This window comes from Streptomyces sp. NPDC043878 (genome assembly GCF_056435735.1).
The window spans coordinates 57082-113781 of record NZ_JBWKDW010000018.1 but is presented as its reverse complement, the minus strand read 5'-3'; the positions used below and the strand labels follow the sequence as shown (position 1 = coordinate 113781).

54 protein-coding genes and 1 tRNA gene (2 of these 55 cut by a window edge) are annotated in these 56700 nt (G+C 71.6%); 38 read left to right on the top strand and 17 right to left on the bottom strand.

What is annotated here, in order from left to right; translation table 11 throughout:
• Positions 1–330, bottom strand: partial view of a spermine/spermidine synthase domain-containing protein gene (locus tag AC07AZ_RS24560; protein WP_478851193.1) — the beginning only. The gene continues 360 nt to the left of window position 1, outside the view; 330 of the gene's 690 nt are visible here — the first part of the coding sequence; its start codon is at positions 328–330; its stop codon lies beyond the left edge, outside the window.
• Between the two features lie 250 nt (positions 331–580).
• Between AC07AZ_RS24560 and AC07AZ_RS24555 the strand changes: the two genes are divergently transcribed.
• On the top strand, positions 581–1567 hold the full coding sequence (locus tag AC07AZ_RS24555) for a rhomboid-like protein (RefSeq protein ID WP_478851324.1): 987 nt from the start codon (positions 581–583) through the stop codon (positions 1565–1567).
• Between the two features lie 178 nt (positions 1568–1745).
• Positions 1746–4160 carry an endopeptidase La gene (lon, locus tag AC07AZ_RS24550; protein ID WP_478851191.1) on the top strand — a complete coding sequence of 805 codons (2415 nt, stop codon included), beginning with the start codon at positions 1746–1748 and terminating at the stop codon, positions 4158–4160.
• A 72-nt stretch (positions 4161–4232) separates the two neighbouring features.
• Here the strand turns inward: lon and AC07AZ_RS24545 are convergent, their stop codons facing one another.
• Entirely contained in the window at positions 4233–5054 is an 822-nt protein-coding gene (locus AC07AZ_RS24545) for a lysozyme (protein WP_478851189.1), read from the bottom strand.
• 213 nt (positions 5055–5267) lie between these two features.
• On the opposite strand from AC07AZ_RS24545, the gene AC07AZ_RS24540 reads away from it, so the two are divergent.
• Positions 5268–5822, top strand: a complete 555-nt coding sequence (locus AC07AZ_RS24540; RefSeq protein ID WP_478851187.1) for a MarR family winged helix-turn-helix transcriptional regulator — start codon at positions 5268–5270, stop codon at positions 5820–5822.
• Positions 5823–5952: 130 nt separating this feature from the next.
• On the opposite strand, the gene AC07AZ_RS24535 is transcribed toward AC07AZ_RS24540, so the two are convergent.
• Complete coding sequence (locus AC07AZ_RS24535) at positions 5953–6741, bottom strand: protein phosphatase 2C domain-containing protein (protein ID WP_478851185.1); 789 nt, start codon at positions 6739–6741, stop codon at positions 5953–5955.
• 398 nt (positions 6742–7139) lie between these two features.
• Here AC07AZ_RS24535 and AC07AZ_RS24530 point away from each other — a divergent pair, with 398 nt between their 5' ends.
• Genes AC07AZ_RS24530 through AC07AZ_RS24510 form a run of 5 tightly spaced genes read left to right on the top strand, consistent with a single transcriptional unit; the run spans position 7140 to position 12827 of the window.
• Entirely contained in the window at positions 7140–10001 is a 2862-nt protein-coding gene (locus tag AC07AZ_RS24530) for a sensor histidine kinase (RefSeq protein WP_478851183.1), read from the top strand.
• Positions 9998–10501, top strand: a complete 504-nt coding sequence (locus AC07AZ_RS24525) for a roadblock/LC7 domain-containing protein (protein WP_478851181.1) — start codon at positions 9998–10000, stop codon at positions 10499–10501. Before AC07AZ_RS24530 ends, AC07AZ_RS24525 begins: the two co-directional genes overlap by 4 nt.
• Entirely contained in the window at positions 10498–10926 is a 429-nt protein-coding gene (locus AC07AZ_RS24520; protein WP_478851179.1) for a DUF742 domain-containing protein, read from the top strand. Before AC07AZ_RS24525 ends, AC07AZ_RS24520 begins: the two co-directional genes overlap by 4 nt.
• Positions 10907–11548: a GTP-binding protein gene (locus AC07AZ_RS24515; protein ID WP_478851177.1), complete on the top strand. Its 642-nt coding sequence runs from the start codon at positions 10907–10909 to the stop codon at positions 11546–11548. The genes AC07AZ_RS24520 and AC07AZ_RS24515 overlap by 20 nt, the downstream gene beginning before the upstream one ends.
• 25 nt (positions 11549–11573) lie before the next feature.
• A complete protein-coding gene (locus AC07AZ_RS24510) occupies positions 11574–12827 on the top strand; it encodes a styrene monooxygenase/indole monooxygenase family protein (protein ID WP_478851175.1) in 1254 nt (417 codons plus the stop codon).
• A 115-nt stretch (positions 12828–12942) separates the two neighbouring features.
• Here the strand turns inward: AC07AZ_RS24510 and AC07AZ_RS24505 are convergent, their stop codons facing one another.
• The 4 genes from AC07AZ_RS24505 to AC07AZ_RS24490 form a co-directional block, all read right to left on the bottom strand.
• A complete protein-coding gene (locus AC07AZ_RS24505; protein WP_478851173.1) occupies positions 12943–14103 on the bottom strand; it encodes a C40 family peptidase in 1161 nt (386 codons plus the stop codon).
• A gap of 103 nt (positions 14104–14206) precedes the next feature.
• A complete protein-coding gene (locus AC07AZ_RS24500) occupies positions 14207–14509 on the bottom strand; it encodes a hypothetical protein (protein ID WP_478851171.1) in 303 nt (100 codons plus the stop codon).
• Positions 14510–14519: 10 nt separating this feature from the next.
• Positions 14520–15173: a TetR/AcrR family transcriptional regulator gene (locus AC07AZ_RS24495; protein ID WP_478851169.1), complete on the bottom strand. Its 654-nt coding sequence runs from the start codon at positions 15171–15173 to the stop codon at positions 14520–14522.
• A gap of 35 nt (positions 15174–15208) precedes the next feature.
• Positions 15209–16150 carry an AurF N-oxygenase family protein gene (locus AC07AZ_RS24490; RefSeq protein WP_478851167.1) on the bottom strand — a complete coding sequence of 314 codons (942 nt, stop codon included), beginning with the start codon at positions 16148–16150 and terminating at the stop codon, positions 15209–15211.
• Positions 16151–16240: 90 nt separating this feature from the next.
• Here AC07AZ_RS24490 and AC07AZ_RS24485 point away from each other — a divergent pair, with 90 nt between their 5' ends.
• A complete protein-coding gene (locus tag AC07AZ_RS24485; RefSeq protein ID WP_478851165.1) occupies positions 16241–17350 on the top strand; it encodes a ferritin-like domain-containing protein in 1110 nt (369 codons plus the stop codon).
• Positions 17351–17380: 30 nt separating this feature from the next.
• Positions 17381–18340, top strand: coding sequence for a hypothetical protein (locus AC07AZ_RS24480; protein ID WP_478851163.1), 960 nt, complete (start codon positions 17381–17383; stop codon positions 18338–18340).
• Positions 18341–18380: 40 nt separating this feature from the next.
• Here AC07AZ_RS24480 and AC07AZ_RS24475 read toward each other — a convergent pair whose 3' ends face one another.
• From AC07AZ_RS24475 to AC07AZ_RS24445, 7 genes are all read right to left on the bottom strand, one after another.
• The gene (locus AC07AZ_RS24475; RefSeq protein ID WP_478851161.1) at positions 18381–18959 is read right to left on the bottom strand and encodes a DUF3291 domain-containing protein; all 579 of its coding nucleotides are present in this window, start codon (positions 18957–18959) and stop codon (positions 18381–18383) included.
• 308 nt (positions 18960–19267) lie between these two features.
• Positions 19268–20725: a peptidoglycan D,D-transpeptidase FtsI family protein gene (locus AC07AZ_RS24470; protein WP_478851159.1), complete on the bottom strand. Its 1458-nt coding sequence runs from the start codon at positions 20723–20725 to the stop codon at positions 19268–19270.
• Positions 20722–22092: an FtsW/RodA/SpoVE family cell cycle protein gene (locus tag AC07AZ_RS24465; RefSeq protein WP_478851156.1), complete on the bottom strand. Its 1371-nt coding sequence runs from the start codon at positions 22090–22092 to the stop codon at positions 20722–20724. The genes AC07AZ_RS24470 and AC07AZ_RS24465 overlap by 4 nt, the downstream gene beginning before the upstream one ends.
• Before the next feature lie 43 nt (positions 22093–22135).
• Positions 22136–22678: an SH3 domain-containing protein gene (locus AC07AZ_RS24460; RefSeq protein ID WP_478851154.1), complete on the bottom strand. Its 543-nt coding sequence runs from the start codon at positions 22676–22678 to the stop codon at positions 22136–22138.
• 96 nt (positions 22679–22774) lie between these two features.
• Positions 22775–24142 carry an ATP-binding protein gene (locus tag AC07AZ_RS24455; protein WP_478851322.1) on the bottom strand — a complete coding sequence of 456 codons (1368 nt, stop codon included), beginning with the start codon at positions 24140–24142 and terminating at the stop codon, positions 22775–22777.
• 107 nt (positions 24143–24249) lie between these two features.
• Positions 24250–25104 (bottom strand): hypothetical protein, encoded by an 855-nt coding sequence (locus AC07AZ_RS24450; RefSeq protein ID WP_478851152.1) that lies wholly within the window; start codon positions 25102–25104, stop codon positions 24250–24252.
• A gap of 143 nt (positions 25105–25247) precedes the next feature.
• Complete coding sequence (locus tag AC07AZ_RS24445; protein WP_478851150.1) at positions 25248–25754, bottom strand: protein-tyrosine phosphatase family protein; 507 nt, start codon at positions 25752–25754, stop codon at positions 25248–25250.
• A 98-nt stretch (positions 25755–25852) separates the two neighbouring features.
• Here AC07AZ_RS24445 and AC07AZ_RS24440 point away from each other — a divergent pair, with 98 nt between their 5' ends.
• A complete protein-coding gene (locus tag AC07AZ_RS24440; protein ID WP_478851148.1) occupies positions 25853–26656 on the top strand; it encodes a nuclease-related domain-containing protein in 804 nt (267 codons plus the stop codon).
• A 253-nt stretch (positions 26657–26909) separates the two neighbouring features.
• On the opposite strand, the gene ligD is transcribed toward AC07AZ_RS24440, so the two are convergent.
• Positions 26910–27791, bottom strand: a complete 882-nt coding sequence (ligD, locus tag AC07AZ_RS24435) for a non-homologous end-joining DNA ligase (RefSeq protein ID WP_478851146.1) — start codon at positions 27789–27791, stop codon at positions 26910–26912.
• A 62-nt stretch (positions 27792–27853) separates the two neighbouring features.
• Here ligD and ku point away from each other — a divergent pair, with 62 nt between their 5' ends.
• Together ku and AC07AZ_RS24425 are read left to right on the top strand one after the other, a co-directional pair.
• The gene (gene ku / locus AC07AZ_RS24430) at positions 27854–28756 is read left to right on the top strand and encodes a non-homologous end joining protein Ku (RefSeq protein WP_478851144.1); all 903 of its coding nucleotides are present in this window, start codon (positions 27854–27856) and stop codon (positions 28754–28756) included.
• 317 nt (positions 28757–29073) lie between these two features.
• Entirely contained in the window at positions 29074–29298 is a 225-nt protein-coding gene (locus AC07AZ_RS24425; RefSeq protein WP_478851142.1) for a hypothetical protein, read from the top strand.
• A gap of 237 nt (positions 29299–29535) precedes the next feature.
• Here AC07AZ_RS24425 and AC07AZ_RS24420 read toward each other — a convergent pair.
• Positions 29536–29607, bottom strand: a tRNA-Arg gene (locus AC07AZ_RS24420).
• A gap of 205 nt (positions 29608–29812) precedes the next feature.
• Here AC07AZ_RS24420 and AC07AZ_RS24415 point away from each other — a divergent pair.
• The 25 genes from AC07AZ_RS24415 to AC07AZ_RS24295 all read left to right on the top strand — a co-directional run bounded on the left by AC07AZ_RS24415 (position 29813) and on the right by AC07AZ_RS24295 (position 56515).
• On the top strand, positions 29813–30367 hold the full coding sequence (locus AC07AZ_RS24415) for a response regulator (RefSeq protein ID WP_478851140.1): 555 nt from the start codon (positions 29813–29815) through the stop codon (positions 30365–30367).
• Positions 30368–30548: 181 nt separating this feature from the next.
• Positions 30549–31697, top strand: coding sequence for an ArgS-related anticodon-binding protein NrtL (gene nrtL / locus AC07AZ_RS24410; protein WP_478851138.1), 1149 nt, complete (start codon positions 30549–30551; stop codon positions 31695–31697).
• A 93-nt stretch (positions 31698–31790) separates the two neighbouring features.
• Positions 31791–33182, top strand: coding sequence for a diaminopimelate decarboxylase (gene lysA, locus AC07AZ_RS24405; protein ID WP_478851136.1), 1392 nt, complete (start codon positions 31791–31793; stop codon positions 33180–33182).
• Between the two features lie 153 nt (positions 33183–33335).
• Positions 33336–34628, top strand: coding sequence for a homoserine dehydrogenase (locus AC07AZ_RS24400; RefSeq protein WP_478851134.1), 1293 nt, complete (start codon positions 33336–33338; stop codon positions 34626–34628).
• 6 nt (positions 34629–34634) lie between these two features.
• Complete coding sequence (gene thrC / locus AC07AZ_RS24395) at positions 34635–35693, top strand: threonine synthase (protein ID WP_356033007.1); 1059 nt, start codon at positions 34635–34637, stop codon at positions 35691–35693.
• A gap of 268 nt (positions 35694–35961) precedes the next feature.
• Positions 35962–36891 carry a homoserine kinase gene (gene thrB, locus AC07AZ_RS24390; RefSeq protein WP_478851131.1) on the top strand — a complete coding sequence of 310 codons (930 nt, stop codon included), beginning with the start codon at positions 35962–35964 and terminating at the stop codon, positions 36889–36891.
• 408 nt (positions 36892–37299) lie between these two features.
• Positions 37300–39390 carry a transcription termination factor Rho gene (gene rho, locus AC07AZ_RS24385; protein WP_478851129.1) on the top strand — a complete coding sequence of 697 codons (2091 nt, stop codon included), beginning with the start codon at positions 37300–37302 and terminating at the stop codon, positions 39388–39390.
• A gap of 609 nt (positions 39391–39999) precedes the next feature.
• Entirely contained in the window at positions 40000–41139 is a 1140-nt protein-coding gene (locus AC07AZ_RS24380; protein ID WP_478851127.1) for an LCP family protein, read from the top strand.
• Positions 41140–41358: 219 nt separating this feature from the next.
• Complete coding sequence (gene rpmE, locus AC07AZ_RS24375) at positions 41359–41580, top strand: 50S ribosomal protein L31 (RefSeq protein WP_016438250.1); 222 nt, start codon at positions 41359–41361, stop codon at positions 41578–41580.
• A 106-nt stretch (positions 41581–41686) separates the two neighbouring features.
• Positions 41687–42763 carry a peptide chain release factor 1 gene (gene prfA / locus AC07AZ_RS24370; RefSeq protein ID WP_478851125.1) on the top strand — a complete coding sequence of 359 codons (1077 nt, stop codon included), beginning with the start codon at positions 41687–41689 and terminating at the stop codon, positions 42761–42763.
• A 27-nt stretch (positions 42764–42790) separates the two neighbouring features.
• The gene (gene prmC, locus AC07AZ_RS24365; RefSeq protein WP_478851123.1) at positions 42791–43636 is read left to right on the top strand and encodes a peptide chain release factor N(5)-glutamine methyltransferase; all 846 of its coding nucleotides are present in this window, start codon (positions 42791–42793) and stop codon (positions 43634–43636) included.
• Positions 43637–43686: 50 nt separating this feature from the next.
• Positions 43687–44334, top strand: a complete 648-nt coding sequence (locus tag AC07AZ_RS24360; protein WP_478851121.1) for an L-threonylcarbamoyladenylate synthase — start codon at positions 43687–43689, stop codon at positions 44332–44334.
• Positions 44331–45008 (top strand): arsenate reductase/protein-tyrosine-phosphatase family protein, encoded by a 678-nt coding sequence (locus tag AC07AZ_RS24355; RefSeq protein WP_356033028.1) that lies wholly within the window; start codon positions 44331–44333, stop codon positions 45006–45008. Before AC07AZ_RS24360 ends, AC07AZ_RS24355 begins: the two co-directional genes overlap by 4 nt.
• 118 nt (positions 45009–45126) lie before the next feature.
• Entirely contained in the window at positions 45127–46365 is a 1239-nt protein-coding gene (locus tag AC07AZ_RS24350; RefSeq protein ID WP_478851119.1) for a serine hydroxymethyltransferase, read from the top strand.
• A 139-nt stretch (positions 46366–46504) separates the two neighbouring features.
• Complete coding sequence (locus tag AC07AZ_RS24345; RefSeq protein ID WP_478851117.1) at positions 46505–47836, top strand: MraY family glycosyltransferase; 1332 nt, start codon at positions 46505–46507, stop codon at positions 47834–47836.
• Between the two features lie 300 nt (positions 47837–48136).
• Positions 48137–48583 (top strand): hypothetical protein, encoded by a 447-nt coding sequence (locus AC07AZ_RS24340; RefSeq protein WP_478851115.1) that lies wholly within the window; start codon positions 48137–48139, stop codon positions 48581–48583.
• A 210-nt stretch (positions 48584–48793) separates the two neighbouring features.
• Entirely contained in the window at positions 48794–49630 is an 837-nt protein-coding gene (atpB, locus tag AC07AZ_RS24335) for a F0F1 ATP synthase subunit A (RefSeq protein ID WP_478851320.1), read from the top strand.
• Positions 49631–49703: 73 nt separating this feature from the next.
• Positions 49704–49934 (top strand): ATP synthase F0 subunit C, encoded by a 231-nt coding sequence (gene atpE / locus AC07AZ_RS24330; RefSeq protein ID WP_028804225.1) that lies wholly within the window; start codon positions 49704–49706, stop codon positions 49932–49934.
• A gap of 41 nt (positions 49935–49975) precedes the next feature.
• Complete coding sequence (locus tag AC07AZ_RS24325; RefSeq protein WP_478851112.1) at positions 49976–50521, top strand: F0F1 ATP synthase subunit B; 546 nt, start codon at positions 49976–49978, stop codon at positions 50519–50521.
• On the top strand, positions 50518–51339 hold the full coding sequence (locus tag AC07AZ_RS24320) for a F0F1 ATP synthase subunit delta (protein ID WP_478851110.1): 822 nt from the start codon (positions 50518–50520) through the stop codon (positions 51337–51339). The genes AC07AZ_RS24325 and AC07AZ_RS24320 overlap by 4 nt, the downstream gene beginning before the upstream one ends.
• A gap of 134 nt (positions 51340–51473) precedes the next feature.
• Entirely contained in the window at positions 51474–53063 is a 1590-nt protein-coding gene (atpA, locus tag AC07AZ_RS24315) for a F0F1 ATP synthase subunit alpha (protein WP_478851108.1), read from the top strand.
• A gap of 21 nt (positions 53064–53084) precedes the next feature.
• On the top strand, positions 53085–54002 hold the full coding sequence (locus tag AC07AZ_RS24310; protein ID WP_478851106.1) for a F0F1 ATP synthase subunit gamma: 918 nt from the start codon (positions 53085–53087) through the stop codon (positions 54000–54002).
• The gene (gene atpD, locus AC07AZ_RS24305) at positions 54002–55438 is read left to right on the top strand and encodes a F0F1 ATP synthase subunit beta (protein WP_478851104.1); all 1437 of its coding nucleotides are present in this window, start codon (positions 54002–54004) and stop codon (positions 55436–55438) included. The genes AC07AZ_RS24310 and atpD overlap by 1 nt, the downstream gene beginning before the upstream one ends.
• A gap of 125 nt (positions 55439–55563) precedes the next feature.
• Positions 55564–55938 (top strand): F0F1 ATP synthase subunit epsilon, encoded by a 375-nt coding sequence (locus AC07AZ_RS24300; protein ID WP_478851102.1) that lies wholly within the window; start codon positions 55564–55566, stop codon positions 55936–55938.
• Positions 55939–56068: 130 nt separating this feature from the next.
• On the top strand, positions 56069–56515 hold the full coding sequence (locus AC07AZ_RS24295; protein ID WP_478851100.1) for a DUF2550 domain-containing protein: 447 nt from the start codon (positions 56069–56071) through the stop codon (positions 56513–56515).
• A 46-nt stretch (positions 56516–56561) separates the two neighbouring features.
• On the opposite strand, the gene AC07AZ_RS24290 is transcribed toward AC07AZ_RS24295, so the two are convergent.
• Positions 56562–56700, bottom strand: partial view of a glycosyl hydrolase family 18 protein gene (locus AC07AZ_RS24290; RefSeq protein WP_478851098.1) — the 3' portion only. It continues 1682 nt past the right edge of the window; 139 of the gene's 1821 nt are visible here — the last part of the coding sequence; the start codon falls outside the window, past its right edge; it ends in the stop codon at positions 56562–56564.

The window sequence follows — 56700 nt, the reverse complement described above, 5'->3', positions numbered from 1 at the left end:
GCCGTCGCGGTGCCAGTCGACGATGGCGCTCTCGCGCTCGACGACCGTGATCCGGCCCCAGCGCGGATTCGCGGCGGCGTGTGCGAGCGAGAATCCGACGCCCAGTCCGCCGATCAGCACCCGCGGCCCGGCCGGGGGCGCCGGCCGGCCGTCCAGGGCGTCGAGCGCCGCGTCGACCAGCAGCCGCTCCGACCGCCCGTCGGAGGTGTCCATCAGGAAGCACCCGTTGGCGATGATCTGCAGCAGCCCGCCGTGACGCCGCAGCACGACCTCGCCGGACGGGCCCTCGCGACGGTCCAGGACTTCGGGAATGTCGTACGAGAGGGACATCGGTCCATCCTGGCAGCCGGGCGGCGCGGGAGCGGGCGAATTACCGGGGGCCGCTCGCCGGTTGCCGGAGACCGCCCGCCGCTTGCCGGGGGCCGCCCGCCGGAGGGCCGCCGCTGGAGGTGCCCGCCCGCGCCCGCGGGTGTCCGGGAAGTTCCTGTGAATCGCCCGGTGCGTGGCGCCGGTCATAGACAGTGCCGGAGCGGGCAGCGAAGTGTTGGGCGAAACGGAAGGGGCCCTCACCGTGGAGCAGATGGAAACGGTCGACGCGCCGGAGCGGGCGGCGCCCCGAAACCCGTCCGCCGGCGCGCGCCCGCCGGCTGGGCCCGGGTTCCTGGACGGGGTCCCGCGCCAGCGCGGCACGACATCCGCCGCCGGTACGGCCGAGTCGGCCCGGCCGACCCCGGCCGCGCGGGCCGGGACGTCGGCCGAGGTGCCGGCCGGGACGTCCGCGTCCGCGCGGGCCTGGTCATCCGCCGCCGGTACGGCCGAGTCAGCCCGGACGACCCCCGCCGTGCCGACTGGGACGTCCGCCGCCGCGCAGGTCGGGACACCCGCGTCCGTGCCGGCCCGGACATCCGCCGCCGCGCCCCGCCGCATCCCGCGCGCCTGGCGCCTGCTTCCCACACCGGCCGCGACACCGTTCACCTTCGTCTACGTCCTCGTCCTCGCCGTCACCTCGGCCGTCACCGCCCAGGCCGACCCGGCCGTCGTGCACGCCCTGCACCAGGGTTCGAGCACCGATGTGGCGCACCTCGTGCACACGCCCGTGCTGGTGCTGTTCGCCAGCGCCCTGTGGATCGCGGGCGGGATCACCTCGACGTACGCGCTCGGACTCGTGCTGGTCCTCACCGCGCTGGAGCGGCGGATCGGCGGCCCGCGGGCGGCCGGCGTGTTCCTCCTGGGGCATGTCCTCGCCACCCTCGCCACCGAGGTCCCCGTCGGCGTCGCCGTCCTGGCGGGGCACCTTCCGGCGAGTTCGCTGCACCGCCTCGACTACGGCGTCAGCTTCGGCGTGGCCGCCGCCACCGGCGCCCTGGCCGGACTCCTCAGCCCCTGGCTCGGCCGGTCGCTCCTGGCGCTCGTCGGCGGGGCGCTGGTCCTCGACCTGTTCGCGTTCACCGATCCCATGACGGAGTGGGGCCATCTGATAGCCCTGTCCACGGGCGTCGCGACCTGGCCTTTCGTCCGCCGGCAGCGGCGGGCGCGGACCGTGGCCCCGGCGGCGGGCATCAAGTAGCCCCGATCGGGGTTGCACGGACGGGCGGTGCGGCGCGAGGCCCGCGCCGTCCGCCGTGATCCCGTCGTCGGCACCGCTCCGTGATCGCCCAGAGCGAACGGACGCCCTCCCGGGGAACATTCGGCGGCGCCCCTGCATTGAGTCGGCATAGCTCAACTTGAATGCCGAAGGGGAGATCATGGCTTCGACGTCCACACCGCTCACTCTGCCTGTGCTGCCGCTCGACGACGAGGTCGTGCTGCCCGGAATGGTGGTCCCGCTCGACCTGAACGACGCCGACGTACGGGCCGCGGTGGAGGCCGCCCAGTCCGCCGCCGGCTCCGGACCCGGCAAGCCGCAGGTCCTGCTGGTCCCGCGCGTCGACGGGTCCTACCCGGGCACCGGCGTGCTCGGCACCGTCGAGCAGGTCGGCCGGCTGGCCGACGGCGACCCGGGCGCCCTGATCCGTGGCCGCGGCCGCGTGCGGATCGGCGCCGGCACCACCGGCCCCGGCAAGGCCCTGTGGGTCGAGGGGACGCGGATCGAGGAGAGCGTGCCCGAGCCGCTGCCCGGTCACGTCACCGACCTCGTGAAGGAGTACAAGGCCCTGGCCACCGCCTGGCTGCGCAAGCGCGGCGCCTGGCAGGTGGTCGACCGGGTGCAGGCCATCGACGACGTCTCCACGCTCGCCGACAACTCCGGCTACTCGCCGTTCCTGACCACCGAGCAGAAGGTGGAGCTGCTGGAGACCGCCGACCCGGTGGCCCGTCTCAAGCTCGCCACCCAGCACCTGCGCGACCACCTCGCCGAACAGGACGTCGCCGAGACCATCGCCAAGGACGTCCAGGAGGGCGTGGACAAGCAGCAGCGCGAGTTCCTGCTGCGCCGCCAGCTCGAAGCCGTCCGCAAGGAACTGCGCGACCTCAACGGCGAGCAGGACGGCGAGGAGTCCGACGACTACCGCGCCCGCGTCGAGGCCGCCGACCTGCCCGAGAAGGTCCGTGAGGCCGCCCTCAAGGAGGTCGACAAGCTGGAGCGCTCCAGCGACCAGTCGCCCGAGGGCTCCTGGATCCGCACCTGGCTCGACACCGTGCTCGAACTGCCGTGGAACGACCGTACCGAGGACGCCTACGACATCCAGGGCGCCAAGGCCGTCCTCGACGCCGAGCACGCCGGCCTGGAGGACGTGAAGGAGCGCATCACCGAGTACCTGGCGGTGCGCAAGCGCCGCAGCGACCGGGGCCTGGGCGTGATCGGCGGGCGGCGCGGCGGTGCCGTGCTCGCGCTCGTCGGGCCGCCCGGCGTCGGCAAGACCAGCCTCGGCGAGTCCGTCGCGCACGCCATGGGCCGCAAGTTCGTCCGGGTCGCCCTCGGCGGCGTCCGCGACGAGGCCGAGATCCGCGGTCACCGTCGTACGTACGTCGGCGCGCTGCCCGGCCGGATCGTGCGCGCGATCAAGGAGGCCGGGTCGATGAACCCGGTGGTCCTGCTGGACGAGATCGACAAGGTGGGCTCCGACTTCCGCGGCGACCCCGCGGCCGCCCTCCTGGAGGTCCTCGACCCGGCCCAGAACCACACCTTCCGCGACCACTACCTGGAGGTGGAACTGGACCTGTCGGACGTCGTCTTCCTGGCCACCGCCAACGTGCTGGAAGCGATCCCCGAGGCCCTGCTCGACCGCATGGAACTGGTCCGCCTGGACGGCTACACCGAGGACGAGAAGGTCGTCATCGCCCGCGACCACCTGCTCCCGCGCCAGCTGGAGCGGGCCGGCCTGAACGACGACGAGGTGGTGCTCGACGAGAGCGCGCTGCGCAAGCTCGCCGGCGAGTACACCCGGGAGGCGGGCGTCCGCACCCTGGAGCGGTCCATCGCCCGGCTGCTGCGCAAGGTGGCGGCCCAGCACGAACTGGGCGCACGCGAACTGCCGTTCACCATCACGGACGGCGACCTGCGCGAGCTGATCGGCCGGCCGCACCACGTGCCCGAGTCCGCCCAGGACCCGGCCGAGCGCCGGACGGCCGTGCCCGGCGTGGCGACGGGCCTCGCGGTCACCGGCGCGGGCGGCGACGTGCTGTTCGTCGAGGCGTCGCTGGCCGACCCGGAGACGGGCGCGGCCGGACTGACCCTGACCGGCCAGCTGGGCGACGTCATGAAGGAGTCGGCGCAGATCGCCCTGAGCTTCCTGCGCTCCCGCGGCGCCGAACTGGAGCTGCCCGTGGGCGACCTGAAGGACCGGGGTGTGCACATCCACTTCCCGGCCGGCGCGGTCCCCAAGGACGGCCCGAGCGCGGGCGTCACGATGACGACGGCGCTGGCGTCGCTGCTGTCCGGCCGTCTGGTCCGCACGGACGTCGCCATGACCGGCGAGGTCTCGCTGACCGGCCGGGTGCTGCCCATCGGCGGGGTGAAGCAGAAGCTGCTCGCCGCGCACCGGGCGGGTGTCACCACGGTGATCATCCCCAAGCGCAACGAGCCCGACCTGGACGACGTCCCCGCGGAGGTGCTGGACAAGCTCGACGTCCACGCCGTCACGGATGTCCGCCAGGTCCTGGAACTGGCCCTGACGCCGGCGGTGAACGGCGCGGAGCCGGAGGTTCCGGTGGCGGCGTGACGGACGCGACCGGTTGAGCGGAGGCCCGGGTCCCGTAGGGAGGCCCGGGCCTCCGCCATGCCCGGCGGGCGGTCAGCCGTAGGCCAGCGCGGCGACGCGGTCCAGCGCTCCGTTGAACCGGTCGTGGTCCCCGACGGTCGGCCCGGACGAGGTGTACTGCCACATGGTGTGGAAGCTCCAGCCGGCCGGCAGGGTGCCCGGGGTGGAGGCGTAGCGGGCGATCCACAGCGGATGCGCGGCGGCGAAGCCGCTGTGGTCACCGGTGCACTGCGTCCACCAGGAGGTGGCCGTGTAGATCACCGCGTCCCGGCCGGTGCGGGCCCGGTACCGGTCGAGGAAGCCGCCGATCCAGCTCACCATCGCGCTCTGTGTCTTGCCGTAGCAGGCCGCGCCGTAGGGGTTCCACTCGATGTCGAGCACGCCCGGCAGCGTCCTGCCGTCCCTGGACCAGCCGCCGCCGTGGGCGACGAAGTAGTCGGCCTGGGCGGCGCCGGTCGCGGTGTCCGGGGTCGCGAAGTGGTACGCGCCGCGGATCATGCCGACGTCGTAGGCGCCGTCGTACTGCTGCGCGAAGGACGAATTCGTGTAGTACGTCCCCTCGCTCGCCTTGGTGTAGGCCCACCTGACCCCGCTGTTCCACAGGGTCGCCCAGGCCACGCTGCCCTGGTAGCCGGAGACGTCCACGCCCTCCGTCGCGGCGGCGCGGGTGACGGGGCTGCCGCCTCGCCCGTCGTGGGCCAGGACGCCCATGCCCATGTACGCGAGGCCGCGGGCCGGGGTGTCCGCGGCCGAGGCCGGGACGGTGAGGGGCAGGACGAGGGCGAGGGCGGCGAGCAGGAGCCCGGCGGGGGTGCGGGGCCGGATGCGGACAGGTCCGGGTCTGTGCACGGGCATGGCGTGCCTCCGAGGGTTCGGTGATGCTTGCTCAGCGGGTCGGCGTGTGCATGCCATTCATGGCCGACACCGAAGCTACGCACGCGGAACGGCAGGGGGAAGGCACCCCGGAGACTGCCGATGGTCCAAGCCTGCGAAATACTTGCGGAGCTGCGGTGATGACCGCTTCTGGCGGAAACTTTCACTACGGGGAAAACCGAGGCAGGGACTGACGTGCACGAAGACACGAACGGTGACGGGCACCGGGCCGAACCCGCCCGGTCACCGAATGGTGTGGACCAGGTCGGCAGGACCGAGGCGGGCCCGGCGGGCGCGGACCGGATCGGCCTGGACCAGGTGGACCCCGAGTACCTCTCCCTGGAACGCGAGTTGACGGTGCTGCTGCGGCGCGCCCGCGCCAACCAGGGCGAGATGGCCCGCGAGGTCCACCCGGACCTGGAGTCCGCGGCCTACGGCCTGCTCGTCCGCCTCGACGAGTACGGCCGCCAGCGCGCCACCGAACTCGCCGCCTACATCGGCGTCGGCAAGGCCACCATGTCCCGTCAGCTGCGCGCCCTGGAGGACCTCGGCCTGGTCGCCCGCGAACCCGACCCGGCGGACGGCCGCGCCTGGCTCGTCCACCTCACCGACGAGGGCCGCATCCGCGTCGGCAGGGTCCGCGAGGCCCGCCGCGCCCGTTACGTCAGCCAGCTCTCCCACTGGGACCGCAAGGAGGTCGCCGAACTGGCCCGGCTGATCCGGCAGTTGAACCAGGGAATGGAGAAGTAGCCCCACGTCACCCCGCGCCACCCCGCACCCGGCACGCCGCGCCCCGCACCCGGCACGCCGCGCCCCGCACCCGGCACACCGTGCCCCGCACCCGGCACCCGGCACCCCGCGCCCGGTGCCGCCGTCCCCCTCACAAGTCCGCGTACACCACCGTCGCGTCGTCGTGCGTCTTGCTCCGTCCCAGATACGTCCGTGACTCCGCGTCCGCCCGTTCCAGCGCCCGTACCTGGTCCACCAGTTCCTGCGGCCCCCTCTTGCGGACGAGGCCGAAGCAGTCCGCCCAGTCGCCCTCGCGGAACTTCTCCACCCACCGGGTGGCCCCGTCCGTCAGCGCGGCCAGTGCCCGCACCTCGCCGCGCGGCAACGACCCCGTCACCGCGCGCCCGGCCACCGCCGGGTCCGCGGCCGCCGTGAAGAAGCCGCCCTCCTTGTTGCGGAGCGTGGTGTCCACGAGCGCGTCGGTGGTGAGCAGGGCGCGCGGCAGACGTGCCAGCCGGTCGTCCAGCACCGCCGTGACCGCGCCCTCGGGGGACTCCAGCAGAAGGGCCGAGTCGGACAGGACCAGGTACTCGACCGTCTCCGGTGACCAGCGGGCGACCACCACCGTCGCCTGCGGTGTGCGTGGGTGAGAAAGGTCACAGGACGCCTGGTGGGCCTCGGCTGTTCGAAGGATCGCCCGGGAGAGGATCTCCGGCAGCGTCAGATCCCGTGCCGAAACGGTCAGTTCGGTCAGGGCGCCCCCGAGCCGGCCGCTGAACCACGGCACCGAGTGCACGCAGCCCGTTCCCGTCGTCGGCGGCGTCACCCCGTCCAGGACCACCAGCGCGCCGCCCAGTCCGGAGGCCGGTAGCGCGACGGCGGAGAAGTCCTCGTTGGGGCGGACCGGATCACCGGGCTCCGAAACAAGTGCAGTGCGCATCCGGCCAGTCTGCACGAGCCTTTCACGACATCCACCAAAGGCTGCCAACGGTCCCGGAATTGACGCCCCTGTGCAGGTCAGGCGCCTGGTTTGGGGTGGAATGGCTGACTCCGCCGGGACGTGGCGGCGAATCCTGCCACCGGCTGCCCCTGACGTCCAACCGGCCCCGCGGGCACGCCCCTCGCGCGCGCCCGGGAAACTTGCCCGCCCACTCTCCTTGGGGGTTCACTCCTTCGGGTGGCGGGGCAGGTGATGCACGACCACCGCCCACCCGCACTGGGAGGGTCGGGACCGATGGGTCCTCCGCGCGCGCCGAGCCGAGCGTGGAGGAGGGTGCACGCGTGATCGGCACCAGTTGACGCAGCGTCACGCGGGCCCATGAGTACGACGAGTCAGGAATGCGAGCACCGGTGCAGAAGACGCGGCCTCGTCGCACAGGCAAGCAGACGGCCTCCGAGGGCGGCGCGGAGCGCACCCCTGGCACCGCGGGCACCCCGGGCGCGCCGGTCGGCAAGGGCCGTCCCACCCACGTGCGCACCCGGCTCATCCTCGCCGTCGCCGTCGTGGCCGCGGCGATCGCCGGAGCCGGCGCCCCGTCCCTCGTGGACGCCTCCGGCCGACTGAACGACTCGCAGGACCTGGTGACCCTCGCCGGGCAGACCCAGGACGCCCTCTCGCTCGCCCACTCCCTGGCCGACGAGCGTGACGAGGTCACCGCCTTCATCGCGGCCGGCCGCGCCAAGACCGAGGCGCCCTCCGAGCAGCGCGGCGCCCGCGTCGACCGGCAGGTCGAGGAACTGCGCGCCGACACCGACACGCCCGCCTCGCTGCGCGCCGACCTCGACGGCATCGCGACCGTGCGCCGCGCGGCGCTCACCGGCCGGAGCAGCGCCCTAGAAGCGCACCAGGCGTACTCCGCCGTCATCACCGAACTGCACGGCCTGGCCGAACAGCTCGCCCGGCAGACACCGCCGCGGGCCGGCGCCGGCGCCTACGCGCTCGCCGAGCTCGACTCCGCCGTCCAGCAGGCGGCCGCCGCCCGCGGGCTGCTCCTCGCGGCCCTCGACGTGCCGCGCCGCACGCAGACCGTCATCGACCCCGCGACCGGTCTGCCCACCACCTCGACCACCTCCTCGGACGCGGAGGCCAAGCAGCGCGACGCCCTCACGGCCGCCGCCCAGCAGGCACGTCTGCGCTCCGACGCGGCCCTCGCCGACTTCCACGCCACCGCGCCGCAGGCCGCCCGCACCTCGTACGACTCCGCGGTCACCGGGCCCGAGGCCGACTCCGCGGAGAAGTACCTCGCCTCCCTCACCGACCAGCCGACCCTCTCCGACGGCGAACTCGGCACCAGCGCCAAGAAGGCCGACGCGGCGCTCTCCGCCCGGGTCGACCTCATGCGCGGCGCGGAGGCCGCGCTCTTCGACCGCCGTACCAAGGAACTCGCCCGGCTGCGCGACGACGACGTGACCGAGCTGGAGGTCCGCGTCGCCCTCCTCGGCGCCCTGATGCTGTTCACGGTCGGCGTCGCCACGGCCATGGCCCGCACGCTCACCCGCCCGCTGTCCGTGCTGCGCCGCGGTTCCGCCCGGCTGGCCGGGGCGCCGGACCCCACCGCCGAGGAAGCCATCGCGTTCACCGGCCGCAACGACGAGTTCGCCCAGGTCGTCCGGTCCGTCAACGCCCTGCACGCGCACGCCGCAGCCCTGCACGAACGCGTCGCAACGCTGGAGGCCGACCGCAGGCACCTGGTCGGCCAGCGGCAGAAGATGGCCGACGCCCGGGAGGAACTGCGCGCCGAACTCGCCGACTCCGGCGACCAGCTGGAGCGGCTGCGCACCAGCATCGGCGGCACCTTCGTCAACCTGGCGCTGCGCACCCTGGGTCTCGTCGAGCGGCAACTCGCCGTCATCGAGGGCCTGGAGGAGCGCGAGCAGGACCCGGACCGGCTGGCCACGCTCTTCAAGCTGGACCACTTCGCCACGGTCATGCGCCGGCACAGCGAGAACCTCCTGGTGCTGTCCGGCACCGAGCACGTGCAGCAGCACGCCGGTCCGGTCCCGCTCGTCGACGTCGTACGGGCCGCGGTCAGCGAGATCGAACGCTACGAGCGGGTCCGGATCGCCGCGCTGCCGCCGCACGCCCACGTCGCCGGGTTCGCCGCGGACGACCTGAGTCATCTGCTGGCCGAACTCATGGAGAACGCCACCTCGTTCTCCCCGCCCGACCTGCCCGTCGAGGTCTCCGGCTGGCTCCTGGAGAACGGCGAGGTCATGCTCTCCGTCCAGGACGAGGGCATCGGCATGGCCGAGGCGCGGATGAGCGCCCTCAACGCCCGCCTCGGCGAGTTCGACCCCGGGGCGCCCTACGACCAGGAGGGCGAGGAGGGGCTCGGGCTCGGCCTGTACGTGGTGGCCCGGCTCGCCCACCGGCACGGCGTCCGGGTGCATCTGCGCGAGCAGAAGCAGGGCGGGGTCGCCGCCGTGGTCGTCCTGCCGAAGTCGCTGCTGGCGGGCGCGCCGGCCGCCGCCGTCCCGGCGGCCTCACCCACGGCCGGCGGCACCCACAGGTTCTCCCTGCCGGGCGCCGACGCCGAGGCCAACTCTCATGTGATCGGCGCCCGTTCGGCCGGCGACGACACCCTGGTCGCGCTCGCGGAGAAGGCCGTACGCGGCGCGGAGCCCGTCGAGGAGAGCCCGGCCCCCGAGCCCGCACCGGCCGCCACCCGCGCCCCGGCCCCGGCCGAGACGCCGGCCGAGACCACCATGGAGCTGCTGCTCCCGGCGCCGGGCCCGGCGGACGGCCCGGACGGCCCGGACGCGAGCCACCCCACCGAACCCGCCGGCCCCACCGAACCCGCCGGCCCCACCGAACCCGCCGGCCCCACCGAACCCGCCGGCCCCACCGAACCCACCGACCTCGCCGAAGGCGTCGAGGAGGGGCAGGAGCACGAGGCCCCGGAGGCCGGGGAACACCAGCGGGTCCCCGACGCCCCCGAGGACCTCGTCACCGACAAGGGTCTGCCCAAGCGCACCCCGAAGATCACCGAACAGGCGTCGGCCCCGCGTGTGCGGACCGGCTCCGTCGACGCCGAGGCGCTGCGCCGCCGCCTGGGCGGCTTCCGCCGGGGGGCGGACGCCGGATACCGCGACGTGCGGGCGGAGATCGCCGAACGCCAGGACCGCACGTCGGCAGGACCAGCTGGACCCGCAGAATCCGCAGAAGTCACGGGGGGCACAGCCGAGGAGGCAAGCAGTTGACCGCGCCCAGTACCTTCGGACTGAGCAGTGAGGCCCGCAATCTGCACTGGCTGCTGACCAATCTCGTCGAGGAGGTGCCGGGCATCCAGTCCGTCGCGGTGGTCTCCTCCGACGGCCTGCTCCTGCTCTCCTCCGACCCCGGCCGCAACGCCGGGGCGCGGGTGAGGGCCGGAGAGCGGCCCACCGGGCCGCGCGGCTCCTCCGCCGACCTGGCCACCATCGTCTCCGGGATCGGCAGCCTCACCATCGGCGCCGCCCGGCTGATGGACTCCGGGCCGGTGAAGCACACCATGGTCGCGATGGACGAGGGCAGCCTCTTCGTGATGTCGATCAGCGACGGCTCCCTGCTCGGCGTGCACGGCGCCGCGGACTGCGACATGAGCGTGGTGGCCTACCACATGGCGCTCTTCGTGGGCCGGGCCGGCCATGTGATGACGCCCGAACTCCGCAGCGAGCTACGACAATCCCTCGCGGGCGAGTCGACCGGGGGTGCCCGATGAGCATCAGTGGCAGCACGCCGAACAGGCTTCCCGTGCGCGGCGGCGACCGCAAACCGGCCCGCGTACGCCCCTACTCGCTCACCGGCGGCCGTACCCGCTTCGGGCATGTCCTGCTCGTGGAGACGTTCGTCGCGAGCACCGCCGCGCTCGAAGCCGGCGAGGAGCGCAGGGAACTGCCGAAGGGGTCCCTCTCCAGCCGGGTCATGCCCGAGATGCGGGCCATCGTCGAGCTGTGCCGCCGTATGCGCACGGTGGCCGAGATCGCCGCGCTGCTGAAGATGCCGCTCGGAGTGGTCCGCGTGCTGCTGAGCGACCTCGCGGACCAGGGAAGAATCCGTGTGTACGGCACCGGGACCGGTCACGGTACGGGCCGTCCGGACCGCGCTCTGCTGGAAAGGGTGCTGAGTGGACTCCGTCGTCTCTGACGCCGCCGCCTACGGCGTCTCCCCGCTCCTCGACGAGGAGGAACCCCCGAGGTCCTGGCAGACCGACCGCACCCGCGCGCCCATCGCCACGAAGATCGTGGTCGCCGGCGGGTTCGGGGTCGGCAAGACGACGCTGGTGACCGCCGTCTCGGAGATCACACCGCTGCAGACCGAGGCGCTGATGACCGAGGCGAGCGAGGACACCGACGACCTCACCGCCACCCCGGAGAAGGCGACCACCACGGTCGCCATGGACTTCGGCCGTCTCACGCTCGACGACGACCTGGTGCTCTACCTGTTCGGCACGCCGGGTCAGCAGCGGTTCTGGTTCATGTGGGACGACCTGGTGCGCGGCGCGATCGGCGCCGTCGTGCTGGCCGACACCCGCCGCCTCAAGGACTGCTTCCCGGCGCTCGACTACTTCGAGAGCTGCGGACTGCCGTACGTCGTCGCCGTCAACCACTTCGACGGCAGTGAGCGGTTCGAACCCGTGGACGTGCGGGAGGCGTTGACGATCCCCGCGCACGTACCTGTAATGATCATGGACGCGCGCCGTCGGATCTCGGTGATCGAGACCCTGCTGACCCTGGTGGGCCACGCGCTCGACGCCACCCCCGAGTAGTCGCGATTTAGGAGTCACCACCCGCATGCGGAAGATACTCGTCGTCGGAGCCGGCCAGTCCGGTCTCCAGCTCGCCCTCGGACTCCAGTCGCACGGGTACGAGGTCACCCTGATGTCGAACCGGACGGCGGACGAGATCCGCTCCGGCCGGGTCATGTCGACGCAGTGCATGTTCGACACGGCGCTCCAGCACGAGCGGGACCTGAAGCTGAACTTCTGGGAGTCCCAGGCCCCGAAGATCGAAGGGCTCGGCGTGTCCGTGGCGGCGCCCGGTTCGCACGAGCCGGGTCCCACGCAGCGCGCGATCGACTGGGTGGGCACGCTCGACGGGTACGCGCAGTCGGTCGACCAGCGGGTGAAGATGGCCGGCTGGATGGAGACGTTCGCGCAGCGCGGCGGCCAGCTGGTCATCCACGGCGCGGCGGTCGGCGACCTCGACTACTTCTCCCGCACCTACGACCTGGTGCTCGTCTCGGCCGGCAAGGGCGAACTGGTGTCGATGTTCGGCCGGGACGCCTCCCGTTCGCCGTACGCCGAGCCGCAGCGCGCCCTGGCCGTCTCCTACGTCCACGGTCTGGGCCCGCGGCCCGAGCACCCGGAGTCCGACGCGGTCCGCTGCAACCTGGTGCCCGGCGTCGGCGAGCTGTTCGTCATGCCGACCCTCACCACCTCCGGCCGCGCGGACATCCTGTTCTGGGAGGGCATACCCGGCGGACCGCTCGACGTCTTCCACGGCGTCAAGGACCCGGCGGAGCACCTCTCCCTGACCCTGGAACTCATGGAGAGGTTCGTCCCCTGGGAGTACGCGCGGGCCACCAGGGTCGAACTGACCGACGGAGGCGGCACGTTGGCCGGCCGGTACGCGCCCACCGTCCGCAACCCGATCGGCCGGCTGCCCGGCGGCGGCCTGGTCCTCGGGGTCGCGGACGTCGTCGTGGCGAACGACCCGATCACCGGGCAGGGCTCCAACTCGGCGTCCAAGTGCGCGGCCGCCTACCTCGACTCGATCCTGGAACACGGGGACAAGGAGTTCGACGGCACCTGGATGCAGGCGACCTTCGACCGCTACTGGGACACCGCGCAGCATGTCACCAAGTGGACCAACGCCATGCTCGCGCCGCCGCCGGAGCACATCCTGAACCTGATCGGCGCGGCCGGTCAGCTCCAGCCCGTGGCCGACCGCTTCGCCAACGCGTTCAACGACCCCGCGGACTTCGAGAACTTCTTCTACGAGCCCGAGAAGACGGCCGCCTACCTGGCCTCGGTGACCGCGGGCTGACCGGGGCGGGGGAGGGGGCCCGCCAACCGAGCGACGGCGGCTCCCTTCCCCCGGCCCGGCTTCTTCCCCGGCCCGCCGCCTCCCTCGGGCCCGTCGGTGGGGCGCCGCCCCGCCCCTAACGGGCCGCGGGGGCCGTGCCGCGCGCCCGGTCCGGCAGCTTCGGCGGCCTGTAGTGCCGCAGCGGTGCCGCCTGCGGGTCCGGGCGGACGGCGCCCAGGATCGGGTTCGCGGCGATCGGGGAGACCTTGATCCGCGCGCCGGGACGCGGTGCCTGCACGACCTTCCCGCCGCCGATGTAGAGAGCCACATGGGTGGCCTCGGGGAAGTACACGACGAGGTCGCCGGGGCGCAGCTCGCTCAGCGGAATCCGCTTGAGCCGCGCCCACTGCTCCTGGCTGGTGCGCGGGAGGGACCGCCCGGCGTGGTCCCAGGCCTGTGAGGTCAGCCCCGAGCAGTCGTAGGACCTCGGCCCCTCCGCGCCCCACTGGTAGGGCTTGCCGACCTGCCGTACCGCGTACCGCACGGCGCGGTCGCCCTCCCGCGAGGGCTTCGGCGTACCGCCGGCCTTGCCGTCGCTCAGGTCGTCCGCCGGGTCGCCCAGCGCGCCGGAGGCGACGAGGTCCCGCTGTGCCGTGTCGACGCCCTTCTCCTCCAACTCGGCCAGCGCGGCCACCTGTTCGGCGCTCAGCGAGACGAGCAGTTCCTCGACGTCATGGAGCCGCCCGCGCACCTCGTCCCGTTCCTTCCGCTTCCGTTCCGCGAGGGTGAGCTGGTCGTCGAGCGCCTTGCGTGCCCGGCGGGCCAGGGCGTCGGCCTTCCGCTCGCTTCCGGCCAGCCGGCCCACCGTCTCGGCCCGCTCCCGCGCCAGCTGCCCGATGACATGGCCCTCGTCGAGCGCGTGCTGCGGGTCACGGGCGAGCAGCAGCCGGATGTACGGGGAGAGGGCGGTGCTGGTCTGGTACTGCTGCCGGACCAGCCTGCCCGCCGCCCCGCGGCTGTCGCGCAGGGACAGCCGCGCGCGGGAGAGCGCGCGTTCCAGCCGGGCGGTCTCGGCGCGCTGCCTCGCCAGCTTCTCCTCGGTGGCGTTGTACGCCTCGGTGGCCCGCTCGGCCTCCCGGTACAGGCGCTGAAGGTCCGTCAGCAGCGTGGCCGTGGAGGCTTCCCCGGCGCCCGGACCGGGGCCCGGGACGGGCGCGGCCGCCGCGGGCAGCGGTGCGAGAACGGTGCCGGCCGCCACCGCCGCCGTACACACCAGACGCAGGAACCTTCCTGACACGCCATCACCTCCGACGCGCAACGGACCGTCCGTTCCGCATCGCGAGCATCAAACGGGTCCGCGCGATCCGCGCGCCGGGTGTGCGCGGTTCGGCGTAACGAGGTCACCCGTCGGTGGCTTCCGGGTTGCCGCCCGGCGTGGCGTCCGGCCTGGACCACGGCCACCTGAGCCGGCCTCCGTCGTCGCCCTCGGGGTCGTAGGCGTACTTCCATCCCCGCGGGAGGCCGAGCCGCTTGCTGAGCCCGATCGGCTCCCGCCGGTAGACGAGCACGGTGGGCGGGCCGCCGCCGGCGTCGGGGACGGGGATGCGGTAGGTCTTGGGCGGCTGCCCGGTGGGTCCCAGCAGCACGGGCAGTACCCGGCCGTCCATCGGCCCGCCCTCGAAGGGGGTGTCCTGACTCTTCACGGCACCAGTGTCAGCCATCCGCCGCGAGGGCCTCGACCAGCGCGGCCGTCTGCGGGTCGCGGCCCGCGGTCACCGACAGCACGGCCACGAACTGCTCGACCAGCCAGTCCCGCAGTTCCCCGACCGGCGGCTGCTTGCCCTCGTCCAGCCAGATCAGGGACGCGGCCTCGACCGCCGTGATCCACATCCGTACGGTCATCCGCAGCAGCAGACCGGGCCCGGTGACCCGCAGATGGCCGAGGATGTGCTCGGCGGCGGCCCGCCGGACGCCGTCCACGATGGCCGTCGTCCGGGAGGTCTCCACGACGCTGCCGCCCTGGAGCAGTGCGCTGAAACCGGCGTCGTGCTGGTCGACGAAGGTGAGGTAGCGGTCCAGGGCGCGGGCCAGCCGGGGGAGCAGCGGGCCCTCGCGGGGCTCGTCGAAGCAGTGCCGCAGCTCCTCGGCGGCCGAGTGCAACGCCGCCTCGTAGAGCTGCTGCTTGCCGCCCGGGAAGTAGCGGTACACCAGCGGCCGCGACACTCCGGCCGCCTCCGCCACGTCGTCCAGGGACACGTCCTCCGGCAGCCGGTGCGCGAACAGCGACAGGGCGGCGTCCAGCAGCTGGCTCCGGCGTTCCTCGACGCTCAGGCGGCGGTAGGCGGGGGTGGCCGCGGAGGGGGTCATATGGGGCAGCGTAACCGGCCTGCCCGGGACGCCGCCTACGCGAGCAGCCCGGACGACTTCCACAGCCGTCGCCCGGCACCGCGCAACACCCCGATGTCGTCGAGGAAGTCGGTCAGCTTCTTCGCCCCCGACTGCATGACCTCCCGACGGTGTCCGCTGGCCCGCACCTGCGCGACGGCCTCCCGCCGGTCCAGGCCGACGTTCGTGTAGACCTCCGGGTTGACGAACGCCACGGAGAACACCCGAGCGAACTCGCCGGACGTCACCCGGGTGAACTCCTGCGACCACCGCGGGGCCGTCACCATCTGCCGCCGCAGCTCCTCGCGGGCGTACCGCACATGGCGCGCCTCCTCGACCACGTGGATGCGGGTCACGCCCCGCACCAGGGTCTGCACCCGCTCGTCCGGGAAGGTCAGCCGCTGCATCCAGTCGAGGACCTCCTCGCCGAGGAGTGTCGCCGTGAACGAGCCGGGGGTGGTGGAGATGGTCTTGAACAGCCGGCCCAGGTTCAGGTGGGCGCGGCTGACCGGGTACCAGGGGGTGTCGCCGTGCGAGATCAGCCGGGCGAACATCTTCGAGTGCCGGCACTCGTCCTCGATCTCGGTCAGCGCGTAGCGCACGTGTGCGCTCGTCGCCGCCTTGTCGTAGATGTGCCGGACCAGCAGCTGCATCAGGATCAGCTCGAACCAGATGCCGAGCGAGGCGAGCGCCGCGGCCTCGTGCTGCGAGAGCAGGATCCGCTGTTCCTCACCCATGCGCTTCCACAGCGGGGTGTCGTACAGCGACACCAGCTCCGGCGGCCAGAACCACTTGCCCTCCTCGAAGGGCGCGTCCCAGTCGAGTTCCGTGTCGGGGTCGAAGGAGTGCCTGGCGGAGGAGACGAGCAGCCGTTCGGCCACCTGTTCGCGGTCCTTGAGCAGGCCGAGCGCGTCCCGCAGCCCGTCGAGCGCTTCGGCATCTGTGAGGGTCGTGGTCATGGCACTTATGAGACTGCCTGTCAGCAAGCTCGTCAATCCCCCGCGCGGGACTTGTTGACGAACCGTCTACCGCGTGTGAGCCTGCGGGACATGCCGACTCACGACCTGTACGCCACGGACCCGGGAGACTCCCCCTGGCAGGTGCCGGCGACGGGCGACGCCCGCTTCGACTGGGAGTACGACGACGGCCGCGACCGCCTCCTCGCCCTCTACCAGAAGGGCAAGGACAAGCAGTGGGACGGCCAGAAGCGCATCGACTGGGACCTGGAGGTCGACCCCTACGACCCCCTCGGCACCCCCGACGAGGCGATGTCCCTGTACGGCACGAAGTACTGGGCGAAGTTCAGCGACCGGGACAGGGCCGAACTGCGCCGGCACTACGCCTCCTGGCAGTTCAGCCAGTTCCTGCACGGCGAGCAGGGCGCGATGATCTGCGCCGCCCGGATCGTCGAGTCGGTCCCGGACCTGGACGCGAAGTTCTACTCGGCGACCCAGACGATGGACGAGGCACGGCACGCGGAGATCTACGGCCGCTTCCTCCACGAGAAGGTCGGGATGCTCTACCCGATCAACGACAACCTCCAGTCCCTGCTCGGCGACACCCTGCGCGACTCCCGCTGGGACATGCCCTACCTCGGCATGCAGGTGCTGATCGAGGGCCTGGCGCTCGCCGCCTTCGGCATGATCCGCGACACCACCGACAAGCCCCTGCCGAAGCAGATCCTCGCCTACGTCATGCAGGACGAGGCCCGGCACGTGGCCTTCGGCCGCATGGCGCTCCGGGACTACTACAAGCAGCTGACCGACGCCGAACTGCGCGAGCGCGAGGAGTTCGTCATCGAGGGCTGCTACCTGATGCGCGACCGGCTGCGCGGAGTCGAGGTGCTGCGCAACTTCGGAATCCCGGCCGCGGAGGCCGACGAGTACAGCGAGCGGTCCGAGTTCCTCGCCCTCTTCCGGAAGCTGCTGTTCTCGCGCATCGTGCCCTGCGTCAAGGACATCGGCCTGTGGGGAAAGCGGCTCCAACAGGCCTACGTCGACATGGGTGTTCTGGAACTGGGCGACTCCAGTCTCGACCGGCTGATGGCCCAGGACGAGGAGATCGCCGAGCAACTCGACGCGCAGAGGTTCGCGGCGGAGGAGCGGGAGCGGGTGGCGGAGGTCGCGGAAGCGGTCGAGGCGGGCGAAACCGCCTCCTGACATATGCCCCACATGCAGTAACGTGCTGACGTGTCCACGCCTCCACCGCCCGAGAGCCCCGACGGCCGCCCGCCGCAGCACCCCTACGGCCCGCCGCCGGCCGGGAACCCGTACGGTCCGCCGCCGCAGGCTCCCCACGGCGGGCAGCCGCGGGAGCCGCAGCCCGGCCCGTACGACCCGCCGCCCCAGGGCCCCCACGCCGCCGGCCCCTACGGCCCGCCGCCGCAGGGACCGCCCGCAGCTCCGTACGGACAGCAGCCCGCCGCGCCCTACGGCGCCCCGGCCCCCTACCCCCCGCAGCCGTACGGCGGCTGGGGCGCGCCCCCGGTGTTCCCGCCGCCGCCCAGGAAACGCCGGGTCGGGCTCGTGCTCGGCATCGTGGGCGGAGTCGTCGCCGCGGTCGTGGCGATCGTCGTGGCGCTCGTGCTGGTCGGCTCGGCGGCGGGCGGCGGCTTCCCCGAGGCCCGTTTCACCCTGAGCCTGCCGCGGACCCTGGCCGACGGGCGCTACGCACTCACCCAGGACCTCTCCGACTCCGAGGGGCGGAAGATCAAGGACGAGGCGGACGGCGCCTGGGACGCCAAGGTCACCGACAGCGTGGTCGGGCAGTACAGCCCCGGCGGCGATACGACCAAGGGCACCCTGGTGGTGTCGGGCATGTACGGCCGCTTCAAGAACACCGACGAGACCCGCGACAACATGATGAAGGGCGCCGCGCAGGGCGCCGCCGCGAAGGTCGCCGTCCCGCCGAAGGACTTCCGGCCGAGCGGTTCCGGGGGCGTCACGATCACCTGCGAGGTGCTCACCCGGGCCCAGGCCGGCACGGCACTGACCGTCCCGGTGTGCGGCTGGGCGGACGACAACACGGGCGCCTCCGTGGCCGAGGTGACCGTGGCGACGATGTCCCAGGACCCCTCCGAGGTCGACCTGGAGGCCGCCGCCGAGACGACGGCGAAGATCCGCTCCGACATGCGGAAGCCGATCAGGTGACGGGCCGCCCCGCGCAGGTCCCCGTGGTCCCGCGCGGGGCCTACGCGGGGCACCCCAGATCCTCGGGGACCGACGGGGTCACCGGCCGGGGCGCACCCGCGGTCCCGGTTCCGGTTCCGGTCCCCGTCCCCGCCGCGGCCTTCGCGTCGGCCGCGTCGGCCGCTCCCGGGCCGAAGGACGTCCGCAGGGTGAAGGCGTACGGCGTCGCTCCGTGCGTCCGCAGGTGCAGCAGCCGCCGCTCCGCCTCCGCGACCGTCGGCCGGTGCCCCGCCGGGACCCACCACAACGCCGTCATCGCCTCCCGCACCCGCTCGAACCACTCGCGTCGCCGGGCCAGCATCTCCCGGTGCCGCCCCTGGTACATGTAGGCGGTCAGCGCGTCGGAATCCCGCCACACCGACATGTTGACGATGAGCCACTCGTCCCCGAACACCGCGATGTCCGTCGCGTTGCCGGAGTCGCTCTCCAGCCGCCAGACGAACCCGTCGGCGGCGTCCGCGTCGGCGTTCACCGGGTCGAGCGCGTCGACGAAGTCCTGCAACTGCGGTGAGTCCAGAGGGGCGTTGAGGCGGGCGAGGTTGACCTGGGCGAGTTGGTACGCGGTGGCGGGCTCAGTCATGGCCGAACGCTAGGTCGGCCGCCCGCCACGCGGAACCCCCCGTCTCACAAGGCGGGCCGGTCGGGGCGGAACCCCCGGTACCGGCCGCACGAGGCGGGCCGGTCCGCGGTGGAACCCCCCGTCGCGCGAGGTGGGACGGCCTGGGTGGAACCCCGGTCGCATGAGGTGGGCCGGGCCGACGGAGGTCCCCCGTCGCACGAGGCGGGCCGGCCCGGCGCTCAACCCGCGCGTCCGGCACTCACCGGGCGAGGTCCGCCTCCGTCACCGGGCGAGGTCCGCCTCCGTCACCGGGGCGAGCACCGCCTCCGTCACCGGGCGAGCACTGCCTCCATCACCGCCCGCGCGATCGGCGCCGCCACCCCGTTCCCGCTGATCTCCCCCCGGTCCGCCGAGCCGTCCTCCACGACCACCGCGACCGCCACCTCCGGCTCCGTGTCGCCCTCCTCCTGCGCCCAGGACACGAACCAGGCGTATGGGACACCGGCGTTGCCGATGCCGTGCTGGGCGGTGCCGGTCTTGCCGCCGACCCGCGCGCCGGGGATCGCCGCGTTGCCGCCGGTGCCCTCCCGCACCACGCCCTCCATCAGCTCCTTCATCCGCGCCGCGGTCGACTCCCGCATCACCTGGCGCGCGGGGCGCGAGCCGGCCGTGGTGAGGGTCGCACCGGAGTCGGTGGTGGTCCGCTCCACCAGGTAGGGCGCGCGCAGCTGCCCGCCGTTCGCGACGGCCGCCGACACCATCGCCATCTGCAGCGGAGTGGCCCGCGTGTTGTACTGCCCGATCGACGACAGCGCGAGCTGCGCCCGGTCCACCGAGGTGTCGAAGGTGCTCGGCGCCACGGAGAACGGGACGCGCAGCGCGGTGTCGTTGAAGCCGAAGTTCCGCGCGGTGGCCGTCATCCCGGCCACGCCCACGTCGACGCCCAGCTTCGCGAACACCGTGTTGCACGACCACTCGAACGCGGCCCGCAGCGGCGCGTCCTCGCACCCCTCGCCCTCGTTCGTCAGCGAGGTGGTCGTCCCGGGCAGCCTGTAGGGGGCCGGGGAGCGGGTCGGCTCGTCGAGATCGGTGATCACCCCCGCGTCCAGCGCGGCCGCCGCGGTGACCACCTTGAACGTCGAACCCGGCGGATAGGTCTGCCGTACCGCCCGGTTGAGCATCGGCTTGTCCCGGTCGCCGACCAGCCGCGCCCAGGACCGCTGCGCCGCCGCACCGTTGCCGGACAGCGCCGCCGGGTCGTACGACGGGGTGGACACCAGCGCCAGGATCCTCCCGGTCGACGGTTCGATCGCCGCCACCGCCCCCTTCCGCGCCCCCAGCCCCTGGTACGCCGCCTGCTGCGCCCCCCGGTCGAGGGTGGTGACCACGTCACCGCCGGTGCCCGGGGCGCGGGTCAGGTCGTGCCACAGGGGGAACGGCGAGAGCATCGGGTCCCGGCCCGACAGCACCGGGTCCTCGGCGTGCTCCAGGAACGTCGTGCCGTACAGCTGGGAGGCGAAGCCGGTCACGGGCGCGTACAGCGGGCCGTTCTCGTACGACCGCTCGTAGCGGAGCTGTCCGCCGCTGTCCCGGGAGCCGGTGACCGGTCGGCCGCCGACCAGGATGTCGCCGCGCGGCTGCTGGTAACGGGCGATGGTGGGGCGGCGGTTGGCGGGATTGCCGTCGTACGACCCGGCCCGGACGACCTGGACGCGGGCCGCGTTCGCCAGCAGGGCGGCGAGCAGCAGGGCGCAGAACAGGGCCGCGTGGCGGATGTACCTCGTCATGGGGCGGCCTTCCCGTCGTACTGACCGCGCGCCGAGTCGCTCACCCGGATCAGCAGCGCCACGATCGCCCAGTTGGTCACCACCGACGAGCCGCCCTGCGCGAGGAACGGCATCGCCATACCCGTCAGCGGGATCAGCCCGGTCACCCCGCCCGCGATCACGAACACCTGGAGCGCCAGGATCGAGGCCAGTCCGGCCGCGAGCAGCCGGCCGAAGGGGTCGCGCTGGTCGAGGCCCGCCCGGTAGCCGCGCTCCACCAGCAGTCCGTACAGCAGGAAGATCGCGGACAGGCCCGCCAGGCCCAGTTCCTCGCCCGCCGTCGCCAGGACGAAGTCCGACTTCGCCGCGAAGCCGATGAGGATCGAGTGGCCGAGGCCGAGACCGGTGCCGAGGATGCCGCCGGCGGCGAACGAGAACAGCGACTGGGCCAGCTGGTTGGGGCCCTGGCCCGCCTCGACCGACGCGAACGGGTGCAGCCAGTCCTCGACCCTGCTGTGCACGTGCGGTTCCAGCCAGCCGACGGCGACCGCCCCCAGCGCCGCCAGCAGCAGACCGACCGCGATCCAGCCGGTGCGGCCGGTGGCGACGTAGAGCAGGACGACGAACAGGCCGAAGAACAGCAGCGAGGTGCCGAGATCCCGCTCCAGGACCAGGACGCCGACGCTCAGCAGCCAGATCGTGACGATCGGGCCGAGCACCCGCCCGGTGGGCAGCTGGAGCCTCCTGAACCTCCGGGCGCGGCGGCCCGCGTACGCCAGCGCGTTGCGGTTGGCGGCCAGATAGGCGGCGAAGAACACCGCCAGCAACACCTTCGCGAACTCGCCCGGCTGGATGGAGAATCCGGCGATCCGCACCCAGATGCGGGCGCCGTTGACGGCCGGGAACAGGATCGGGAGGGTCAGCAGGCCCAGGGCCGCGACCACGCACACGTACGCGTACCGCTGGAGCAGCCGGTGGTCGCGCAGCAGGACGACGACCAGGGTGAACAGCGCCACGCCGACCGTGGACCACACCAGCTGCGTGGGCGCCGCCTCGTCGCCCGGCGTCTCCAGGTCGAGCCGGTAGATCAGGACCAGGCCGAGGCCGTTGAGCAGCACCCCGATCGGCAGCAGCAGCGGATCGGCGTCGGGAGCGCGCAGGCGCACCGCGCAGTGCGCCACCAGCGCGAGCACGCCGAGCCCGGCGCCGTAACCGGCGGCGCCGGGCGGGACGGTGCCGTGCCGGGCGAGGCCGACAGCGCAGTAGCCGTACACGCTGAGCAGGACGGCGAGCACGATGAGGGCCAGTTCGATGCCACGGCGCCGGGGGAGGCGTACCGCCTGAGCGGGTGGATGCGCCTGTGCCACGGTGGTTCCGGCATTGATCATGTCCGGAACTTACCCATTCGGTGCGTGTTGTCCATCGGTGTCATCAGCACCAGCGTGGCGCGGCACCGATGTTGTCGATGTAGCGCGCCGAGCCCCAGGCCCAGGTGCCGTCCGTCAGGAGGTACCAGAGCCGGTTGCCGTCGACGTTCTGGCCGCCGGCCTTGCAGAAGATCGAGACGATCTCGCCGCGGTGGGCGTACCGGATGATCTGGCCGCCGCGGTTCGGGGCGGCACGCAGCGCCAGCCTGCTCGCGGTGACCCGGCCCCGGTACAGCCGCCGGCCGTTCTGGTCGCCGTGCTGGTCGCCGCCGCCCTGCGCCTGGGTGTTCTGCGCGTCGGCGCCCTGGTTCCAGGTGGTGCCGCTCTGGGTGCCGGTGGCCTGGGTCCCGCCGCCCTGGTTCCCGGTGTCGCCCTGCTGGGTGGCGGCGGTGGCGGCGGTGGCGGCGGTGGCGCTCTGGCCGGTGCCCGGGTCGCCGCTGCCCCACTCGCCGTCCGCGGCGGCGGGGACGGCCGCGGCCGCGGCGAGCAGGCCGGCGACGGCGGCCGTTATGGCGATGCGGCGGGGGAGGGAGGAACGCAGGGACATGGGAGTACCTCCATGAGGGGCAGGTGTGCCGTAGGTCCCGAAGGTCTCGAAACCTGACTAATCGCCACATTAGGAGCGCGGTTCGGGCCGCGCCCGTCACACTGCGCCATCGGGGAGCGCTGGCCCGTCGGGCCTCCCCTGAGGCAACGTCAGCGTGGCGCACGCACCGCCGTCCGGCGCGTTCGCGAACTCCAGCCGCGCGCCGAGCACTTCCGCCTGGCCGAGCGCGATCGTCAGCCCGAGCCCGTGCCCCTTCGTCCCGCCCTCGGTGCGGAAGCGCTGCGGACCGTGCTCGAGCAGATAGTCCGGATAGCCGTCCCCGTGGTCCCGCACGGTCACCACCAATCCGTCCACCGTCAGCACCACCGGCCCCCGGCCGTGCCGGTGCGCGTTCGCCACGAGGTTGCCGAGCACCCGCTCCAGGCGCCGCCGGTCCGTCTCCACGCGGACGTCGCGGACGACGGTGACCGTGGTGGTCGTGGCGGTCGTGGCGGTCGGGGTGGCGGCGGGGTCTCCGGTCCTGTCCTCGGGCGGGGTGCGGGCGTCGGTCTTCACGGGCGGGGTGGCGGCGTCGGTCTTCACAGGTGAGGTGCCGGCGTCGCTCTTCACGGGCGGGGTGGCGGTGGAGGTGGCCGTGCCCGACGCCCGTACCACCCGCTCGGCCAGCGCGCCCAGCGGCTCCGAGTCCAGCTCCAGGCGCTCCCGCCCGGTGTCGAGCCGCGAGATCTCCAGCAGGTCCTCGGTGAGCGTGCGCAGCGCGGCCACCCGGTCCCGGACCAGCTCGGTCGGCCTGCCCGCCGGCAGCAGCTCGGCCGCCGCGTGCAGCCCGGTCAGCGGGGTGCGCAGCTCGTGCGCCACGTCCGCGGTGAACCGCTGCTCGCTCTGCAGCTTGCCCTGCAACGAGGCCGCCATCGAGTCCAGCGCGGCGGCCACCGCGGCCACCTCGTCCTGCCCCCGGTCGGTGTCCTTCGTACGGGGGTCACCCACCCGCGCGTCCAGGTCGCCGGCGCTGATCCGCCGGGCCACCTGGGCGGTCGTGTGCAGCCGCCGTGTCACCCGGGTCACCGCGAACGCGCCCACCAGCAGCGTCGCCCCGATGGCCAGCGCCGACGACCACACGATCGCCCGGTCCAGGCCGTCGATCGTGCTCTTGCCCTGCGCGTAGTCGACCTGCACGGCGAGGGCCCGCCCACCGTCGACCGGGCCCGCCGCCCACATCGTGGGGCGCCCGAGGTGCTCGCTCACCATCGTGCCGCGCTCACCAGCCGCGGCCAGCTTCCGCAGGGGCGCGGGCAGACCGGGCGGATCGACGCCGGTGCCCGGTGCGAGCGTGTCCCCGGCCTCGTACGCCGCCGTCGCCTCCGTCAGCCGGCCGAGGGCCAGGTCACGGGCCTGCCCGACCGTCTGGTTCGTGACCGACACGTGCACGAGCACGCCGAGCAGGGCGGCGAGCGCGCAGCACATCACGGTGATGAAGGCGGCGGACTTGGCGGCGAGGGTCCCGGCCCACCGGGGCAGGGCGAACCCCGGGCGCCCCGCCGCACGCCGCGCCGTGGACCGCGCGGGCCGTCTCACGGGGCGCTCGCCGAAGACGACCGGGACGCCGAAGGCGAAAGGGGCGGGGAGGGAGACAGGGAAGGGGAGGCGGAGATCGCGGGAGTGGCCGTGGCGGACCGGTGCTTGGCGTGCTTCCCGTCCCCGGTGCGCAGCATCTCGTCGTGCGTCAGCAGCATCAACCGCTGCTCCGGGTCCCAGGTCCACTGGAACCGGTACTCGTAGGCCGGGATGTCGGACGGCGAGCGGATGATCACAGACCGCCCCGCCAGTTCGACCCCGGTGACCGCGTCGTCGTTGGACATCACCTGGACCAGTCGTCCCGACCGGAAGGTGTAGACCCGCACGGCCGTCTGGTTGCCGGGCAGCAGCCGGAAACCCAGCGCGAGGTCGTCCCGCCCGTCACCGGTGAGGTCGCGGTAGTACGCCTTGAGGACGGGGCACCCGGTGCCGGTCGCGGCCGTAGCCGCTGTGTTCCCGGCAGCACCTCCCACGCCTCCGGCCGTCGCTTCGCCGCCCGTCCCCGTCCCGCCGCAGTCGTCCATCCGGCGGACCGTCTCGCGGTACGTGGCCTTGGGGCCGGTGTACGCGGCCGGGTGCCGGCGGATCTCCGCGCGGACGACGGCCACCGGGTCCACCCGGTGGATGTCGTCGCCGGGAGCGGTGATGCCGCGGACGAGTTCCGACTCCCCGTCCTCGTAGTCCCAGGCCGGGCTTGAGGCGGGCCGCAGGTCGGGCCACAGCTTGTCGGGACCGGTCGCCGTCGGGGTGGCACCCGCCGCGTGCAGCCCGCCGCCGTCGCCGCAGCCCACGGCGCCGACCAGCAGGACGGCGACCGCGGCGGCGGCGTGGACAAGGTGGCGGGGCGGCACTGTGCTCCTGGGACTCGGCGGCGGGCGGGGGGCTGCGCCTTGGCGGCCTCGCACACCTTAATTCGTACGGACGTCCTTTTTGCGCCACGGTCCGCCTCCCGGGACACACCGCCCCCCAGAACTGCGAGGAAACGATTGCTCGCCTACTCGGTGAGCTCCTCCAGGAGCCGGGCCGTCGCCAGCCCTGTCCGCAGGTACTCGACGAAGAGCTCGTTGTGCAGTGCCCAGGGCGAGCGGCGGGTCCGGATCAGCCGGATCGCCTCGTCGCCGGAGTGTCCCAGGCGGACCAGCGCGTGCGCGACGACCAGGCCGGAGCGGTTGTACCCGTGGTAACAGCGCACGAGGACCGTGCGACCGTCGTCCAGCGCGTCGCACGCCGCCTGCGCCAGGCGCATCACGCCCGCGAGCTGCGTCCCGTCCAGCGGACCGTCCGGAATCGGCCACACATGGTGCTCGACGCCCGGGTCGGGCCCGTGCCCGGGAAGCCTCAGCAGGGTCAGCACCAGATCGAACTGGTCCCGTACGACCGCGAACTCGACCTGTCCCGGCGGCCCCCTGAACTCGTGCCCGCCCATCCACAGCCCCGGCACGATCTCGCTCCACGGGCTGTCCGGAGCCGGTACGTCGGATTGCTTCCCGCGCGTCCGCAACGGCGCCTCCTCGGGGCCCGGCCAACTCCTTACAAAGGTAGCCGGGTTCTTGCCCCTGGAGCACCCCGCCTGTTCCCATGGTCGTGGGGTGATGGTGCATGAACCAGCTGCGCGTCATACCGACCTGGCGACACGGCCGGGAACGGCTGTACGTCTGTCTCAGGGACGGCAGGAACATCGCCTGGTACGACCGTGAGGCCGCCCGGGTCAACCTGCTGAGCGAGGACCGCCGAGAGGACGTCCTCGAAGCCCTCGGGCCCTTCCTCACGGGCCAGGTCGCGGTGGGGCCGCCCCCCGTCCCGACCCCGGCGGAGCTCGCCCGCCTCTCCCTCCACCCCGACGACGACCTGGCGCCCAACCGCCCGGGCGAGGCGCTCCAGGTCGCCCTGGACCGGGACCCGGGCCCGCCGCACCGGCTTCGCCCCGACCCCCGCCGCCGGGCCCTTCTGGCGGAACAGACGGTGGGGGAGATGCTGGACCACCTGGACGGCGCGGGCTGGCACGCCCTGCACTCCGTCCCGCTCCCCGGCGGGGACCGCATCCACCACCTGGTGATCGGCCCCGGCGGCCTCTTCGCGATCCACACGCTGTACGCCCACAAGTCCCGGGTGACCGTCGCGGACCCCGTGGTCGCGCTGGGCCGCCGCGACACGAGCCCGGTCCTGCGCCGCGTCCGCGCCGACGCCGACCGGGCCTCGTACGCCCTCACGGCCGAGGTCCACCCGGTCCTCGCCCTCGTCGGCCCCGCGAACGTCACGATCACCACCGAGCCCCGTGACGTGCGCGTCCTGACGGACACCGGCATCGCGGCCCTGGCGGGACTCGGCGGAGTCCTCAAACCGGCGGATGTGGAATCCCTCCACGCGACGGCCCGCGACCGCCAGACGTGGGTACGCGTGTGAGGAGGCTGTCGGCGGCGCGGGCGGCGTGGGCGGCGTGGGCGGCGTGGGCGATGCCGTGCCGGGTCGGCTCAGTCAGCCCGTCCGGCGTCTGAGGACGAGGCAGACAGGGCCCCTGTCGGCCCTGTCTGCCACCTCACCACCTCAGGCCGGGCACCGCACCACTCTCGGCCGGGCACCGCACCACTCTCGGCCGGGCACCGCACCACTCTCGGTCGGGCACCGCACCACCTCCGGCCGGGCACCGCACCACCCCTCACGGCAGCGGACGCGCACCGTCAGGATCGAGCAGCGCACCCAACAGGTCACCCGACTCCTCCACGCGAGCCGCGATGTCCTGCGCCCGGAACGCCAGCCGCGCGGGCACCCGGCACTCCTCGACCTCGCCCCACGTCACCGGCGCCGACACCCACGGCTCGGCCCGCGCCCGCAGCGTGTACGGCGTCGCGGTCGTCTTGCGGGCGGCGTTCTGACTCCAGTCGACGAACACCTTCCCGGGCCGCAGGCTCCGCGTCATGCGGTGGACGACGAGGTCGGGCAGAGCCTTCTCCGCCTCGACCGCGAGTTCCTTCGCGTACTCGGTGGTCCGCTCGGAGGACGCCGAGCGCACCGCCGCCAGCAGGTGCAGCCCCTTCGACCCGGAGGTCTTGGCGTACGCCTCGATGCCGTCCGCCGCCAGCCGCTCCCGCAGCCACAGCGCGACCCGGCAGCAGTCGACGACGGTGGCGGGCGGCCCGGGGTCGAGGTCGAGGACGATCCGGTCGGCCTCGCCGGGCGCGTCGACGACCCACTGGTGCGTGTGGAACTCGGTGACCAGGTTCGCGGCCCACATCAGGCTCGGCAGGTCCTGCACGAGCACCATCCGGGCCGGCCCCTCCGACCGGGGCACCTCGACGGTGGTGACCCAGTCGGGCGTACCCGGCGGAACGTTCTTGGCGAAGAAGACCTGTCCGCCCGGCCCGTCCGGATACCGCAGGAAGGACACCGGCCGGTCCCGCAGGTGCGGCAGCAGCACGCCGGCCGTGGTCGCGTAGTAGTGCAGCAGCTCACCCTTGGTGAACCCGGTCGCGGGATACAGCACCTTGTCCAGGTTGCTGAGCGCGAGCCGCCGTCCCTCCACCTCTGTGATCGGCGTCATACGATGAGAATCCCACGCATACGCCAACAGAACGGCGGAAACTGATCGAAAGGGTGCGGCACGTGCGATCCATCTGGAACGGCGCCATCTCGTTCGGCCTGGTCAGCATCCCCGTCAAGCTGATGAACGCCACCGAGAGCCATTCGATCTCGTTCCGCCAGATCCACCTGGAGGACGGCGGCCGCGTCCGCTACCGCAAGGTCTGCGAGCTGGAGGACCGCGAGGTCAGCGGGTCGGAGATCGGCAAGGCGTACGAGGACGCGGACGGCACGGTCATCCCGATCACGGACGACGACCTGGCCCACCTGCCGCTCCCGACTGCGAAGACCATCGAGATCGTGGCGTTCGTGCCGGCCGACCGGATCGACCCGCTGCAGATGGACACCGCCTACTACCTCGCGATGGGCGGCGCGCCGGCGGCGAAGCCGTACACCCTGCTGCGGGAGGCGCTGAAGCGCAGCCAGAAGGTGGCGGTGGCGAAGTTCGCGCTGCGGGGACGGGAACGACTCGGCATGCTCCGGGTGGTCGACGACGCCATCGTCCTGCACGGTCTGCTGTGGCCGGACGAGGTGCGCCCCCCGCAGGGCGTGGCACCCGACACGAAGGTCACGGTCAACGACAAGGAACTCGACCTCGCGGACGCCCTGATGGACACCCTCGGCGAAATCGACCTCGACGACCTGCACGACGAATACCGCGAGGCCCTCGAAGAAGTCGTCGCCGCGAAAGCCGCAGGCGAAACCCCACCGGAGGCCCCGCACCCCCCGGAGGGTGGCAAGGTCCTCGACCTGATGGCAGCCCTGGAAAAAAGCGTGCAGGCGGCAAGAAAACCAAAATCCCCAGCCCCGGAAAACGAAGCAGAGGTAAGAAGCCTCCCCCAGACCAAAAAGACCACGAAGCCACGAAGAGCCAAAACCCCTCCACCCCCAAAAAAGAAGCCCTCCCCCCACCACCACCCGGCGTAACCCCCGCACCCCGCAACACCCGCCAGGAACCCACGCAACCCCCGTCGATCACGTCGCTCGCCTACGACGTGTCCCACATGAACGCGGAGTTCGAAAACAAGACGATGGTGTGGGGGAGCCCCCACACCGCACCACTGAACACAACTGACGGAGTCAGTCACTTTCCAGGGGAACCCGGCGGTACGAGCGGTGTCACACAAGGTCACCCTCCAGGGGCCCGTGCCCGCCCGCAACCCCATGACTGACCCGACCGTAAGGGGCTCCCGCGGCCCCCGTAGTCTCGTCCCTTCGAATACAGGGGCGGGGGCGTTGACGCGATGGCGAAGCCGGTACGAGCAGCACTGGGCGAGGTCTGGCTCACCTGCCAGGTCTGCGAGGGAGACCTGTTCCGGGAGCGGGGCATCCTGCTCAACAGCGCGGGCATGGAGTTCATGAAACTGGCCTGGGCCGACGAGAACGCCACCGGCCTGATCTGCTGGCGATGCGGATACGTCCACCTCTTCGTCAACAAGGACATAAAGCTGTACCGAGCAGACAAATAGCGCCAACGCGGCGGCCAGGTGGGCGCGGTAGTCGTAGTGATCGCCGTGGTAGCAGTCATCGTCCTGTACGCATCCGACGCCCACCGCCCCACGCGGACACGACCCACATCCGACGGCGCGCCAACTCGTCCCGGCCTGGCCACACTTCGCTGAGGCCGGCACCCGCCTGCCCATACGCGAAGACCCCGTCCTCAGCGTTCTCGCTGATGGCGGGGTCTTTAGGCACCTTCTTCAAGGTGCCCCCGGCAGGATTCGAACCTGCGCACACGGCTCCGGAGGCCGTTGCTCTATCCCCTGAGCTACGGGGGCGTGTCGGTCGCGGTGTTCGCGGCGACGGGTAGAACCCTACCAGCTCGTCCGGGGTGGTCATGAACGGGTTTTGGTGCGTCGCGGGGTGGTCGGGGAGGTCACGGGTGGGGCCTGCGGGACGGGCGGTTCGACGGCTCCGGAGGGGGGAGGGGCGGAAGTGGGGAAAAGCCGGACGCGGTGGCCGGTCCCCACCTACTCTCGAGTTGTGCCAGGCGCTTCGGGCCGGGTGCTTGTTGTGGACGACAACAAGGTCATCCGGCAGTTGATCAGGGTCAATCTCGAGCTTGAGGGGCTTGAGGTCGTGACCGCGGCCGATGGTGCCGAGTGTCTGGATGTCGTGCATCAGGTGCGCCCCGATGTGGTCACCCTCGATGTCGTGATGCCCCGTCTGGACGGTCTCCGGACCGCCGCCCGGCTGCGTTCCGATCCTCGGACCCGTCACCTTCCCCTCGCCATCGTCAGCGCCTGTACGCAGTACGAGGTCGAGAGCGGACTCGACGTGGGCATCGACGCCTTCCTCGCCAAGCCCTTCGAGCCCGCCGAACTCGTGCGGGTCGTACGGCAGTTGGTGGAGCGGACACGAAACGGACCGGCTGCGGACGGTGCGGCGTCGGTGGTCGGGGGCGGCGACGTCCTCGACGTGTCGGAGGCCGAACGCCCCGACCCCGCCGATCGACACTCTGAGCGACACGCCGAGGGGCCTGATCGACACACCGAGCGGGCCCCGCACGGAGAACGAGCCGGTCAAGCCGGCGGTTGAGCCGTCGACCGAGGACCAAGCACCAAGGACCGAGAACCGATGGGAATCGGCCATCGACCGCCACCGTCGGCCGTCGCCATCGACCATCGGCCGCCACCGCCACCCCCTGCCTCCCACCACCCCCCGTCCACATCCCAAACCACCTCGCGCCCCCACCCCCCTCCTCCCCTACGCTGGTCCCGTGACCCCCGTCGAGCTGTCCCGTACCGTGCTGGGCGCGGTGCGTCGTGCCGTGGACGGGGGGGAGCTGCGCGTGCCTGTTCCCGGGCGGGCTGTCGTGACGCCTCCGGGGGCCGGGGGGTGTGGTGACTACGCGACCAACATCGCGCTTCAGCTGGCGCGGTCGGCCGGGCGGGCGCCGTTGTGGGTCGCCGAGGTGGTGCGGGGGCATCTGATCGGCGCGCCCGGCATCGCCGACGTCGTCGTCACCGGGGCGGGGTTTCTCAACATCAGCCTGGAGCGCACCGCCTCCGCCGGCCTCGTCGGGGAGATTCTGCGGCTCGGGCCGCGGCGGTACGGGTTCGCCGCGGCGCCCACCGGGCAGCTCGTGCGGCTCCACGCGGCCCACGAGGTCCGTGCCCTCGTCGTCGCCGAGGTCACCGCGCGTCTGTTGCGCTCGCAGGGCGCCCTCGTCCGCACCACCTGTGACGCGCGGCCCGAACCGCGGTGGACCGACGGACTCGGCCTCGAAACCGACGCCTACCCCACCCCGCGGTCACTGTCACCCCTGCCGCCGCCGCACTCCCCCCCGTCGCCACCCCTCCCGCCGTCACAGTCACCGCTGCCGCAGTCACCCCTCCCGCCCTCACCTCCCTCGCCCTCCCCCCAGTACGTCAGCGTGACGCCCGTGCCGGCCCCCGCCGACCCCGTTCCGCTCGGTCGGGACGCCGGACGGTGGGCGTTGCTGCACCCCGCCGCGCACGACCGGCCCCGTATCGGTGACGAGCACCTCGTCCAGCGTGAGAGCAACCCTCTCTTCCGCGTCCGGTACGCGCACGCCCGCACCCGGGCCCTCAGCCGCAACGCCGACGACCTCGGCTTCGCCGCCGAACCCGGGCCCACCCCCGGCGCCGAAGCGCTGCTCGCCGTTCTCGCCGATCACCCCCGGGTCCTCGGCGCCGCCGCGGCGCACCACGCCCCCGACCGCCTCGCCCGGCACCTCGTCACCGTCGCCGATGCCGCGCTGCCCTTCCTGCTCACCGTCCTGCCGTACGGCGAGGAGAAACCCTCGGCCGCCCACCGCGCCCGGCTCGCGCTCGCCGAAGCGACCGGGACGGTGCTGGCCGGCGGCCTGACCCTGCTCGGTATCGACGCACCCGACCACCTCTGATCAGAGCCTTCGCACCGACACCCCGGGTACCCCGGGAGGTATCGGTGCCAAGGGCCGCGACCGACCGCGAGACACAGAGAGTTACCCAAGAACATGAGCCGTTCCGCACACCCCGCCGGGCCCCGTCACGCCGACGTCCTGCCCGAGGGCCACTACGCCGCCCCGGCCGCCGACCTCAACGCCCTGGACCCCAAGGTGTGGGCGCAGACCGTCGGGCGGGACGCCGACGGGGTCGTCCGCGTCGGCGGTGTCGACGTCAAGAGCCTCGCCGAACAGCACGGCACCCCCGCCTACGTCGTAGACGAGACGGACTTCCGGGCCCGGGCCCGCGCCTGGCGCGGCGCGTTCGGGACGGATGCCGACGTCTTCTACGCCGGCAAGGCGTTCCTCTCCCGCGCGGTCGTGCGCTGGCTGCACGAGGAGGGGCTCAACCTGGACGTCTGCTCCGGCGGCGAACTCGCCACCGCGCTGTCCGCCGGGATGCCGGCCGACCGCATCGCCTTCCACGGCAACAACAAGTCGCCGCGGGAGATCGAGCGCGCCATCGAGGCCGGGGTCGGGCGGATCGTCCTCGACTCGTTCCAGGAGATCGTCCGCGTCGCGCACCTCGCGCAGTCCCTCGGGAAGCGGCAGCGGGTGCAGATCCGTGTCACCGTCGGCGTCGAGGCCCACACGCACGAGTTCATCGCGACGGCCCATGAGGACCAGAAGTTCGGCATCCCGCTCGCCGGCGGCCAGGCCGCCGAAGCGGTACGGCGGGCCCTGCAGCTCGACGGACTCGAACTCATCGGCATCCACAGCCACATCGGGTCCCAGATCTTCGACATGTCCGGCTTCGAGGTCGCCGCCCACCGGGTGGTCTCGCTGCTGAAGGCGATCCGCGACGAGCACGGCGTGGAGCTGCCCGAGATCGACCTCGGCGGCGGCCTCGGCATCGCCTACACCAGTTCCGACGACCCGCGTGAGCCGCACGAGATCGCGAAGGCGCTCACGGACATCGTGACCCGTGAGTGCGAGGCGGCGCGGCTGCGCACCCCCCGGATCTCCGTCGAGCCGGGGCGGGCCATCGTCGGCCCGACCGCGTTCACGCTCTACGAGGTCGGCACGATCAAGCCGCTCGACGGGCTGCGGACGTACGTCTCCGTCGACGGCGGCATGTCCGACAACATCCGGACCGCGCTGTACGACGCCGAGTACAGCGTGGCCCTGGTCTCCCGCACCTCCGACGCCGAGCCGATGCTCGTGCGGGTGGTCGGCAAGCACTGCGAGAGCGGTGACATCGTGGTGAAGGACGCGTTCCTGCCGGCCGACCTGGCACCGGGTGACCTGATCGCCGTACCGGCCACGGGTGCGTACTGCCGTTCCATGGCCAGCAACTACAACCACGTGCCGCGGCCGCCGGTCGTCGCCGTGCGCGACGGCGAGGCGCGGGTCATCGTCCGCCGCGAGACGGAGGAGGACCTCCTGCGCCTCGACGTCGGGTGAGTCACCCGCTCTGGAAATCGCCGGCGGAAGATCTCCTGTCTTTCCCCCGGGTACAAATGAAATAGATATCTCATATTCCGGACGAGGGATAGAAACTCCCGTCCGGTGAGTGAGACTGGTCCCACCGATGACGGTATGAGGAAACGAGGTCGGATGATGCGTACGCGTCCGCTGAAAGTGGCGCTGCTGGGCTGCGGAGTGGTCGGCTCAGAGGTGGCCCGCATCATGACGACGCACGCCGACGACCTCGCCGCCCGGATCGGAGCGCCCGTGGAGCTCGCGGGCGTGGCCGTCCGGCGGCCCGGCAAGGTCCGGGACGGCATCGACGCGAGCCTGGTGACCACCGACGCCACCGCCCTCGTCAAGCGCGGGGACATCGACGTCGTCATCGAGGTCATCGGCGGTATCGAGCCGGCCCGGACCCTCATCACCACCGCCTTCGAGCACGGCGCCTCCGTCGTCTCCGCCAACAAGGCCCTGCTCGCCCAGGACGGCGCGGCGCTGCACGCGGTGGCGGAGGAGAACAGGAAGGACCTCTACTACGAGGCCGCCGTCGCCGGTGCCATCCCGCTGATCCGGCCGCTGCGCGAGTCCCTCGCCGGCGACAAGGTGAACCGGGTGCTCGGCATCGTCAACGGCACCACCAACTTCATCCTCGACAAGATGGACTCGACGGGCGCGGGATACCAGGAGGCGCTCGACGAGGCCACCGCCCTCGGGTACGCGGAAGCCGACCCCACCGCCGACGTCGAGGGCTTCGACGCCGCCGCCAAGGCCGCGATCCTCGCCGGCATCGCCTTCCACACGCGGGTGCGCTTCGACGACGTCTACCGCGAGGGCATGGCCGAGGTCACGGCCGCCGACTTCGCCTCGGCGAAGGAGATGGGCTGCACCATCAAACTGCTCGCCATCTGCGAGCGGGCGGCCGACGGCGGCTCCGTCACCGCGCGCGTGCATCCCGCGATGATCCCGCTCAGCCATCCGCTGGCCTCCGTGCGCGGCGCGTACAACGCCGTCTTCGTGGAGTCCGACGCCTCCGGACAGCTCATGTTCTACGGGCCCGGTGCCGGCGGCGCCCCCACCGCCTCGGCGGTGCTCGGCGACCTCGTCGCCGTCTGCCGCAACCGGATCAGCGGGTCCACCGGCCCCGGCGAGTCCGCGTACGCGGCCCTGCCCGTGTCGCCCATGGGCGAGGTCGTCACGCGCTACCACATCAGCCTCGACGTGGCGGACAAACCGGGTGTTCTCGCCCAGGTCGCGACCGTGTTCGCCGAACACGGGGTCTCGATCGATACGGTTCGCCAGCAAGGCAAGGACGGCGAGGCATCCCTGGTCGTCGTCACCCATCGTGCGTCCGACGCGTCCCTCACCGGGACCGTCGAGGCGCTGCGCAGCCTCGACACCGTGCGGGGTGTCGCCAGCATCATGCGGGTTGAAGGAGAGTAACCAGCAATGACCCACCAGTGGCGCGGAATCATCGAGGAGTACCGGGACCGGCTGCCGGTGTCCGACGCGACGCCGGTCGTGACGCTCCGCGAGGGCGGCACGCCCCTCGTGCCCGCGCAGGTGCTCTCCGAGCGCACCGGCTGCGAGGTCCACCTCAAGGTGGAGGGGGCCAACCCGACCGGGTCCTTCAAGGACCGCGGCATGACGATGGCGATCACCCGGGCCAAGGAGGAGGGCGCCAAGGCCGTCATCTGCGCCTCCACCGGGAACACGTCGGCGAGCGCCGCCGCGTACGCCGTGCGCGCGGGTATGGTCTCGGCCGTCCTCGTGCCCCAGGGCAAGATCGCGCTCGGCAAGATGGGCCAGGCCCTCGTGCACGGCGCGAAGATCCTCCAGGTCGACGGCAACTTCGACGACTGCCTCACGCTCGCCCGGTCGCTGAGCGACAACTACCCTGTGGCGCTGGTCAATTCGGTCAACCCGGTGCGCATCGAGGGGCAGAAGACCGCGGCCTTCGAGATCGTCGACATGCTCGGGGACGCCCCCGACATCCACGTCCTGCCGGTGGGCAACGCGGGCAACATCACCGCGTACTGGAAGGGGTACACGGAGTACGCCGCCGACTCCGTCGCCTCGCACACCCCGCGGATGTGGGGCTTCCAGGCGTCGGGCAGCGCCCCGATCGTGCGGGGCGAGGTCGTCAAGGACCCCTCGACCATCGCCACCGCCATCCGGATCGGAAACCCCGCCTCCTGGCAGTACGCCCTGGCCGCGCGGGACGAGTCCGGTGGCCTCATCGACGAGGTGACGGACCGTGAGATCCTGCGCGCCTACCGGCTGTTGGCCGCGCAGGAGGGTGTCTTCGTGGAGCCGGCGTCCGCCGCGTCCGTCGCCGGACTGCTGAAGGCCGCCGAGCAGGGCAAGGTCGACCCGGGCCAGCGGATCGTGTGCACCGTCACCGGCAACGGCCTCAAGGACCCCGACTGGGCCGTCGCGGGAGCGCCGCAGCCGGTCACCGTCCCGGTCGACGCCGTCACGGCCGCCGAGCGCCTCGGCCTGGCCTGAGCGTCCCGCGCGCGGGGACCGGCCGGTCCCCGCGCCGGGGGGAATCCCCGTCGGGGGTGCACAGGGGGCTTACGACACGCATCGTGCGCCTCCTGTGCGCCCTATGTCGCCACAGAACCTTCCTTCGATAAGCTGTACCGAACCCGCCCGCCGCATATGCCCTCGCATATGGCTCGGCACCGCGCCGTCTCCACGGCCCGAGGGTCCTCATCAGGTACCTATCGAATGTCATTCGACAATCCCGCAGCTCAAGGAGAGTCATCGAAAGATGGCCGGTCCCGCTTTCCGCGCCGCCGCCGTCCGGGTGCGCGTTCCCGCCACCAGTGCCAACCTCGGCCCGGGCTTCGACGCCTTCGGCCTGTCACTGGGGCTCTACGACGACGTGGTCGTCCGCGTGGCCGACTCCGGGCTGCACATCGACATCGCCGGCGAGGGCGGCGAGACGCTCCCGCGCGACGAGAGCCATCTGCTCGTACGGGCCCTGCGCACCGCCTTCGACCTGCTGGGCGGACAGCCGCGCGGCCTTGAGATCGTCTGCGCCAACCGCATCCCGCACGGCCGCGGCCTCGGCTCCTCCTCGGCCGCCATCTGCGCCGGAATCGTCGCCGCGCGCGCGGTGACCATAGGCGGCGAGTCCAGGCTCGACGACGCCGCGCTGCTGGAACTCGCCACCGAGATCGAGGGCCACCCCGACAACGTCGCGGCCTGTCTGTTCGGCGGGTTCACCCTTTCCTGGATGGAACGCGGCGCGGCGCGGGCGATCAGGACGGACCCCGCCGATTCCATCGTTCCGGTGGTTTTCGTGCCCGGAAAGCCGGTACTGACGGAGACGGCGCGCGGACTGCTCCCGCGCACCGTGCCGCATGTCGACGCCGCCGCCAACGCGGGCCGCGCCGCCCTGCTCGTCGAGGCCCTCACCCGGCGTCCCGAACTGCTGCTGCCGGCCACCGAGGACCGTCTCCACCAGGAGTACCGCGCCCCGGCGATGCCGGAGAGCGCCGCGCTGGTGGAGCGGCTGCGGGCCGACGGGGTGCCCGCGGTGATCTCCGGCGCCGGCCCCACCGTGCTCGCGCTGGTCGACCGCGAGAGCGCCGACAAGGTCGCCCATCTGGCGGGCGAGGGCTGGGCCGCGAACAGGCTCGAACTCGACGCAGGGGGAGCGAGTGTGCTGCCGCTCGCGCCCGTCAGTGTCCATTAGCAGCGCGCGGTCACCGGATTTCGAGAGGGGGAATGTTTGTTGGATCCGGTAGTGTTAATCTCAAGTCTGCACCCGACCCCACCATGGCGAGGTGCTTCGTGTCCCCGTCCGGGACAGACATTCTTCCGGGAGCCTCCCAAGTCGCACTGTGTTCCGTATGTCGTACGTGGGCAGTACGCCGTACGCGGGCACTGAGCGACCTGCCGGGCACGCTCCGGAACCGGTGCGACCAAGCCGCGTGACACGGACACTCAGTGCCACGGCTCAGGGAAACGCCGTCACCACATTCCTCCGCCGTCCAGGCGGACCACCGCCCCGGCACGGTCCACACAGCAAGGACCGAAGCCGGACAGCACAAACGGTCGCCGAGCCAGACAGGCCGACGTCCGCTCCAGGGAAGGACCCTTCGTGAGCGACACCACCGATCTGATGGGCGCGCGTGTCGAGGAGACCGCTGCCGCGCCCGCCCCGGACGCCTCCGCGCCTGCCACCGGTGCCGGCTCCCGGCGGCGCCGTGGTACCGGCCTCGACGGCATGGTGCTGGCCGAGCTGCAGCAGGTCGCCTCGGGCCTCGGCATCAGGGGCACCGGGCGCATGCGCAAGAGCCAGCTGATCGAGGTCATCAAGGAGGCGCAGGCCGGGGGCTCTGCCCAGGCCGGCGCCGAGGCCAAGGCCGACGCCGCCGAGAGCAGGCCGAAGCGCCGCGCCACCTCCAAGGCCCGTACGGGTGAGGAGGCCCCCGCCGCCGAGAAGAAGGCGCCGGCCGAGGCCCCCGCCGAGAAGGCCGTGGCCCAGCAGCAGATCGAGATCCCCGGCCAGCCGGCCGGCGGCCCCTCCCGCGACGGGGGTTCCTCCCGCGCGAGCGCGGCCGAGCGTGGGGGAGAGGCCGAGCGCGGGGGAGACGACGCCCCCGTGGAGCGCCGTCGCCGCCGTGCCACCGCCGACGCGGGCAGCCCGGAGACGGTCACCGCCGAGGCGAAGGGCGAGTCGCAGGCCGAGACGCAGGGCGACTCCGCCGACGCCGACGGCCGTCAGGGCCGGCAGAACCGCCGCGACCGTGACCGGGGCGGCCGTGACCGCGACCGCCGGGGCACCAAGGGCGACGAGCAGCAGCAGGGCGGCGGCCAGGGTGGCGGCCAGCAGCGCCCCGACCGGCAGGAGCGCCAGGACCGGCAGGACCGTCAGCAGCAGGGCGGTGGACGGCAGGACCGTCAGGACCGCCAGCAGCGCGACAACGGCCCCCAGGACGACGACGACTTCGACGGCGGACGCCGTGGCCGTCGCGGCCGTTACCGCGACCGCCGTGGCCGTCGCGGCCGCGACGAGATCGGCACGCCGGAGCCGCAGCTCGCCGACGACGACGTCCTGATCCCCGTCGCGGGCATCCTGGACATCCTCGACAACTACGCCTTCATCCGTACGTCGGGCTACCTGCCGGGTCCCAACGACGTGTACGTCTCCCTCGCCCAGGTCCGCAAGAACGGCCTGCGCAAGGGCGACCACGTCACCGGCGCGGTCCGTCAGCCCAAGGACGGCGAGCGCCGCGAGAAGTTCAACGCGCTGGTGCGCCTGGACTCGACGAACGGCATGGCCCCCGACTCCGGGCGCGGGCGACCGGAGTTCAACAAGCTGACGCCTCTCTACCCGCAGGACCGGCTCCGCCTGGAGACCGACCCGGGTGTGCTGACGACCCGGATCATCGACCTCGTCGCGCCGATCGGCAAGGGCCAGCGCGGTCTGATCGTGGCCCCGCCGAAGACCGGCAAGACCATGATCATGCAGGCGATCGCCAACGCGATCACGCACAACAACCCCGAGTGCCACCTGATGGTCGTCCTGGTCGACGAGCGTCCGGAAGAGGTCACCGACATGCAGCGCTCGGTCAAGGGCGAGGTCATCTCCTCGACCTTCGACCGTCCGGCCGAGGACCACACCACGGTCGCCGAGCTGGCCATCGAGCGCGCCAAGCGTCTGGTGGAGCTGGGGCACGACGTCGTCGTCCTGCTCGACTCGATCACGCGTCTGGGCCGTGCCTACAACCTCGCCGCCCCCGCCTCCGGCCGCATCCTGTCCGGTGGTGTCGACTCGACCGCGCTGTACCCGCCGAAGCGCTTCTTCGGTGCCGCGCGCAACATCGAGGACGGCGGCTCGCTGACCATCCTCGCGACCGCGCTCGTCGACACCGGGTCCCGCATGGACGAGGTCATCTTCGAGGAGTTCAAGGGCACCGGCAACGCCGAGCTCAAGCTCGACCGGAAGCTCGCCGACAAGCGTGTCTTCCCGGCGGTGGACGTCGACGCGTCCGGCACCCGTAAGGAAGAGCTCCTGCTCGGCAGCGACGAGCTGGCGATCACCTGGAAGCTGCGCCGCGTGCTGCACGCGCTCGACCAGCAGCAGGCGATCGAGCTGCTCCTCGACAAGATGAAGCAGACCAAGTCGAACGCCGAGTTCCTGATGCAGATCCAGAAGACGACCCCGTCGCCGGGCAACAGCGACTGACGTCAGCGCACCAGCGGACTCACCCAGGGGCCGCCTCCCGCCACAGCAGTGGCGCGAGGCGGCCCCTGGCGTTCCCGGCGGGACGCGCAGCGACGGCGGTGCGGTCACGGCCGTACGTGCGGGACGCGGGAGCGACGGCTGGGCCGTCACCGGCCGTACGTGCGGGACGCGGGAGCTACGGCGGGGCGGTCACGGCCGTACGGGCGGCAGGCGGACCGCCATGACCGTCCGTCCTTCTACACCGGCCGGCGGCCCCGCGGGCGTCTCCCGGCCCCCCGCTGACGTCGGCACGGGCGCCGGGCCCCGCACCGGAGGCGGATGCCTGTTACAAAGATCTCGCGGATGGTCTGGGCGCCGGGTTTCCCGCGGTGTGACCCCTTCGGCCGAAACCGCAGGTGAGCGCCGTCCGCCCGGGTCTCCGCGCCCACCGCGCGCGTCCCGCGCTCCCCGGAAGCGGTCACAGCGCGCCGTGCAACCCTTTGCCGAGTTCCGCTGTCTGACCAGGTGGAGCGACGCAGGTGGAGCGACGATGGAGCGGTACGCGTCGAGAGCGACCAGGCCTGACCCTGAAAACAGGGGGTATCCGACCGTACGAGATTCGAGGAGCACATGTCCGCCGAGAGCACGCCGGAACCCGGCATACCGGGTGACACCGGCACCGACGGCCCACGCCAGGGCGCCAAGGGCCGGCGCCGTAAACCCCGCGGCAAGGGCCGCAGGGGCATCGTGGTGATGGCCTGGACCGCCGCCGGCATCGTGGTCCTGGGCGGCGCCGGGGCGGGGTACCTGTACTTCAAGCTCAACGGCAACATCAAGAGCGTGGACATCGACCAGGCCCTCGGCACCGACCGGCCCACCAAGGTCGACAACGGCTCGGAGAACATCCTCGTCCTCGGCTCGGACACCCGCTCCGGCGGCAACAAGGCGCTCGGCGGGGGCGCCGACGACGGCAGCGCCCGCTCCGACACCGCGATGGTCGTGCACGTCTACCAGGGCCACAAGAAGGCCAGCGTCGTCTCGATCCCGCGCGACACCCTGATCGACCGTCCCGCGTGCACCGACACAAAGGGCGTCAGCCACGACGCCGCGTCCGGCGTGATGTTCAACTCCGCGTACTCCACCGGCGGCGCGGCCTGCGCGGTGAAGACCGTCGAGTCGCTCAGCGGCATCCGCATGGACCACTACCTGGAGGTCGACTTCTCCGGCTTCCAGAAGCTGATCGACGAGCTCGGCGGGGTCCAGGTGACCACCACCAGGGCCATCAAGGACACCGACAGCCACCTGAACCTGAAGGCCGGCACGCACCAGCTGGACGGCGAGCAGGCCCTCGGCCTGGTCCGCACCCGGCACGGCGTCGGCGACGGCTCGGACCTGGGCCGCATCCAGCTCCAGCAGGCGTTCGTCAAGGCCCTGGTCGACCAGGTCAAGCACGTCGGCCTCCTCACCAGCCCGAAGAAGCTGTACGACCTCGCCGACACCGCCACCAAGGCCGTCACGACCGACTCCGACCTGGGCTCGGTGAACTCGCTGATGTCCTTCGCGAGCGGTCTCAAGGGCATCAGCTCCTCGCACATGCACATGGTCACGATGCCGGTGCAGTACGACCCGGCGAACATGAACCGCGTCATCGTGCAGAAGGCCAAGGCCAGGCAGGTGTGGACCGCCCTGGAGAACGACCGGGCCATCCCGAGGTCCGCCACCCAGGGCAACGCCACCGGCGACGCCAAGGGCGTCGTGACCTCCCCCTAGCCGTCCTCGGCCCCTGTGCGGCCAGCGGCCACCCGGAGGCCACTCCGCGGCCGGTCGGGGAGCGGTTTCCGCGGGTCCCGGAGGCCCCCGGGAATAGATCACCGCGGCCCCCGGTTTTGGGGGATGCGCCCAGTCCTGGCAGACTGGTACGTCGGCTCCGGTTCACGCCTCCGCAATCCGCGGCTGCGACCCGGCGCCCTCCCGAAACTAGGAGACACCTTGAAGCGCGACATCCACCCCGAGTACGTCGAGACGCAGGTCAGCTGCACCTGTGGCGCGTCGTTCACCACCCGCAGCACGATCTCCAGCGGCACCGTCCGCGCCGAGGTCTGCTCCGAGTGCCACCCGTTCTACACGGGCAAGCAGAAGATCCTCGACACCGGTGGCCGTGTGGCCCGCTTCGAGGCCCGCTTCGGCAAGGCCGCCGGCTCCAAGAAGTAGCGAGCCACCAGCGCCGGTCCACGGCTGTGCCCCTCCTCGGGGTGCCCGGGGACCGGCGTTTTTGGTCGCCCGCCTTCCCTTACCGTCCGCAGTACAGGAGCCCAAGATGTTCGAGGCCGTCGAGGATCTCATCGGTGAGCACGCCGACCTGGAGACCAGGCTCGCCGACCCGGCGGTCCACTCCGACCAGGCCAACGCGCGCAAGCTGAACAAGCGTTACGCCGAACTCACCCCCATCGTCGCCACGTACCGTTCCTGGAAGCAGACCGGCGAGGACATCGAGACCGCGCGCGAGTTCGCCGCCGACGACCCGGACTTCCACGCCGAGGTCAAGGAGCTGGAGAAGCAGCGCGAGGAGTACACGGAGAAGCTGCGCCTGCTCCTGGTCCCGCGCGACCCCAGCGACGACAAGGACGTCATCCTCGAGATCAAGGCGGGCGCGGGCGGCGACGAGTCGGCCCTGTTCGCCGGCGACCTGCTGCGGATGTACCTGCGCTACGCCGAGCGCGTCGGCTGGAAGACCGAGATCATCGACGCCACCGAGTCCGAACTCGGCGGCTACAAGGACGTCCAGGTCGCCGTGAAGACCAAGGGCGGCCAGGGCGCGACCGAACCCGGCCAGGGCGTCTGGGCCCGCCTGAAGTACGAGGGCGGTGTGCACCGCGTGCAGCGGGTGCCGGCCACCGAGTCCCAGGGCCGTATCCACACCTCCGCGGCCGGTGTGCTGGTCACGCCCGAGGCCGAGGATGTCGACGTCGAGATCAACCCCAACGACCTGCGCATCGACGTGTACCGGTCCTCGGGGCCCGGCGGCCAGTCCGTCAACACCACCGACTCCGCCGTGCGCATCACGCACGTTCCCACCGGAGTCGTCGCCTCCTGCCAGAACGAGAAGAGCCAGCTGCAGAACAAGGAGCAGGCGATGCGTATCCTGCGCTCCAGGCTGCTCGCCGCGGCGCAGGAGGAGGCGGAGCGGGAGGCCGCCGACGCCCGCCGCAGCCAGGTCCGCACCGTGGACCGTTCCGAGAAGATCCGTACGTACAACTTCCCGGAGAACCGCATCTCGGACCACCGCGTCGGCTTCAAGGCGTACAACCTGGACCAGGTCCTGGACGGCGACCTCGACGCGATGATCCAGGCCTGCGTCGACGCGGACTCGGCCGCCAAGCTGGCAGCCGCGTAAGCCCCGTACACCTACCGGAGGACGAGCGTGAACCTGCTGCTCGCAGAGGTGGCCCAGGCCACCCAGCGGCTGGCCGACGCGGGCGTGCCCTCGCCGCGCAACGACGCCGAGGAGCTCGCCGCGTTCGTGCACGGCGTGAAGCGCGGCGCGCTGCACTCCGTGAAGGACTCGGACTTCGACGCCCGCTACTGGGAGGTCATCGCGCGCCGTGAGCAGCGCGAGCCGCTCCAGCACATCACCGGCCACGCGTTCTTCCGCTACCTGGAACTCCAGGTCGGCCCGGGGGTGTTCGTGCCGCGCCCCGAGACGGAGTCCGTCGTCGGCTGGGCCATAGACGCCGTCCGCGCGATGGACGTCGTGGAGCCGCTGATCGTGGACCTGTGCACGGGCTCCGGCGCGATCGCGCTCGCCCTCGCCCAGGAGGTCCCGCGCTCCCGGGTGCACGCCGTGGAGCTGTCCGAGGACGCCCTCAGGTGGACCCGCAAGAACATGGAGGGGTCGAGGGTCGACCTGCGCCAGGGCAACGCCCTGGACGCCTTCCCCGACCTCGACGGCCAGGTCGACCTGGTCATCTCCAACCCGCCGTACATCCCGCTCACCGAATGGGAGTACGTCGCCCCCGAGGCGCGGGACTACGACCCCGAACTCGCCCTGTTCTCCGGCGAGGACGGCCTCGAACTGATCCGCGGCCTGGAGCGCACCGCGCACCGCCTGCTGCGCCCCGGCGGCGTCGTCGTCGTGGAGCACGCCGACACCCAGGGCGGCCAGGTGCCGTGGATCTTCACCGAGGAGCGGGGCTGGGCCGACGCGGCCGACCACCCCGACCTCAACAACCGGCCGCGCTTCGCGACCGCCCGCCGGGCGACGCCGTGAGCGCGCCCCGAACTTCCGTCCCGCAGTACGTGTACGAGGAGGCCCGCTAGATGGCACGGCGATACGACACCAATGACGCGACCGACCGCGCGACCGGTCTGCGTGAGGCCGCCTCCGCCGTCCGCCGTGGCGAGCTCGTGGTGCTGCCGACCGACACGGTGTACGGCATCGGCGCCGACGCGTTCTCCTCCGAAGCGGTGTCCGACCTGCTGGACGCCAAGGGCCGGGGCCGCAACATGCCCACGCCCGTCCTCATCGGCTCCCCGAACACCCTGCACGGCCTCGTCACGGACTTCTCCGAGCTGGCCTGGGAACTGGTCGACGCGTTCTGGCCGGGCGCGCTCACGCTCGTCGCCAAGCACCAGCCGTCGCTCCAGTGGGACCTGGGGGACACCCGGGGCACGGTCGCCGTGCGCATGCCACTGCACCCGGTCGCCATCGAACTGCTGAACGATTTCGGGCCGCTGGCGGTGTCCTCGGCGAACCTGACGGGCCACCCGGCGCCGGAGGACTGCGACGCCGCCCAGGAGATGCTCGGCGACTCCGTCGCCGTCTACCTCGACGGCGGCCCGACCCCCGGCAACGTCCCGTCCTCGATCGTCGACGTCACCCGCGAGGTGCCGCTGCTGCTGCGCGCGGGCGCGCTCTCCGCGGAGGAGCTGCGCAAGGTGGTACCCGACCTCGAGGTGGCGAATTGACAGCCCCTGACGCGGGGCGTGGCATAGGCAACGGGGAAGAGAGGGGAAGCCTGTTCGAACAGGGACTTCCCCGCGACAGCTTCCGCATCCTCCACGTCAGCACCGGCAACGTGTGCCGCTCGCCGATCACCGAGCGGCTGACCCGTCATGCCCTGGCGGACCGGCTCGGCGACCCGTTGTGGGGCGGGCTGATCGTGGAGAGCGCCGGCACCTGGGGCCACGAGGGCGCCGCCATGGAGGCCAACGCGGAGACCGTGCTGGCCGAGTTCGGCGCGGACCCCTCCGGGTTCACCGGCCGGGAGCTGCTGGACGAGCACGTGATCAGGGCGGACCTGGTGCTGACGGCCACCCGCGACCACCGTGCCCAGGTGATCTCGATGGGGCACTCGGCGGGCCTGCGGACCTTCACGCTCAAGGAGTTCACCCGCCTGGTCCGGGCGATAGACACCGCGACCCTGCCCCCGCTGGAGGACGGCGTGATCGCGCGCGCGCGTGCACTCGTGCGCGCGGCGGCGGCGCTGCGCGGCTGGCTGCTGGCCCCGACCGCGGAGGCGGACGAGGTGTACGACCCGTACGGGGCGCCGCTGCCGTTCTTCCGGTCCATCGGGGACGAGATACACCAGGCGCTGGACCCCGTGGTGACGGCGCTGACGGGCGTCCCCGCGAAGACGTAGGCCGCGTCCGGCGCGGACGTCACGCGGGGGCGGACCCGGCCGGCCGCGGCAGCCGGGCACCGGGCCGTTGCCGGGCCTACATTGGACGTACGTCACCGTCGACGCCCCGGAGTCCACCATGTCGGTCACCCATGCCCCAGAGGCCGATGTCCTGCTGCGGCAGGACCCCGAACTGGCCGAGATCCTGCTCGGCGAGCGCGACCGGCAGTCGACGACGCTCCAGCTCGTCGCCGCCGAGAACTTCTGTTCCCCGGCCGTGCTGGCGGCCCTCGGCTCGCCGCTCGCCAACAAGTACGCCGAGGGCTACCCCGGCGCCCGGTACCACGGCGGCTGTGAGATCGCCGACGTCGCCGAACGGCTGGCGGTGGACCGTGCCAGGGCGCTGTTCGGGGCCGGGCACGCCAACGTGCAGTCCCACTCCGGGTCTTCCGCCGTGCTCGCCGCGTACGCCGCCCTGCTGCGGCCCGGTGACACCGTCCTCGCCCTCGGCCTGCCCCACGGCGGTCACCTCACCCACGGCTCGCCCGCCAACTTCTCCGGCCGCTGGTTCGACTTCGTCGGCTACGGCGTCGACGCGGAGAGCGGCCTCATCGACTACGACCAGGTGCGCACCCTGGCCCGCGGCCACCGGCCCAAGGCGATCGTGTGCGGCTCCATCGCCTACCCGCGGCACATCGACTACGCCCGCTTCCGGGAGATCGCCGACGAGGTCGGCGCGTATCTCGTCGCGGACGCCGCCCACCCGATGGGGCTGATCGCCGGGGGAGCGGCGCCCAGTCCGGTGCCGTACGCCGACATCGTGTGCGCCACCACCCACAAGGTGCTGCGCGGGCCGCGCGGCGGGATGCTGCTGTGCGGGCCGGAGCTCGCGGAGCGGGTCGACCGGGCCGTGTTCCCGTTCACGCAGGGCGGCGCGCAGATGCACACCGTCCTCGCCAAGGCCGTCGCGTTCGGCGAGGCGTCGACGCCGGCGTTCGGCGCGTACGCCCACCAGGTGGTCGCCAACGCGCGGGTGCTCGCTGCGGGGCTGGCGGCGGAGGGGCTGGTCGTCACCACCGGCGGCACCGACACCCACCTGATCACCGCCGACCCCGCGCCGCTGGGCGTCGACGGGCGCACCGCCCGCGGCCGGCTGGCCGCCGCCGGGATGGTCCTGGACTGCTGCGCGCTGCCGCACGGCGACGCCCGCGGCCTGCGGCTGGGCACCGCGGCGGTGACCACACAGGGCATGGGCGGCCCGGAGATGACCAGGATCGCCGCACTGTTCGGGCGGGTGCTGCGGGGCGGGGCGGAGAGCCAGGCCGTTCGTGAGGAAGTGCGGGAGCTGGTCGGCGGATTTCCCCCGTATCCGGGCTGAGCGGGGGTAGCCGCACGGGTGTGCGCCCCCGCCCACAGCCAGTCGTGCAACCATCGTCGCTACCCGGAAGTCCTCATACGTATGCGTCCGTCGCTAGGGTGTGGGGCTGAGATGGCCAGCGAGACCTGTGGGGAAGCCCGTGCGTGAATACCTGCTGACGCTCTGCATCACGGCCGCGGTGACGTACCTGCTGACAGGGCCGGTGCGGAAGTTCGCGATCGTGGCCGGAGCGATGCCGGAGATCCGGGCACGTGACGTGCACCGGGAGCCCACTCCGCGGCTCGGCGGGATCGCCATGTTCTTCGGACTGTGCGCGGGCCTGCTGGTGGCGGACCACCTGACCAACCTCAACGAGGTGTTCGAGAAGTCCAACGAACCGCGGGCCCTGCTCTCCGGGGCGGCCCTGATCTGGCTGATCGGTGTCCTGGACGACAAGTTCGAGATCGACGCCCTGATCAAGCTGGGCGGCCAGATGATCGCCGCGGGCGTGATGGTGATGCAGGGTCTGACGATCCTGTGGCTGCCGATCCCGGGTGTCGGCTCGGTGGCGCTGACCCAGTGGCAGGGCACCCTGCTGACGGTCGCGCTCGTCGTCATCACCATCAACGCGGTCAACTTCGTCGACGGCCTCGACGGCCTCGCCTCCGGCATGGTGTGCATCGCGGCCGCCGCGTTCTTCCTGTACGCCTACCGGATCTGGTACTCCTACGGCATCGAGGCCGCCGCCCCTGCCACGCTGTTCGCGGCGATCCTGATGGGCATGTGCCTCGGCTTCCTGCCCCACAACATGCACCCCGCGCGGGTGTTCATGGGGGACTCCGGCTCGATGCTGATCGGGCTGGTGCTGGCCGCGGGCGCCATCTCCATCACCGGGCAGGTCGACCCGGACGCGCTGGCGCTGTTCGCCGGATCCGAGAAGTCGGCCGTGCACCAGACGGTGCCCGTCTACATCCCGCTGCTGCTGCCGCTGACGATCATCGCGGTGCCGGCCGCCGACCTGGTGCTGGCCATCGTGCGCCGTACCTGGCGCGGCCAGTCGCCGTTCGCCGCCGACCGCGGTCACCTGCACCACCGGCTGCTGGAGATCGGGCACTCGCACAGCAGGGCGGTGCTGATCATGTACTTCTGGTCGGCGCTGATCGCTTTCGGCGCGCTCGCCTACTCGGTCAACTCCGGCGCCATGTGGAGCGTGCTCGGGGTGGCGGCGCTCAGCGCGATCGGGCTGCTGCTGCTTCTGCTGCCGCGCTTCACCCCGCGCACCCCGCGCTGGGCCGAGGCGTTCGTGCCGCCCCGCTACCGCCGTCGCCGTGACGCCGGCGAGGAGGCCCCGGCCGACGTGGTGGAGTCCGCCACGGGGGAGGACGAGCCGCGCTCCCCGGTCAGCGTCGGGGTGTCGGGAGTCAACGGTGCGACCGCCGTCGGCCCCCGTCCGGGCGTCGCGGACCGGGGCAAAGCGGAGTCGTCGCGCTGACGCTCAAGGTAAGAATCTGACTAGAGCATTGCCAAATCGTGGGGGAACAAAGTTCCCCAATACCAGACAACTTGGCCGTGTTCTCGCGCAGACGGGCAGCTTCACTCTCATGTGTGACACCGAGCACACCCACTTGGTAAAGACCGCATCAAATAGTTTGTGATACGGTTCACGAGAACCCGGGATAGAGCCGAAGGACCGCAGTGCGAGGGTCCATTGGCGCGAGGTCATCGACACTCGGCCCCGGGACTACGCTCGTCCATGACGACACCTGCCCCCTGTGAAAGCGGAGTTGCCGCCATGCCGTCCAATGACGTCCGGATCCTCCTCCAGGCTGCCGTGCCCACGGCTGCCGTCGGCGCTGTTGCCGCCGTCGTCAGCGCCGTGGTGGCCGGCGGCAAGGGAGCGATCGGGGCGGCCGTGGGGACGCTGGTGGTGATCGCCTTCATGGGGCTCGGTCTCTATGTACTGCAGCGCACCGCCACATCGCTTCCGCACTTGTTCCAGGCGATGGGTCTGATGCTCTACACGACGCAGATCCTGCTGCTGTTCGTCTTCGTCGCGATCTTCAAGAACACGACGTTGTTCAACCCGCGGGCCTTCGCCATCACACTTCTCGCGACCACCCTCACGTGGATCGGCGCGCAGGCGCGTGCGCACATGAAGTCCAAGATCCTGTATGTCGAACCCGATTCGACCAGTTCTTCGACGGGTGGCAAGTCCGAGAAGTCGGGGCACTCGTCGTGAGGGGTAGGGCCGGGATAAGCAGGCAGGACAGACCCTGCTATCGTCCGGTGCCAACTGCGGCATCGCGGGCGCGGGCATCTGAGCTGACGCCTGCTCAATCGCGAGGCTTGATGCCCCCCAGCCGCCCTCACATCCGTTACACCAGTCCAGTGCCGAACCGCGGCCGTGCGCCGCGCCGACACAACGAGGTTGCCGTACCCATGCGCCACGCTGAAGGAGCCCGCGGTGAGTGCTGACCCGACGCAGGTGCTCGCCTTCGAGACCGACTGCCACATCTTCGACGGCTGTGGCTTCCCGGCTCCCGGCCTGCACTCGTTCCTGTTCGAGCCCCTCTGGGGCGACGGTGACAGCAACGTGTACTTCAACAAGACGATGCTCCTGGCGCTGCTCGGCTCGATCATCGTCGTCGGCTTCTTCTGGGCCGCCTTCCGCAAGCCGAAGGTCGTCCCGGGCAAGCTGCAGATGGTCGCCGAGGCCGGCTACGACTTCGTTCGTCGCGGAATCGTCTACGAGACCATCGGCAAGAAGGAAGGCGAGAAGTACGTACCGCTGGTCGTCTCGCTCTTCTTCTTCATCTGGATGATGAACCTCTGGTCGATCGTCCCGCTCGCCCAGTTCCCGGTCACGTCGATCATCTCGTACCCCCTGGTGCTGGCTCTGATCGTCTACGTCCTGTGGGTCTCGCTGACCTTCAAGCGGCACGGTTTCGTCGGTGCCTTCAAGAACTTCACGGGATACGACAAGTCGCTCGGCGCGGTGCTGCCGCTGGCCATGCTGATCGAGTTCTTCTCGAACCTGATCGTCCGGCCCTTCACGCACGCCGTGCGACTGTTCGCGAACATGTTCGCGGGCCACACGCTGCTGCTGCTCTTCACGATCGCCAGCTGGTACCTGCTCAACGGCATCGGGATCGCCTACGCGGGTGTCTCGTTCATCATGGTGATCGTCATGACGGCCTTCGAGCTGTTCATCCAGGCTCTGCAGGCGTACGTGTTCGTGCTTCTGACCTGCTCCTTCATCCAGGGCGCGCTGGCCGAGCACCACTGAGCGCCCCCCTCTGGACCCCGCAGTCGTCCGGTGGCCAACCCCCACCGGTCCGTAAAGAAAAGGAAGAACTGGCATGTCCCAGACCCTTGCCGCTGTCTCCGGCTCGCTCGGCTCGATCGGTTACGGCCTCGCGGCCATCGGCCCCGGCGTCGGCGTCGGCATCATCTTCGGTAACGGCACCCAGGCGCTCGCCCGCCAGCCTGAGGCCGCCGGTCTGATCCGCGCCAACCAGATCCTCGGCTTCGCCTTCTGTGAGGCGCTCGCCCTCATCGGTCTGGTCATGCCGTTCGTCTACGGCACCTGATCGTTCACCGACGACCAGCCCACTAGACGAAAGGCACTGATATGAGCCAGCTGCTCAATATCGCGGCCGAGGAGATGGAGAATCCCCTCGTCCCGCCGATCCCCGAGCTCGTCATCGGCCTGATCGCCTTCGTCATCGTCTTCGGCTTCCTCGCCTGGAAGCTCCTCCCGACCATCAACAAGGTTCTGGAAGAGCGTCGCGAGGCCATCGAGGGCGGTATCGAGAAGGCCGAGGCCGCGCAGACCGAGGCCCAGAGCGTTCTTGAGCAGTACAAGGCTCAGCTCGCCGAGGCCCGTCACGAGGCCGCGCGCCTGCGCCAGGAGGCGCAGGAGCAGGGCGCCACGCTCATCGCGGAGATGCGCGCGGAAGGCCAGCGGCAGCGCGAGGAGATCGTCGCCGCCGGTCACGCCCAGATCGAGGCCGACCGCAAGGCCGCCTCGTCCGCGCTGCGCCAGGACGTCGGCAAGCTCGCCACCGATCTGGCCGGCAAGCTCGTCGGCGAGTCCCTCGAGGACCACGCCCGGCAGAGCCGTGTCATCGACCGCTTCCTCGGCGAGCTCGAGGAGAAGGCCGAGGCGGCTCGATGACTGCCCACGGAGCCAGCCGCGAGGCACTCGCAGCAGCCCGTGAGCGTCTCGACGCGCTGACGGACAGCACGTCCGTGGACGCGGGCCGGCTCGCCGACGAGCTGGCCTCCGTCACCGCGCTGCTCCACCGCGAGGTGTCGCTGCGTCGGGTCCTCACCGACCCGGCGCAGTCCGGCGAGGCCAAGGCCGACCTGGTCCGGCGCATCCTCGGCACCCAGGTCGGCGGCACGACCGTCGACCTGGTGTCCGGCATGGTGCGCTCCCGCTGGTCGCTGTCGCGTGACCTGGTGGACACGCTGGAGGAACTGGCGGACACCGCCGACCTCACCGCGGCCCAGCGGTCGGGTGCCCTCGACGACGTCGAGGACGAGCTGTTCCGCTTCGGCCGGATCATCTCCTCCAGCACCGGACTGCGCTCCGCGCTGACCGACCGCAAGGCCACCGCCGCGGCCCAGACCGAGCTGCTGCACCGGCTGCTCGGCGGCCGCGCGCAGCCGACCACCGAGCGTCTGGTGACGCGCCTGGTGACCGCGCCGCGGGGACGTAGCCTGGAAGCGGGACTCGAGTCCCTGTCCAAGCTCGCCGCCGAGCGCCGGAGCCGCCTGGTCGCCGTCGTCACCTCGGCGGTACCGCTGAGCGACGTGCAGAAGCAGCGCCTGGGCGCCGCCCTCGCGAAGCTCTACGGCCACCCGATGCACCTCAACATCGACGTGGACCCCGAGGTCCTCGGCGGTATGCGGGTGCAGGTCGGCGACGAGGTCATCAACGGCTCCATCGCGGACCGCATCGAGGACGCCGGCCGCCGCCTGGCGAGCTGAACCCAACTTCACAAGCAGTAAGCACGCACCTACGGCCCGGTTGGGCCGTGCAGAGGATTCACCTCTTTTACGGGGGGAGTCCCCACCCCCCCAAAGTGAAACTTCGGGCCCAACAAGGAGAGCAGGGAACCCAGATGGCGGAGCTCACGATCCGGCCGGATGAGATCCGGGACGCGCTGGAGAACTTCGTCCAGTCGTACAAGCCGGACGCGGCCTCGCGCGAGGAGGTCGGTACGGTCACGCTGGCCGGCGACGGCATCGCGAAGGTCGAGGGCCTCCCCTCGGCCATGGCCAACGAACTGCTGAAGTTCGAGGACGGCACCCTCGGTCTCGCGCTCAACCTCGAAGAGCGCGAGATCGGTACGGTCGTCCTCGGTGAGTTCAGCGGCATCGAAGAGGGTCAGCCGGTCACCCGCACCGGCGAGGTCCTGTCCGTAGCGGTGGGCGAGGGCTACCTCGGCCGCGTCGTGGACCCGCTCGGCAACCCGATCGACGGCCTCGGCGAGATCGAGACGTCCGGCCGCCGCGCCCTGGAGCTGCAGGCTCCGGGCGTCATGGCCCGCAAGTCGGTGCACGAGCCGATGGAGACCGGCTACAAGGCCGTCGACGCGATGACCCCGATCGGCCGTGGCCAGCGTCAGCTGGTCATCGGCGACCGCCAGACCGGCAAGACCGCCCTGGCCGTCGACACGATCATCAACCAGCGCGACAACTGGCGTTCGGGCGACCCGAAGAAGCAGGTCCGCTGCGTCTACGTCGCCATCGGCCAGAAGGGCTCGACCATCGCCTCCGTGCGTGGCGCCCTCGAAGAGGCCGGCGCGCTGGAGTACACGACCATCGTCGCCGCCCCGGCGTCCGACCCGGCCGGCTTCAAGTACCTTGCGCCGTACACCGGTTCGGCCATCGGCCAGCAGTGGATGTACGAGGGCAAGCACGTCCTCATCATCTTCGACGACCTCTCCAAGCAGGCCGACGCCTACCGCGCCGTGTCCCTGCTGCTGCGCCGTCCGCCGGGGCGCGAGGCCTACCCCGGTGACGTCTTCTACCTGCACTCCCGTCTGCTGGAGCGCTGCGCGAAGCTCTCCGACGAGCTGGGCGCGGGCTCGATGACCGGTCTGCCGATCGTCGAGACGAAGGCCAACGACGTCTCGGCGTTCATCCCGACCAACGTCATCTCCATCACCGACGGCCAGTGCTTCCTGGAGTCGGACCTGTTCAACGCCGGTCAGCGCCCCGCGCTGAACGTCGGTATCTCCGTCTCCCGAGTCGGTGGTTCCGCGCAGCACAAGGCGATGAAGCAGGTCTCCGGCCGACTTCGTCTGGACCTCGCCCAGTACCGTGAGCTGGAGGCGTTCGCCGCCTTCGGTTCCGACCTGGACGCCGCGTCGAAGTCGCAGCTGGAGCGCGGTCAGCGACTGGTCGAGCTGCTGAAGCAGGCCCAGTACCAGCCGATGCCGACCGAGGACCAGGTCGTCTCCGTGTGGGCCGGCACCACCGGCAAGATGGACGACGTCCCGGTCGCCGACATCCGCCGCTTCGAGAAGGAGCTGCTGGAGTACCTGCACCGCAAGGAGCAGGGCCTGATGACCTCCATCAAGGAGGGCGGCAAGATGTCGGACGACACCCTCACCGCCATCGCCGACGCGATCGTCGAGTTCAAGAAGCAGTTCGAGACCTCGGACGGCAGGCTTCTCGGCGAGGACGCCCCGGCCGCGGCCAAGTGACGTAAGGAAGGGACCTGACTCATGGGAGCCCAGCTCCGGGTCTACAAGCGTCGCATCCGATCCGTCACCGCGACCAAGAAGATCACCAAGGCGATGGAGATGATCGCCGCCTCGCGCGTCGTCAAGGCGCAGCGCAAGGTGGCGGCCTCCGCGCCGTACGCGACCGAGCTCACCCGCGCGGTCACGGCGGTCGGCACCGGTTCGAACACCAGGCACCCGCTGACCACGGAGGCGGAGACGGCGACCCGTTCCGCGGTGCTGCTCCTCACGAGCGACCGCGGTCTGGCCGGCGCCTTCAACTCCAACGCCATCAAGGCGGCGGAGCAGCTGACCGAGCGTCTCGAGGCCGAGGGCAAGGAGGTCGACACGTACATCGTCGGCCGCCGTGGTCTGGGCCACTACAACTTCCGCGAGCGCAAGGTCGTGGAGTCGTGGTCGGGATTCACCGACGAGCCCACGTACGCGGACGCCAAGAAGGTCGCGGGTCCGCTGATCGAGGCCATCGAGAAGGACACGGCCGAGGGCGGCGTGGATGAACTCCACATCGTCTACACCGAGTTCGTCTCGATGATGACGCAGACGGCCGTCGACAGCCGGCTGCTGCCGCTCCGCCTCGAAGAGGTCGCGGAGGAGTCGTCCGCCAAGGGCGAGATCCTTCCGCTGTACGACTTCGAGCCGTCGGCGGAGGACGTCCTCGACGCCCTTCTGCCCCGGTACGTCGAAAGCCGTATCTACAACGCGCTGCTGCAGTCGGCCGCCTCCAAGCACGCCGCCACCCGCCGCGCGATGAAGTCGGCCACCGACAACGCGGGAGACCTGATCACCACGCTCTCCCGACTTGCCAACGCGGCCCGACAGGCCGAAATCACCCAGGAAATCAGCGAGATCGTCGGTGGCTCCGCAGCCCTCGCCGACGCGACCGCGGGGAGTGACAAGTAATGACGACCACTGTTGAGACGGCCGTTGCCACGGGCCGAGTCGCCCGGGTCATCGGCCCGGTCGTCGACGTGGAGTTCCCCGTCGACGCGATGCCGGAGATCTACAACGCCCTGCACGTCGAGGTCGCCGACCCGGCGAAGGACGGCGAGCTGAAGACGCTGACCCTGGAGGTCGCCCAGCACCTGGGTGACGGCCTGGTCCGCACCATCTCGATGCAGCCCACCGACGGTCTGGTCCGCCAGGCCGCGGTGACCGACACCGGCACGGGCATCACCGTCCCGGTCGGCGACTTCACCAAGGGCAAGGTGTTCAACACCCTCGGTGAGGTGCTGAACACCGACGAGACCTACGACGGCGAGCGCTGGTCGATCCACCGCAAGGCCCCGCGGTTCGACGAGCTCGAGTCGAAGACCGAGATGTTCGAGACCGGCGTCAAGGTCATCGACCTTCTCACCCCGTACGTCAAGGGTGGAAAGATCGGCCTGTTCGGCGGTGCCGGCGTCGGCAAGACGGTGCTCATCCAGGAGATGATCTACCGCGTCGCCAACAACCACGACGGTGTCTCCGTGTTCGCCGGTGTCGGCGAGCGCACCCGTGAGGGCAACGACCTCATCGAGGAGATGGCGGAATCCGGCGTCATCGACAAGACCGCGCTGGTCTTCGGTCAGATGGACGAGCCCCCGGGCACCCGTCTGCGCGTGGCCCTGGCCGGTCTGACCATGGCGGAGTACTTCCGCGATGTGCAGAAGCAGGACGTGTTGTTCTTCATCGACAACATCTTCCGCTTCACGCAGGCCGGTTCCGAGGTCTCGACCCTGCTCGGCCGGATGCCCTCCGCGGTGGGTTACCAGCCGAACCTGGCCGACGAGATGGGTCTCCTCCAGGAGCGCATCACCTCGACCCGTGGTCACTCGATCACCTCGATGCAGGCGATCTACGTCCCCGCGGACGACCTGACCGACCCGGCCCCGGCCACCACCTTCGCCCACCTCGACGCGACGACGGTGCTCTCCCGTCCGATCTCCGAGAAGGGCATCTACCCGGCCGTGGACCCGCTGGACTCCACGTCCCGCATCCTGGACCCGCGGTACATCGCGGAGGACCACTACAACACCGCCATGCGCGTCAAGACGGTGCTGCAGAAGTACAAGGACCTCCAGGACATCATCGCGATCCTCGGTATCGACGAGCTGGGCGAGGAGGACAAGCTCACCGTCCACCGTGCCCGTCGCGTGGAGCGCTTCCTGTCCCAGAACACCCACGTCGCCAAGCAGTTCACCGGCGTCGACGGGTCGGACGTGCCGCTGGACGAGTCGATCACCGCGTTCAACGCGATCATCGACGGCGACTACGACCACTTCCCGGAGCAGGCGTTCTTCCTGTGCGGTGGCATCGAGGACCTCAAGGCCAACGCCAAGGAGCTCGGCGTCTCCTGAGCACGTGCTCGTGAGGAGGGGCGGGGTGCGCCCGTGCGGGGTGTGTCCCGCCCCTCTTCGTACGCCTACTAGAATTGACCCCAACACCCGGCACTACCGCCGGGTGGTGACCCGAGGAGCCACCCTTGGCTGCTGAGCTGCACGTCGCGCTGGTCGCGGCCGACCGTGAGGTCTGGTCCGGCGAGGCCACCCTGGTCGTCGCGCGCACCACGTCCGGCGACATCGGCGTCATGCCCGGTCACCAGCCGCTGCTCGGTGTGCTGGAGTCGGGCCCGGTGACCATCCGTACGAGTGATGGTGGAACGGTCGTCGCCGCGGTGCACGGCGGTTTCATCTCGTTCGCCGACAACAAGCTGTCGCTGCTGGCCGAGATCGCCGAGCTGTCGGACGAGATCGACGTCCAGAGCGCGCAGCGGGAGCTGGAGCGCGCGAAGGCCGAAGGTGACGCCTCCGCCGAGCGTCGCGCGGACGTCCGACTGCGTGCGGCGGCGGGGCACTGATCCCGCCCGCCACACGATGACGTCACTCAGCCGCGGCTGGGACCGGAGGAATCCGGCACCCAGCCGCGGCTGAGGCGAATACGGGTCTTTTTTCCATTCCGTTACCTAGGAGACGAGGAGGTCGGTGTCGATGGTCCTCGCTCTGACTGTGTGCGGTGTGGTCGTGGCCCTAGTGGTGCTGGGGCTGTTCGTCTTCGGCCTGCGCCGCAGACTCATCCAGCGCTCCGGCGGAACCTTCGACTGCAGTCTGCGCTGGGACGTACCGGAGAAGACCGACATCAGCGGCAAGGGCTGGAGCTACGGCGTCGCCCGCTACAACGGCGACCGCATCGAGTGGTACCGCGTCTTCTCCTACGCGCCCCGCCCTCGCCGCGTCCTGGAGCGCGCCTCGATCGAGGTGGCCGGCCGCCGCGTCCCCGAGGGCGAGGAGGAGCTGGCCCTGCTGTCCGACGCGGTGATCCTCACCTGTCTGCACCGGGGCACGCGCCTCGAACTCGCCATGAGTGAAGACGCGCTGACCGGGTTTCTCGCGTGGCTCGAGGCAGCCCCGCCCGGACAACGAGTGAACGTGGCGTAGCCACGTTCACTCGTCGGTTGGGGCTCCCCCATGCCGCCTGGTTCTCCTACGACAGTCCGCTGTTGATCGCGCTCACCAGTTCGCCGTTGCTGGTGTCGCCGCTGAACTCCCAGAAGAACGCGCCGCCCAGACCCTGGTTCCTGGCCCACGCCATCTTCGATCCGATGGTGGCCGGGGTGTCGTAG

Coding starts and splice junctions, on each gene's coding strand:
- lysA (WP_478851136.1), top strand. CDS start 31,791: ATGAGCCGTTCCGCACACCCCGCCGGGCCCCGTCACGCCGACGTCCTG.
- atpE (WP_028804225.1), top strand. CDS start 49,704: ATGTCCCAGACCCTTGCCGCTGTCTCCGGCTCGCTCGGCTCGATCGGT.
- AC07AZ_RS24485 (WP_478851165.1), top strand. CDS start 16,241: ATGCCGACTCACGACCTGTACGCCACGGACCCGGGAGACTCCCCCTGG.
- AC07AZ_RS24520 (WP_478851179.1), top strand. CDS start 10,498: ATGAGCATCAGTGGCAGCACGCCGAACAGGCTTCCCGTGCGCGGCGGC.
- AC07AZ_RS24455 (WP_478851322.1), bottom strand. CDS start 24,142: ATGTGCTGCGCGCTCGCCGCCCTGCTCGGCGTGCTCGTGCACGTGTCG.
- thrB (WP_478851131.1), top strand. CDS start 35,962: ATGGCCGGTCCCGCTTTCCGCGCCGCCGCCGTCCGGGTGCGCGTTCCC.
- AC07AZ_RS24295 (WP_478851100.1), top strand. CDS start 56,069: ATGGTCCTCGCTCTGACTGTGTGCGGTGTGGTCGTGGCCCTAGTGGTG.
- lon (WP_478851191.1), top strand. CDS start 1,746: ATGGCTTCGACGTCCACACCGCTCACTCTGCCTGTGCTGCCGCTCGAC.
- atpA (WP_478851108.1), top strand. CDS start 51,474: ATGGCGGAGCTCACGATCCGGCCGGATGAGATCCGGGACGCGCTGGAG.
- AC07AZ_RS24440 (WP_478851148.1), top strand. CDS start 25,853: ATGAACCAGCTGCGCGTCATACCGACCTGGCGACACGGCCGGGAACGG.
- AC07AZ_RS24425 (WP_478851142.1), top strand. CDS start 29,074: ATGGCGAAGCCGGTACGAGCAGCACTGGGCGAGGTCTGGCTCACCTGC.
- AC07AZ_RS24320 (WP_478851110.1), top strand. CDS start 50,518: ATGACTGCCCACGGAGCCAGCCGCGAGGCACTCGCAGCAGCCCGTGAG.
- AC07AZ_RS24465 (WP_478851156.1), bottom strand. CDS start 22,092: ATGATCAATGCCGGAACCACCGTGGCACAGGCGCATCCACCCGCTCAG.
- ligD (WP_478851146.1), bottom strand. CDS start 27,791: ATGACGCCGATCACAGAGGTGGAGGGACGGCGGCTCGCGCTCAGCAAC.
- AC07AZ_RS24380 (WP_478851127.1), top strand. CDS start 40,000: ATGTCCGCCGAGAGCACGCCGGAACCCGGCATACCGGGTGACACCGGC.
- AC07AZ_RS24360 (WP_478851121.1), top strand. CDS start 43,687: ATGGCACGGCGATACGACACCAATGACGCGACCGACCGCGCGACCGGT.
- atpD (WP_478851104.1), top strand. CDS start 54,002: ATGACGACCACTGTTGAGACGGCCGTTGCCACGGGCCGAGTCGCCCGG.
- AC07AZ_RS24545 (WP_478851189.1), bottom strand. CDS start 5,054: ATGCCCGTGCACAGACCCGGACCTGTCCGCATCCGGCCCCGCACCCCC.
- AC07AZ_RS24495 (WP_478851169.1), bottom strand. CDS start 15,173: ATGACCCCCTCCGCGGCCACCCCCGCCTACCGCCGCCTGAGCGTCGAG.
- AC07AZ_RS24325 (WP_478851112.1), top strand. CDS start 49,976: ATGAGCCAGCTGCTCAATATCGCGGCCGAGGAGATGGAGAATCCCCTC.
- AC07AZ_RS24530 (WP_478851183.1), top strand. CDS start 7,140: ATGCGAGCACCGGTGCAGAAGACGCGGCCTCGTCGCACAGGCAAGCAG.
- AC07AZ_RS24310 (WP_478851106.1), top strand. CDS start 53,085: ATGGGAGCCCAGCTCCGGGTCTACAAGCGTCGCATCCGATCCGTCACC.
- AC07AZ_RS24535 (WP_478851185.1), bottom strand. CDS start 6,741: ATGCGCACTGCACTTGTTTCGGAGCCCGGTGATCCGGTCCGCCCCAAC.
- AC07AZ_RS24475 (WP_478851161.1), bottom strand. CDS start 18,959: ATGACTGAGCCCGCCACCGCGTACCAACTCGCCCAGGTCAACCTCGCC.
- AC07AZ_RS24470 (WP_478851159.1), bottom strand. CDS start 20,725: ATGACGAGGTACATCCGCCACGCGGCCCTGTTCTGCGCCCTGCTGCTC.
- AC07AZ_RS24400 (WP_478851134.1), top strand. CDS start 33,336: ATGATGCGTACGCGTCCGCTGAAAGTGGCGCTGCTGGGCTGCGGAGTG.
- AC07AZ_RS24460 (WP_478851154.1), bottom strand. CDS start 22,678: ATGTCCCTGCGTTCCTCCCTCCCCCGCCGCATCGCCATAACGGCCGCC.
- AC07AZ_RS24555 (WP_478851324.1), top strand. CDS start 581: ATGGAAACGGTCGACGCGCCGGAGCGGGCGGCGCCCCGAAACCCGTCC.
- AC07AZ_RS24350 (WP_478851119.1), top strand. CDS start 45,127: ATGTCGGTCACCCATGCCCCAGAGGCCGATGTCCTGCTGCGGCAGGAC.
- thrC (WP_356033007.1), top strand. CDS start 34,635: ATGACCCACCAGTGGCGCGGAATCATCGAGGAGTACCGGGACCGGCTG.
- AC07AZ_RS24510 (WP_478851175.1), top strand. CDS start 11,574: ATGCGGAAGATACTCGTCGTCGGAGCCGGCCAGTCCGGTCTCCAGCTC.
- prfA (WP_478851125.1), top strand. CDS start 41,687: ATGTTCGAGGCCGTCGAGGATCTCATCGGTGAGCACGCCGACCTGGAG.
- AC07AZ_RS24490 (WP_478851167.1), bottom strand. CDS start 16,150: ATGACCACGACCCTCACAGATGCCGAAGCGCTCGACGGGCTGCGGGAC.
- AC07AZ_RS24340 (WP_478851115.1), top strand. CDS start 48,137: ATGCCGTCCAATGACGTCCGGATCCTCCTCCAGGCTGCCGTGCCCACG.